General features: G+C 49.4%; 55 protein-coding genes and 1 other annotated feature (2 of these 56 only partly in view). Of the genes, 15 read left to right on the top strand and 40 right to left on the bottom strand.

Going from position 1 to position 57,671, the window contains the following annotated elements; all coding sequences use genetic code 11:
• From E6C74_RS04085 to E6C74_RS04070, 4 genes are all read left to right on the top strand, one after another.
• Positions 1-458 carry the 3' portion of a glycosyltransferase family 2 protein gene (locus E6C74_RS04085; RefSeq protein WP_136483422.1) on the top strand. The gene continues 475 nt to the left of window position 1, outside the view, so the window shows 458 of its 933 coding nt (coding positions 476-933); the start codon falls outside the window, past its left edge; it ends in the stop codon at positions 456-458.
• Positions 448-1,149: a class I SAM-dependent methyltransferase gene (locus E6C74_RS04080; RefSeq protein ID WP_136483421.1), complete on the top strand. Its 702-nt coding sequence runs from the start codon at positions 448-450 to the stop codon at positions 1,147-1,149. Before E6C74_RS04085 ends, E6C74_RS04080 begins: the two co-directional genes overlap by 11 nt.
• A 472-nt stretch (positions 1,150-1,621) precedes the next feature.
• Complete coding sequence (gene chrA, locus E6C74_RS04075; RefSeq protein ID WP_136483420.1) at positions 1,622-2,782, top strand: chromate efflux transporter; 1,161 nt, start codon at positions 1,622-1,624, stop codon at positions 2,780-2,782.
• A 146-nt stretch (positions 2,783-2,928) separates the two neighbouring features.
• Entirely contained in the window at positions 2,929-4,074 is a 1,146-nt protein-coding gene (locus tag E6C74_RS04070) for an HD domain-containing phosphohydrolase (protein WP_136483419.1), read from the top strand.
• 87 nt (positions 4,075-4,161) lie between these two features.
• On the opposite strand, the gene E6C74_RS04065 is transcribed toward E6C74_RS04070, so the two are convergent.
• From E6C74_RS04065 to E6C74_RS04000, 14 genes are read right to left on the bottom strand one after another with little or no spacing between them, the layout of a single operon-like run.
• Positions 4,162-5,181 (bottom strand): tetratricopeptide repeat protein, encoded by a 1,020-nt coding sequence (locus E6C74_RS04065; RefSeq protein ID WP_136483418.1) that lies wholly within the window; start codon positions 5,179-5,181, stop codon positions 4,162-4,164.
• Between the two features lie 6 nt (positions 5,182-5,187).
• On the bottom strand, positions 5,188-6,138 hold the full coding sequence (locus E6C74_RS04060) for a type II secretion system F family protein (RefSeq protein WP_136483417.1): 951 nt from the start codon (positions 6,136-6,138) through the stop codon (positions 5,188-5,190).
• Between the two features lie 4 nt (positions 6,139-6,142).
• The gene (locus tag E6C74_RS04055; RefSeq protein ID WP_136483416.1) at positions 6,143-7,111 is read right to left on the bottom strand and encodes a type II secretion system F family protein; all 969 of its coding nucleotides are present in this window, start codon (positions 7,109-7,111) and stop codon (positions 6,143-6,145) included.
• A gap of 9 nt (positions 7,112-7,120) precedes the next feature.
• Entirely contained in the window at positions 7,121-8,587 is a 1,467-nt protein-coding gene (locus E6C74_RS04050; RefSeq protein WP_136483415.1) for a CpaF family protein, read from the bottom strand.
• Between the two features lie 15 nt (positions 8,588-8,602).
• Entirely contained in the window at positions 8,603-9,820 is a 1,218-nt protein-coding gene (locus E6C74_RS04045; RefSeq protein ID WP_168796951.1) for an AAA family ATPase, read from the bottom strand.
• An 11-nt stretch (positions 9,821-9,831) separates the two neighbouring features.
• Positions 9,832-10,371, bottom strand: a complete 540-nt coding sequence (locus E6C74_RS04040; protein WP_136483413.1) for a TadE family protein — start codon at positions 10,369-10,371, stop codon at positions 9,832-9,834.
• Positions 10,368-10,802: a TadE/TadG family type IV pilus assembly protein gene (locus E6C74_RS04035; RefSeq protein ID WP_136483412.1), complete on the bottom strand. Its 435-nt coding sequence runs from the start codon at positions 10,800-10,802 to the stop codon at positions 10,368-10,370. The genes E6C74_RS04040 and E6C74_RS04035 overlap by 4 nt, the downstream gene beginning before the upstream one ends.
• A 2-nt stretch (positions 10,803-10,804) precedes the next feature.
• The gene (locus tag E6C74_RS04030; RefSeq protein ID WP_136483411.1) at positions 10,805-12,058 is read right to left on the bottom strand and encodes a TadE/TadG family type IV pilus assembly protein; all 1,254 of its coding nucleotides are present in this window, start codon (positions 12,056-12,058) and stop codon (positions 10,805-10,807) included.
• A gap of 12 nt (positions 12,059-12,070) precedes the next feature.
• Positions 12,071-12,343, bottom strand: a complete 273-nt coding sequence (locus E6C74_RS04025) for a hypothetical protein (protein WP_322972682.1) — start codon at positions 12,341-12,343, stop codon at positions 12,071-12,073.
• Between the two features lie 8 nt (positions 12,344-12,351).
• Entirely contained in the window at positions 12,352-13,818 is a 1,467-nt protein-coding gene (locus tag E6C74_RS04020) for a type II and III secretion system protein family protein (RefSeq protein ID WP_136483410.1), read from the bottom strand.
• An 8-nt stretch (positions 13,819-13,826) separates the two neighbouring features.
• Positions 13,827-14,573: a Flp pilus assembly protein CpaB gene (gene cpaB / locus E6C74_RS04015; protein ID WP_136483409.1), complete on the bottom strand. Its 747-nt coding sequence runs from the start codon at positions 14,571-14,573 to the stop codon at positions 13,827-13,829.
• The gene (locus E6C74_RS04010) at positions 14,570-15,922 is read right to left on the bottom strand and encodes an AAA family ATPase (RefSeq protein WP_136483408.1); all 1,353 of its coding nucleotides are present in this window, start codon (positions 15,920-15,922) and stop codon (positions 14,570-14,572) included. The genes cpaB and E6C74_RS04010 overlap by 4 nt, the downstream gene beginning before the upstream one ends.
• Before the next feature lie 56 nt (positions 15,923-15,978).
• Positions 15,979-16,470 (bottom strand): A24 family peptidase, encoded by a 492-nt coding sequence (locus E6C74_RS04005; protein WP_136483407.1) that lies wholly within the window; start codon positions 16,468-16,470, stop codon positions 15,979-15,981.
• A gap of 51 nt (positions 16,471-16,521) precedes the next feature.
• On the bottom strand, positions 16,522-16,704 hold the full coding sequence (locus tag E6C74_RS04000) for a Flp family type IVb pilin (protein WP_136483406.1): 183 nt from the start codon (positions 16,702-16,704) through the stop codon (positions 16,522-16,524).
• A gap of 542 nt (positions 16,705-17,246) precedes the next feature.
• Between E6C74_RS04000 and E6C74_RS03995 the strand changes: the two genes are divergently transcribed.
• Positions 17,247-17,987 carry an AraC family transcriptional regulator gene (locus tag E6C74_RS03995; protein ID WP_136483405.1) on the top strand — a complete coding sequence of 247 codons (741 nt, stop codon included), beginning with the start codon at positions 17,247-17,249 and terminating at the stop codon, positions 17,985-17,987.
• A 328-nt stretch (positions 17,988-18,315) separates the two neighbouring features.
• Entirely contained in the window at positions 18,316-20,001 is a 1,686-nt protein-coding gene (locus tag E6C74_RS03990; RefSeq protein WP_136483404.1) for an AMP-binding protein, read from the top strand.
• 79 nt (positions 20,002-20,080) lie between these two features.
• Here the strand turns inward: E6C74_RS03990 and E6C74_RS03985 are convergent, their stop codons facing one another.
• The gene (locus E6C74_RS03985; protein ID WP_136483403.1) at positions 20,081-20,269 is read right to left on the bottom strand and encodes a hypothetical protein; all 189 of its coding nucleotides are present in this window, start codon (positions 20,267-20,269) and stop codon (positions 20,081-20,083) included.
• Between the two features lie 98 nt (positions 20,270-20,367).
• Between E6C74_RS03985 and E6C74_RS03980 the strand changes: the two genes are divergently transcribed.
• Positions 20,368-21,273: a LysR substrate-binding domain-containing protein gene (locus E6C74_RS03980; protein WP_136483402.1), complete on the top strand. Its 906-nt coding sequence runs from the start codon at positions 20,368-20,370 to the stop codon at positions 21,271-21,273.
• Here E6C74_RS03980 and E6C74_RS03975 read toward each other — a convergent pair.
• Positions 21,270-21,476, bottom strand: coding sequence for a DUF1127 domain-containing protein (locus E6C74_RS03975; protein ID WP_136483401.1), 207 nt, complete (start codon positions 21,474-21,476; stop codon positions 21,270-21,272). The genes E6C74_RS03980 and E6C74_RS03975 overlap by 4 nt on opposite strands.
• A 98-nt stretch (positions 21,477-21,574) precedes the next feature.
• Between E6C74_RS03975 and E6C74_RS03970 the strand changes: the two genes are divergently transcribed.
• A complete protein-coding gene (locus E6C74_RS03970) occupies positions 21,575-22,507 on the top strand; it encodes a LysR substrate-binding domain-containing protein (protein WP_136483400.1) in 933 nt (310 codons plus the stop codon).
• 137 nt (positions 22,508-22,644) lie between these two features.
• On the opposite strand, the gene fusA is transcribed toward E6C74_RS03970, so the two are convergent.
• Together fusA and radA are read right to left on the bottom strand one after the other, a co-directional pair.
• A complete protein-coding gene (fusA, locus tag E6C74_RS03965) occupies positions 22,645-24,732 on the bottom strand; it encodes an elongation factor G (RefSeq protein ID WP_136483399.1) in 2,088 nt (695 codons plus the stop codon).
• Positions 24,733-25,097: 365 nt separating this feature from the next.
• Positions 25,098-26,477, bottom strand: a complete 1,380-nt coding sequence (gene radA, locus E6C74_RS03960) for a DNA repair protein RadA (RefSeq protein WP_136483398.1) — start codon at positions 26,475-26,477, stop codon at positions 25,098-25,100.
• A 147-nt stretch (positions 26,478-26,624) separates the two neighbouring features.
• Here radA and E6C74_RS03955 point away from each other — a divergent pair, with 147 nt between their 5' ends.
• Entirely contained in the window at positions 26,625-28,973 is a 2,349-nt protein-coding gene (locus E6C74_RS03955; protein WP_136483397.1) for a PilZ domain-containing protein, read from the top strand.
• 178 nt (positions 28,974-29,151) lie between these two features.
• On the opposite strand, the gene serB is transcribed toward E6C74_RS03955, so the two are convergent.
• Positions 29,152-30,132 carry a phosphoserine phosphatase gene (gene serB, locus E6C74_RS03950; RefSeq protein WP_168796950.1) on the bottom strand — a complete coding sequence of 327 codons (981 nt, stop codon included), beginning with the start codon at positions 30,130-30,132 and terminating at the stop codon, positions 29,152-29,154.
• A gap of 101 nt (positions 30,133-30,233) precedes the next feature.
• On the opposite strand from serB, the gene E6C74_RS03945 reads away from it, so the two are divergent.
• Positions 30,234-30,845, top strand: coding sequence for a YtjB family periplasmic protein (locus E6C74_RS03945; RefSeq protein ID WP_136483395.1), 612 nt, complete (start codon positions 30,234-30,236; stop codon positions 30,843-30,845).
• A 76-nt stretch (positions 30,846-30,921) separates the two neighbouring features.
• Here the strand turns inward: E6C74_RS03945 and deoD are convergent, their stop codons facing one another.
• The 9 genes from deoD to E6C74_RS03905 form a co-directional block, all read right to left on the bottom strand.
• On the bottom strand, positions 30,922-31,656 hold the full coding sequence (gene deoD / locus E6C74_RS03940; protein ID WP_136483394.1) for a purine-nucleoside phosphorylase: 735 nt from the start codon (positions 31,654-31,656) through the stop codon (positions 30,922-30,924).
• Positions 31,657-31,797: 141 nt separating this feature from the next.
• The gene (locus tag E6C74_RS03935; protein WP_136483393.1) at positions 31,798-33,018 is read right to left on the bottom strand and encodes a phosphopentomutase; all 1,221 of its coding nucleotides are present in this window, start codon (positions 33,016-33,018) and stop codon (positions 31,798-31,800) included.
• A 14-nt stretch (positions 33,019-33,032) separates the two neighbouring features.
• Positions 33,033-34,430, bottom strand: a complete 1,398-nt coding sequence (gene deoA, locus E6C74_RS03930) for a thymidine phosphorylase (protein WP_136483392.1) — start codon at positions 34,428-34,430, stop codon at positions 33,033-33,035.
• A 162-nt stretch (positions 34,431-34,592) separates the two neighbouring features.
• Positions 34,593-35,372: a deoxyribose-phosphate aldolase gene (gene deoC / locus E6C74_RS03925; RefSeq protein ID WP_136483391.1), complete on the bottom strand. Its 780-nt coding sequence runs from the start codon at positions 35,370-35,372 to the stop codon at positions 34,593-34,595.
• Between the two features lie 499 nt (positions 35,373-35,871).
• The gene (locus E6C74_RS03920) at positions 35,872-37,137 is read right to left on the bottom strand and encodes a NupC/NupG family nucleoside CNT transporter (RefSeq protein ID WP_136483390.1); all 1,266 of its coding nucleotides are present in this window, start codon (positions 37,135-37,137) and stop codon (positions 35,872-35,874) included.
• Positions 37,138-37,323: 186 nt separating this feature from the next.
• Positions 37,324-38,145 carry a TatD family hydrolase gene (locus E6C74_RS03915; RefSeq protein WP_136483389.1) on the bottom strand — a complete coding sequence of 274 codons (822 nt, stop codon included), beginning with the start codon at positions 38,143-38,145 and terminating at the stop codon, positions 37,324-37,326.
• Entirely contained in the window at positions 38,120-38,257 is a 138-nt protein-coding gene (locus tag E6C74_RS20965; protein WP_168796949.1) for a DUF5363 family protein, read from the bottom strand. Before E6C74_RS20965 ends, E6C74_RS03915 begins: the two co-directional genes overlap by 26 nt.
• A gap of 23 nt (positions 38,258-38,280) precedes the next feature.
• The gene (gene yaaA / locus E6C74_RS03910; protein WP_136483388.1) at positions 38,281-39,057 is read right to left on the bottom strand and encodes a peroxide stress protein YaaA; all 777 of its coding nucleotides are present in this window, start codon (positions 39,055-39,057) and stop codon (positions 38,281-38,283) included.
• Between the two features lie 125 nt (positions 39,058-39,182).
• Positions 39,183-40,607, bottom strand: coding sequence for a sodium:alanine symporter family protein (locus E6C74_RS03905; protein ID WP_136483387.1), 1,425 nt, complete (start codon positions 40,605-40,607; stop codon positions 39,183-39,185).
• Positions 40,608-41,302: 695 nt separating this feature from the next.
• Between E6C74_RS03905 and E6C74_RS03900 the strand changes: the two genes are divergently transcribed.
• Positions 41,303-41,482 (top strand): DUF3545 family protein, encoded by a 180-nt coding sequence (locus E6C74_RS03900; RefSeq protein WP_136483386.1) that lies wholly within the window; start codon positions 41,303-41,305, stop codon positions 41,480-41,482.
• Between the two features lie 92 nt (positions 41,483-41,574).
• Here the strand turns inward: E6C74_RS03900 and E6C74_RS03895 are convergent, their stop codons facing one another.
• From E6C74_RS03895 to nfo, 4 genes are all read right to left on the bottom strand, one after another.
• Entirely contained in the window at positions 41,575-42,126 is a 552-nt protein-coding gene (locus tag E6C74_RS03895; protein ID WP_136483385.1) for a hemerythrin domain-containing protein, read from the bottom strand.
• Positions 42,127-42,238: 112 nt separating this feature from the next.
• Positions 42,239-42,916, bottom strand: a complete 678-nt coding sequence (gene ung / locus E6C74_RS03890) for a uracil-DNA glycosylase (RefSeq protein ID WP_136483384.1) — start codon at positions 42,914-42,916, stop codon at positions 42,239-42,241.
• A 100-nt stretch (positions 42,917-43,016) separates the two neighbouring features.
• On the bottom strand, positions 43,017-43,166 hold the full coding sequence (locus E6C74_RS20960) for a hypothetical protein (RefSeq protein ID WP_168796948.1): 150 nt from the start codon (positions 43,164-43,166) through the stop codon (positions 43,017-43,019).
• 169 nt (positions 43,167-43,335) lie between these two features.
• Positions 43,336-44,211 (bottom strand): deoxyribonuclease IV, encoded by an 876-nt coding sequence (gene nfo / locus E6C74_RS03885; protein ID WP_136483383.1) that lies wholly within the window; start codon positions 44,209-44,211, stop codon positions 43,336-43,338.
• Positions 44,212-44,537: 326 nt separating this feature from the next.
• Between nfo and grcA the strand changes: the two genes are divergently transcribed.
• Positions 44,538-44,915, top strand: a complete 378-nt coding sequence (gene grcA / locus E6C74_RS03880; RefSeq protein ID WP_136483382.1) for an autonomous glycyl radical cofactor GrcA — start codon at positions 44,538-44,540, stop codon at positions 44,913-44,915.
• A 135-nt stretch (positions 44,916-45,050) separates the two neighbouring features.
• On the opposite strand, the gene thrC is transcribed toward grcA, so the two are convergent.
• The 3 genes from thrC to thrA are packed head-to-tail and all read right to left on the bottom strand — an operon-like array spanning position 45,051 to position 49,765.
• Positions 45,051-46,334: a threonine synthase gene (gene thrC / locus E6C74_RS03875; protein ID WP_136483381.1), complete on the bottom strand. Its 1,284-nt coding sequence runs from the start codon at positions 46,332-46,334 to the stop codon at positions 45,051-45,053.
• Complete coding sequence (gene thrB / locus E6C74_RS03870) at positions 46,331-47,287, bottom strand: homoserine kinase (RefSeq protein ID WP_136483594.1); 957 nt, start codon at positions 47,285-47,287, stop codon at positions 46,331-46,333. Before thrB ends, thrC begins: the two co-directional genes overlap by 4 nt.
• Before the next feature lie 18 nt (positions 47,288-47,305).
• Positions 47,306-49,765 (bottom strand): bifunctional aspartate kinase/homoserine dehydrogenase I, encoded by a 2,460-nt coding sequence (gene thrA / locus E6C74_RS03865; protein ID WP_136483380.1) that lies wholly within the window; start codon positions 49,763-49,765, stop codon positions 47,306-47,308.
• A 31-nt stretch (positions 49,766-49,796) separates the two neighbouring features.
• Positions 49,797-49,915: a sequence feature (Thr leader region), on the bottom strand.
• 295 nt (positions 49,916-50,210) lie between these two features.
• Between thrA and E6C74_RS03860 the strand changes: the two genes are divergently transcribed.
• Entirely contained in the window at positions 50,211-50,675 is a 465-nt protein-coding gene (locus E6C74_RS03860) for a hypothetical protein (protein WP_136483379.1), read from the top strand.
• Between the two features lie 26 nt (positions 50,676-50,701).
• On the opposite strand, the gene E6C74_RS03855 is transcribed toward E6C74_RS03860, so the two are convergent.
• Together E6C74_RS03855 and E6C74_RS03850 are read right to left on the bottom strand one after the other, a co-directional pair.
• Entirely contained in the window at positions 50,702-51,193 is a 492-nt protein-coding gene (locus E6C74_RS03855) for a putative 4-hydroxy-4-methyl-2-oxoglutarate aldolase (RefSeq protein ID WP_168796957.1), read from the bottom strand.
• A 28-nt stretch (positions 51,194-51,221) separates the two neighbouring features.
• The gene (locus tag E6C74_RS03850) at positions 51,222-51,611 is read right to left on the bottom strand and encodes a DUF3293 domain-containing protein (RefSeq protein WP_136483377.1); all 390 of its coding nucleotides are present in this window, start codon (positions 51,609-51,611) and stop codon (positions 51,222-51,224) included.
• A 319-nt stretch (positions 51,612-51,930) separates the two neighbouring features.
• Here E6C74_RS03850 and arcA point away from each other — a divergent pair, with 319 nt between their 5' ends.
• Positions 51,931-52,647 (top strand): two-component system response regulator ArcA, encoded by a 717-nt coding sequence (gene arcA, locus E6C74_RS03845; protein ID WP_136483376.1) that lies wholly within the window; start codon positions 51,931-51,933, stop codon positions 52,645-52,647.
• Between the two features lie 138 nt (positions 52,648-52,785).
• Here the strand turns inward: arcA and E6C74_RS03840 are convergent, their stop codons facing one another.
• From E6C74_RS03840 to E6C74_RS03830, 3 genes are all read right to left on the bottom strand, one after another.
• Entirely contained in the window at positions 52,786-53,232 is a 447-nt protein-coding gene (locus E6C74_RS03840; protein ID WP_136483375.1) for a hypothetical protein, read from the bottom strand.
• 1 nt (position 53,233) lies between these two features.
• A complete protein-coding gene (gene arcB, locus E6C74_RS03835) occupies positions 53,234-55,579 on the bottom strand; it encodes an aerobic respiration two-component sensor histidine kinase ArcB (RefSeq protein ID WP_136483374.1) in 2,346 nt (781 codons plus the stop codon).
• A gap of 273 nt (positions 55,580-55,852) precedes the next feature.
• On the bottom strand, positions 55,853-56,776 hold the full coding sequence (locus tag E6C74_RS03830) for a TIGR01212 family radical SAM protein (protein ID WP_136483373.1): 924 nt from the start codon (positions 56,774-56,776) through the stop codon (positions 55,853-55,855).
• 538 nt (positions 56,777-57,314) lie between these two features.
• Between E6C74_RS03830 and gltB the strand changes: the two genes are divergently transcribed.
• Positions 57,315-57,671: the start of a glutamate synthase large subunit gene (gene gltB / locus E6C74_RS03825; RefSeq protein WP_136483372.1), read on the top strand. Its footprint extends 4,182 nt past the window's final position; the window shows 357 of its 4,539 coding nt (coding positions 1-357); its start codon is at positions 57,315-57,317; the stop codon falls past the right edge of the window.

The following is a 57,671-nucleotide window of genomic DNA, read 5'->3' as shown; positions in this document are numbered from 1 at the left end:
TAAAAACTATCCCTGTATTGAGTGATGGATTTCAAATTGAAACTGAACTCACCGTACATGCTTTGCACCACAAATTCCCTATACAGGAAGTTCCCACGACCTACCAAGAAAGACCAAATGGTACAAGAAGTAAATTACGAACATTCAAAGACGGATTTAAAATTCTTAACTTTGTTTTATTTTTAATCAGAGATATAAGACCACTATTTTTCTTTTCTATGCTATCTGTTCTTTTGTCCGTATTATCTCTTTTTCTAGGTATCCCAGTAGTTATTGAATTTTTGGAGTCAGGATTAGTGAATAAGGTACCAACAGCAATATTATCAAGTAGCATTGGTATCATTGCTATAATTTGTTTATTTACCGGCCTAATTTTAGACAACGTTAGACGAGGTAGAGTTGAAAGCATATTACTTTACTATAAATCCGTATTAGATAGGAGTTATTATGAGAATTGAAAACAATGAAGATAAAGACTGGATAGAATATATAAATGGTTTTAGTGATAACTATAACGACCGAGTATATTCCAATTCAACTGGACTTGTGATGAACAAAGGGCACCAATCCTGTGAAGAAAAATTCGCTCCGTCAGATCACTTTGACAATGTGTTAGAAATAGGTTCAGGTACAGGAGAGCACTTTAAATTCGTTCGACATTCTTTTAGAGAGTATACTTTTACCGATTGTGATCATAATAACTTAGAGAAAATAAATAATAATTTAAGTAATGACATAAGATTTAATAAATTAAAATTCGAAGTAATGGATGCCAGAAAGCTTGATTTTAAAGATGAGTCTTTTGATAGAATCATCGCAACTCATTTATTAGAGCATTTAACCCATCCTCATTTAGTAATCAAAGAATGGAAACGTGTTTTACGTAAAGGAGGAACTTTATCCATACTAATACCTACGGATCCCGGTGTATTATGGAAAATGGGACGATATTTTACCACCAGAAGAAATGCAATTAAAAAAGGAATAAACTATGATTATATAATGGCAAGAGAACATATTAATTCCTGTAATAACCTTATATCACTTTTAAACTATTACTTTCCAAATAGTGAATCACATTTTTGGCCATTAAAAGTGCTTCCATCTATTGACCTCAATCTATTCTACATATTCCATTCAATAAAGTGAAGATACGGTGATTTATGTTTGAATCAAGATTGAACAATAACTTTAATGAACGTAACATAGAACATAGGTTTATCCTTTGTATTTTAGTTGGATTATTTGTCAGTATTTATTTTTTATAAAAATAGTATAAACTTTATTTATGGAGAGTTATCGAAAGGGAAGATATTAGGCATAGACTTTCTCCATTTCTGGACAGCAGCGAGTTTATCAGTAGATGGACTAGTCTATGATATTTTGAGAAAACATAAAAATAGCATACATAAAATCAAAAATATAATTAACCAAATAATATTACCCCTCTTTATTATCATTCGATGACAGAAACATATTTTTATTACATAAAAATTACACTGAAACAATTTATTTTTAATTTAACTTCTATATTTATTTACAATTTATCTATTGAATAGGGTAGATTTTAAAAATATATTTATTAAATATTCCCACTTTAACTTTAGTTATAAAATCAGCCATGTTAGAAATTTTTAAAATTTTCTTTGCCTTAGGATGGGTGAGTTTCGGTGGCCCGGCAGCACATATCGGCTACTTTCGTCACACCTTTGTCGAACAACGCGCATGGCTGAGTGATGAAGAATACGCTCAGTTGGTTGCGCTCAGTCAGTTTTTACCAGGCCCGGGGTCCAGCCAGGTGGGTTTCGCGCTCGGTTACCAGCGTGGTGGCTTGGGCGGCGCATGTGCTGCGTTTATCGGCTTTACTCTGCCTTCCGTGCTTTTGATGCTGGCCGTTGCCCTGCTGAGCAGCCAGTTTCTTCAGCAGCCACTATTTCAGCATGTCGTGCATGGATTGAAACTGCTGGCGGTCATGGTGGTAGCAGATGCGACCTGGGGCATGTTCAAAAATTTTTGCCAGCAGAAGCTCACCTTGTCCCTCTGCTTACTCACCGCGATTGTTCTGCTCCTCATCCCCTCATTGAGCAGCCAAATGTTGGTGCTGATCATCGGTGCCTTAATTGGGGCCTTTTATCTGAAACATCCGACAAGCCCAGGTAAAACCAGCAGATTCTCGCTTTCGTGGCCGCCTTTAGTCGCTTTTCTTGCTCTGTTTTTTGCTTTACCTCTGCTCGCGCCACTATCATCCTATTGGCAAACAATGGATCAGTTTTATCAGGCCGGCAGTCTGGTGTTTGGCGGCGGCCATGTCGTGCTGCCTCTGCTGCAAAACGCTCTGGCAGATAACCTCTCTACCGACACCTTTCTGACCGGCTACGCTGCCGCGCAGGCCGTTCCGGGCCCCATGTTTACCTTAGCAACCTTCCTGGGTTTTGTTCTCCATCCTGAAACCCCTGTGGTCGGTGCTCTGCTGGCCACTGTGGCGATTTTCCTGCCGGGTTTCCTGCTGCTGTTGGCAGTGATTAAGAACTGGCAAGCATTGTCGAACGTTCCTGCCATCGCCGGGGCGTTGCAAGGGGTTAATGCCTGTGTGGTGGGTCTGCTGCTGGCGGCGCTTTATCAGCCGGTATTTACCAGCGCTGTCGCAGATGCTTATGATCTTGCCTTTCTGCTGTTCGGTTTTATCCTGTTAAAAGTCGCTCGCGCCCCTATCCTGGTACTCGTGCTGTACTTTGCCGTTGCAGGCATTCTGCTGGGATTCATTTATCCCCTTCCTACTTGAAGCTGCAGCGGTGTTGGCTCAACTCTAAGTTGTTTGGGTATCGGTCAATAATGAGTGCAAAATATCGGCGCACTATTGGTCGTTTCCTTACTCGATCACCTAAACTTAACTGTTAGGAGAAAGGGGATCTATGAGGAGGCGTACCGATGGAAACACACAGCAAAACCAGCGAACACAGTTACTTTCCGACTGCTGGTACTTTGAATAATCAGTTGGCCGATATCCACCAAAGGTTACGGGTGGCTGAGCCGGAAATCGACCGGATTTCGTTTGCGCTGTATGACGCCGATAGCGATCATTTAAAAACGTATGCTGACAGTACTTTTCACGGCTTCGAGCTGATGCACTATGAGTTTCCGCTGGATGCACTGCCCTCACTTAAACAGTGTTCGCTGTCCGGTGAAAGCCGCTACATCAACGACATTCCACAAACGCTCACACCTCGTTATCCACACACGAAATGGCTGATTGAACAGGGCTTCCAGTCTTCAATGGCGGTTCCCGCTTATCACGGCGAACATTTCATCGGTTTTATCTTTCTTAACTCTTGCCAGAAAGACTATTTTAATGAAGTACGTAAAGCCTCGCTCAAACCCTATATCGAGATTATTCGCTTTATTGTTTCGTCCGAATACGATTTAGTCCACGCACTGCTGCAATCAGCAAACGATATGAACGCCAGTTCACCGGAACACTTTCAGGAATCGCACGAACACAAAGAACGCATCAGCCGCTTTGCGAAAGTGATTGCCCTGGAGGTCGCCCCTATTTATGACCTCGATGACGAGATGATCGAAACCATCAGCCAGTTCTCTAAATGCCACGATATCGGCAAATTATCGGTTCCGGCCAGCGTATTGAATAAATCCAACTCACTGGTGGATGAAGAGCGTGAACAGCTCAACGATCATGTCGAAAAAGGAGTCGAGATCATCAACCATATCATTGAGGATATGGGAGCGCCCAACCATCCTTGTGTATCAGTATTAAAAGAGATTGTGGCCTATCATCACGAATTTTTAGATGGCAGTGGCTATCCCTACGGGCTGACCCAGGATGACATCCCGATATCGGCTCGCATTATTTCAGTGGCCAATATTTTCGATGCGCTGACCAGTCACCACCCCTATAAACAGGCCTGGTCCGTTCCTTTTGCCTTGCTGGAGCTGGAAAAAATGGTGGTGGTTGGCAAGCTGGACAAGCATTGTGTGAATGCACTCCGCAGCCATCAGGACTACCTGAAAAAGGTGATCGAAGCCTATCCGGAACCTGATCCAATCGATAAGCTTTAGCAACGGCTATAAACAATAAGCGCAATCCCAAGGTTGCGCTTATTGTTTATAGGTAAAAATGCTGTTGATAGGTAAAAATCGGTTAAGTTACTGTACCTTGACTCGTGTGCTGTCGCTCGAGTTCGCCCGCACCTCAAGTAACGCACGCTCCAGATTTTCATTCGCCACCTTGTAGTAGGACGGCTTTTTATCAATCGCCTGTTGCAGGAACGGAATCGCATCTTCCGGCTTGCCCTGCAACATCAGGAAATAACCCACGTTGTTAAGCGCTTCCGGCGCATCCATAAAACGCATAAAGACATTCAGCGCCCGTTGGGCATCCCCTTCCGCCAGATAAATCAGCGCCAGATTGTTCTGCGCTCTTTGGTTATTGCTGTCCTGTTCAAGTGCAGCCTGGGTATAACGTTTAGCCGGAGCATACTCTCCGCTCATGTAATAGGAGTAGCCCATGTTCATCAGCGCCTTACTCGATTTAGGCTCGATTTGTAGCGCGTGACGATAGAAGCCTTTCGCCACATCATGATTGGCTTTAACATCATATAAAATGCCCAATCCCATATAGGCCAACGCCGGTGATTGATCATCGCTGCTCAGCTTATCAAGCTGTTCCACGGAAACGTTGGAAGTATCCAGTTTATTGCGACTTGCCAAACGTAGCTGGTCAGCATTGATGGCACGTAAAAAATAGCTTTCACCCTGCTTGGTATCGCCTTGTTTGGTGTAATTGGATCCCAACTGTTCCAGTACCTGAATGTTGTTTGGGTTGGCTTCCAGAGCTAACAAGTAAGCTTGCTCGGCCAAATCCAGATTACCACGCGATTGGTGTATGCGCCCCACCGTGTAGAGTGTTTTGTCGCGGTATTGCGTATCAGGGAAATCCAGCGAACGCAGGTACTCATACAAGGCCAAATCGGTATTGTTGTTTTTCAGCGCATAATCGCCACGTTTGATCGCTTCAGTTTCAGTCATCGGCGCCGCGTCAGAGCTTAACGTTTCTACCGGACGACCATCATAAAGAGCGTTCTCGAAAGGCTTGGGAGTGTTGTTATTACTCGCACATCCACTCAAAAGAGCCACGCTTAAGGCAGTTAATACTAGTTTATTCATATTTCCTCACCGACCATTAATCTGACTAAATCCATCAATTGCAGCAAGTACTGCTGGACCTAGCACCACAATAAAAAATGCAGGCCAAATACACAGAATCATAGGAAACACCATTTTAGTCGGTATCTTGGCGGCGATCTCTTCCACTTCCTGATTACGCTTGTCGCGATAATCTTCCGTATAATCACGCAGCGTCTGCGCCAGGCTGCCACCAATCCGCGATGCATGGGACAGCATGCCAACCAATCCACTGAGCTCAGTTACACCGGTGCGTTCCACCATGTCGCGAAACGCATGCGGCATTTCATAGCCTGCTTTAATTTTCAGACATACCGTATCCAATTCTTCTGCTAAATCGGGATGTGACAAAGCCAACTCGCGAGCTATCCTAACCAGAGCCATGTTAAGACCCAGCCCGGATTCGGTACATACCACGAGTAAATCCAATGCATCAGGAACACCACGCTTAATTCGCGTTTGGCGCTTTTTCATCAGGTGATTTAACACCATATTGGGGATAAACATCCCGATCCCGGCACCAAAAGCAACAAAGACAATCAACCCGGCGTCAGTCCCGGAAAATAGATAATAGAAACCGGCTAATGTCAGTCCTATGAAGGTGGAAACAATTTTAATCACATAAAAATAAGAAATCGCACTTTCATCATGAAACCCAGCCCGAATCAATTTACTGCGGATATCATCGCGCTCTTTGGAGCTTTGCGGAGTTAAAATCGGAGAGAGAGAGTCAAGTTTATTTTTTAGTTTAGACTTTTTCTCTTCCCCTTCACTAGGAATCGCGATCGAATCCAGCCTTTTTTTCATCGGCGTCCGACCGCCAACCGCGACAAAAAACGCTGCACTGACAACAAAAACAGTCGATAATAAGATCATCAACAGAATGACGTTCTCACGGCTAAAACTGAACTCTTGAATAAAAGCAACCATACTATTCATTAGACTACACCTCGAAGTTAATGATTTTTTTTATCCACAGAGCGCCCAGAATCATCCCTACTAGTCCCAGTAGAGCCATCTTTATACCTCGCGGATCATTAAACAATGGCTCAACAAAATCAGGACTAATTAAACTTAGAACCCCAAACATCACAAAGGGAACCAGCATCAAAATCCAAGCCGACATTTTACTCTCTGCTGATAATGTCTTGATTTTCCTTGATAATTTAAATCTAGCACGTAAAACCTGCGACACTTTATCCAGGTTCTCAGTAAGGTTACCACCTGTCTCTTTCTGGAGCAGAACTGCGCTGGAAAAAGCAAACATGGATACCGTCGGATTACGCTCTACCATTTGCATGATCGCTAACCGAATATCATAGCCATAATTCAACAGGTTAAAGGTGTTTTTAAATTCACTGCCAATTGGGGCTTCCAACTCATTACCGACTTCATTAAACGCCTGAGTAATTGGGTTACCTGCCAATAACATTCGTTTCATGATGTCCAGCGCTTCAGGAAACTGCTCCTCGAATTTAGCCAGGCGCGCAGCAATCTTTTTCTGGATAAACACATATAAAAACAGCCAGACTAATAAACTGACAGCAAAAGCAATAACAAAGCTGACGCCAAAGAACATCAGTAACAACAGAACACAGACCTCAACTAACAATGTGGTCATGACCGTCTGACTTAGCGACCAGTTTAACCCCGCCAATTCAAGGTTTTTTTTCATCACCGAGAAGGACGAAATACTGACCAACTTTCTGTCCAGCGGAGATAAGCTTTTCAGATACTGTTCGTTGAGCAGTGAGCGGTTTTGTGGATCCAGGCTATCCTGACTCTCCTTGAGGCGTTTGGATATCACACTGTGTTTGGCTTTTTTACCGGCAGTAGGCAGCAAAAAAGCCTGAGAAATAAACACGACCGCGATAAATAAAAAGCCGAGGAAATAAAGATATTGCTCTTGCATAGAGACCTCCTAATGGTGCGTCTCATTAAATATTTCGTGCGGAAGCGTCAAACCTCGTTTGCTCAATGCGTCGTAACATTGCGGGATGACCCCGGTGGCGGTATAAAAGCCGACCACGTTGCCATCTTCATCAATGCCCTGACGCTGAAACTTAAAGATTTCCGACATCGTAATCACGTCACCTTCCATGCCGTTAATTTCAGTCACGCTTACCATACGGCGTTTACCATCTTCCTGACGCTCCATCTGTACCACCAGATGAATCGCAGAAGCGATCTGGGCTCGTAAGTTTTTGGTCGGAATATTCCAGCCCGCCATAGAAAACATGTTTTCTACCCGACTCAGGGCATCGCGCGGAGTATTAGCGTGAATCGTGGCCAGAGAGCCATCGTGGCCAGTATTCATCGCCGCCAGCATATCGACCGCTTCACTGCCACGCACCTCACCAAGTACGATGCGGTCCGGCCGCATCCGCAAAGAGTTTTTGACTAAATCGCGCTGGGTAATTTCGCCTTTACCTTCCAGGTTTGCAGGTCGGGTTTCCAGACGCACCACATGAGGTTGTTGCAATTGCAATTCTGCTGAGTCTTCGATAGTGACAATGCGATCTTCTTTGGGGATAAAACCAGAGAAAATATTCAGTGTGGTGGTTTTACCTGAGCCGGTACCACCTGAGATCAGAATATTCAGTTCCCCTTGCACTGCCGCTTCAACAAAGCGGGCCATGGGTTCTGAAATTGAATTGAAGTTAAGCAAATTGTCCATGGTCAGTTTATCAACCGCAAAACGACGGATGGAGAGCGAAGGGCCATCTAATGCCAGCGGAGGAATAATGGCGTTAACCCGTGAGCCATCTTCAAGACGGGCATCCACCATAGGGGATGATTCATCAATGCGTCGCCCGACACGACTCACGATGCGATCAATAATATTACGCAGATGACGATCATCTAAAAAAGTGTATGGCGTCCGCTCCAGTTTACCGCGCCGTTCCACGTAAACACTTTTAGGGCCATTGACCAGAATATCCGACACGCTGGTATCACACAGTAAAGGCTCCAGTGGCCCTAAGCCAAACACTTCATCTTCAATCTGTTTGATTATCCGTTTGCGGCCCTCTGCGCTCAGCGCATGGGTCTGATCTTCCGACATTAACTGGACTACTGCGTCATGCAGGTCTTTCTTCGCCCGGCCTTTTTCAAGGCTGGACAACAATGCCAAATCCATGGTTTCCAGCAAACGCTGATGGTAATAGTGCTTGGTCGCCAACTCCTGCTCAAGCTGGCGGCGCGCTTCGTCTATTTCCCGGTTTTTAGCTTCGGCTTCGCGCAGTTTTCTTTCAATCGGATTCAAACCTTGCACGGATTCACTGCTATTGGCCGTTTTCTGAGTATCACTTTCAACCTGAACTATGCTTTCAGAGCTAAGGACCTTGTCCTGATACTCTGAATTAATATTTTTCCGTTTGAAGAACATAATTCCTCCTAATCCCTAGGAAAATAGACGTTTAAGCCAGCCTTTTTTCTGCTTATCCGGCGGAGCAAGCTCGTGGGATAATTCACTGATCGATTTGGTGATCGAGCTGCTTTTTTTTGATTCAACAAAAGGCTTACCCAAATTGGCACTCTCTATCGCCACCTTAAAATCGTTCGGGACAACATGCACAGTCATGCCAGAAACGGTTTTTTCAATATCTTTTAGTTTTATTTGCTGACGTTTTTCAAAGCGATTCACGATCAGTTCAACCTGATCGCGTGCCACGCCATATTCAATGGTTAACGCCTTATATATGCGTGCGGTATTTTTTATCCCGACCAGGTTCTGTTGGGTAATTAAAAATACTTTGCTTGCCTGAGATAAGACCGGTGCAAACATCCGGTTGACACCGGTGGACATATCCACGAAAACATAAGCATAATAATCAAGCAGGGTCGGCAGTAACTTGCCTAACTGCATCGCCTTATCAAAATTTTCGCTATAGTTTTCCTGCTTGAACGTCAGTACATGCAGGCCGGAAGAGTGCTTGGTCACCAGACCAAACAGTGACATCTCATCCAGGTCGCTGACATTTGCAATCGCATCATTGATGCTGTACACCGGATTAACATTGAGATAATCAGCCACCACCCCAAAATGGATATCCAAATCAAGTAATAACACTTTATCTTTACATTGCACCGCCGTTTCCACCGCCGTATTGAGCGCTAAAGTGGTTGCACCGGAGCCACCTTTCGTATTCACGAAAGCAAACAACTGCCCGCTTTTCCGGGCGGCGATTTTTTCCTCCGCGCTGTTTTTCAGCAAAGGCATCAAATCGGCTAATCCGGCCTGGTCTGAGATAAAATCCGCGGCACCAATCCGGAGTGCGATTTTCAGGGCGCCATTATCGTTCTCATCACCAAACACCACTAACGACGTGTGTACGTCATCCGAGCTGGGATTTTCATAACCCTGGAGTTCAACAATTTTCTGCGCCCAATTAGGCCCGGTTTCAACAAAAATCAGGTCCGGTGCCGAGAAATTTTTGAAGCTGTCCGAAATAACACCATGCAGAGAGAATGTCTCAAAACTCACGTTATTACAGAGCGACAACTCTTGCTGCATATGAAGCTTAAATCTGTCACTCGAATAAAGAATCCAGATGGAAAGATTGGTTTTCAATCGAATATTAAGATTGTCACTTCTAGATAACTTCACTGTTTCACCCATCTTAATATCCCCTATATACAGGTTGTCTTCTCATTAGAGCCATCAACTCTTACATTACCTAATGACTCGGCCGGTAATATGGTCTCAAATTCTGGTACCGACAAAGTTCCGTTATCGCCCAGAAAATTGAGTAACCCTGAGAAGCCATAATTAAAATCAACAATCCTAACCCGGACAAAGTGAATATCTCTTTGATTATCAAACGGAGTTTCCACTTTAATTCCTGAATTATCCAAATAGTCGATTTCAATATTATCGTCATCAAACTGATCGGTCGCAAACATACCTGTCGGAATCTGCTCGGTAAAAGCTAACGATTTTATATTCACGTCGGTTCCGACCGGACAAACAACAGCTATTCTGGCGGTTCTGCGGCTGATATCATTCATCGCCTGTAACTGAAAGGCAAAAATACCGATTTCAATCACCGCAAACATAATCAACAAAAATACCGAGGCCAGAATAGAGAACTCAACCAGAGTGATACCCTGTTGCCTGCTGCGGCCAGTAAAATTACGCCGTATCGTGTGCTGCCTCGAACAAAGTTTCATGGTCTAACCCTCATCAATGACGATGACCTTAGAGTCACATCTGACATCACATTACCCAACAAAGCATCGAGCAAAGGTGTATAAGGATAATTTGCCGTAACAACAACGTACTTATCTGTGTCATCGTCCGGGTTATAAGTGACGTCAACGGTCATATCTTCGAATAGTGGGTCGCCAACCCCGAGATTATTGCCGTAGATAACCACATTACGAATTTGTTGAGGATCGGCAATTTGATACGAATTTGCCGTGCCATAGACTTCAGTGACGGCGAATCGCGCACCATTTTGCACCGCTTTACTGAGCGTATTATAGCGAATAAAAGCGTTACCAAATTCGCCAACTGCCGCGAGAAATAACAGCAGTAGCGGTAACACAATCACAAATTCGACCGATGCTACACCAGATAAATTTTTTCTCGCCATAGCCATGATTACGAATCCTCATTAAATGGATCGTCATACAACACAATACGGTAAGTACCGATAGTAGAATTTTCACCGTTATTGCGGCTGTTCTGCACTTTGCAGTCACGCATATATTCTGCATATACCGCGTTTTCTAATGCACCTTGTCCCTGGCCGCTATTTCTGGGTGGCTTGCGCAGTAAGAAATAACAACCAATCGTCACTACCCGGTAGTCACTGGCGCCGGTTTCCCCACCTGTACACTCTATGATCGGCACTTCTAACACACGTCTGCCGGTACCGGTATAATCGGCGTAGTTATAACTCAACCCTTCACCATCCAGACTGTCAGCATCTCCGGCATTAAAGGTGCCTTCTTTGATTGCATCCAGGTTGTCCGCCAATTCATCAGCAGGGGTCTCCGTTGTGTCCGTCTCAGGACCATAACTACCGCGCACGGAATTACTGCCGGAGCCATTTGCAATATCATCTTCGGTCAAAAAGCGCGTATCGAGCCCCTGCCAAACCGGGCCGACGGTATTACCCGGTTTTGATGTCACATCCTCACCAGGAAATGCACACCCTTCGTACGACCCGGCCATCTGCTCGCGCAGCGTACCTTCATCCAGATTCAGGAGCTGAAAGTTCCCCGGCCCCATTTCTGACGTGTTCGAATACAGTTTAAGCTGATAGACATTATTGTCATTGTAACCACCGGTTTCACTCAAAGGGTCTGGCGCGCACATCGCCATCGGCACCACATTACATGATCCACCACCGGCACTGGGACCGGATACCGCACTGGCTGCAACCGCTTTGACATCAGTAAACAGGCGCATAAAATAGCTTTCCAGCGCCAAGTTACTCACCGCTACGCGAACGTAACAGTCGCCATCAACAACGCAGTCAGCACCGGTAAAGTCAGAGCTGCTGTTAAAGGTCACAGCAATATCAGCGCCTATCGAATCCACCTCCGCATTACCGGCTGAGGAAGTCAGTCTGACCAGGGTCTCATTGGCCACCGTCGTTGCATTGGCTTTCGCCTCTTCAATTGAAGTCCCTTTGTATTCGTCCATGCTGAAAGCAGCAGAGAGGGCCGCCGCATCAACCCCGTTTTGCAGTTTAGTCCGGTTCATATAAGCGTGATTGATATCAATCGCCAGCGCAGCAACGCCCAGCATGGTTATCATGGCAATGGTTACAATGACGATCACAATACCCTGCTGCTTTTTCATGCCATAACGCGAGTGGATACGATAACGAGAGTGTGAGATTTTCATAATCACCTCGGCCTATTGGAAGCCTTTAATTACCTGGCTGTTAGAGCCCTGTAACACTTCCACTTTTTTACCTGTGTAAATACTGTACACATCCTCCATACGCTCACCATTGCCATCGGGCACAACGCCAAGATTTTCCTGGGTGGCGTTAGGATTAAAGGTTTGCTCACTACGAATCTGAGCAACGTGGCTGCCCAGTCGATGTACACCAGCATGATTTTGGTTGGCGCAGCCAGTCAAACCCAGCATCGCGACAATGCTGACTAACATAAATGCTTTCATCATCCTATCTCCTATAACCCGTGACCAAATGAGCCTTCCGAACCACCGCGGCCTGAATTGACGGCAGCATCATTGCCAGAGACACGCATTGGTTTCACTCCAGTCGGACTGGCCAGATAAGCCCCTTGACCAAGCAGGTAGTAGTTGAGGTCGTTTGGCTCAACAAACGCGTCGGTTGGCAAGGTCACCTTGGATCGGTCAATCGGTTTAGCCAGCCTTGGAGTGACCAGAATGACCAGCTCGGTTTCACCGGAAATATATTCCTGGCTGTTAAAGATCTGTCCCAGCAGAGGAATATCCCCCAGCCCTGGCATTTTCGAGATCGAATCACGCACGTTTTCACTCAACAGCCCGGCAATCCCAATCGTCTGACCATCAGCGAGTTCCAGAGTTGAAGAAGCACTACGCCGGGTAATAGGCGGTATAAAGTACGCCGCATTGGTTCCGCTGGGTGAAATCGTTAAAGTGGAAGAGCTGGCAATTTCACTCACATCAATCGCCATGTTGAGATTGATTTTTTTATCGCTCAGCACAGTGGGGATAAATTTCAGTCCGACACCAAACGGCTTGTAGTCAATAGTAATGCCATCATCATCTGCGACCGGAATCGGGAACTCACCACCAGCTAAAAACTCCGCCTTGGTTCCGCTTAATGCGGTTAGATTAGGTTCGGCCAACACTTTGGCCACACCATTTTCCTTGGCGATATCCAGCGCTAAAGTAAACAAGGTGTCACCATCAATAAAAGTGGACAATAATCCGGTCCCTTCGATTGTTGGGGAATTAAACACCGGACTGATTACACCGGGAACAACATCATCAATGTAGGCACCGGCTGATGTACCGCCCCAGGAAAATTTGCCGTTGTTTTGAAAAAAGTGGAAGTTAGAATCAAAACGACGAACCAGGCTGCGCTGCACTTCAGCGACAGTGACTTCCAGCATCACCTGTTGTGCGCCACCGATACTCATCAGGTTAACGACGCCGGTTTTTTCCGCCTCTTTATTGCGCGAGTCGGTCTCTTTGTCTGCTGACTCGCCTGCGGCATAGGTTTCTGCCAAACGTAACGCCACATTCATTTTATCCTGCGAGCTGACCTGACCACTGATAATCAAACGGTTCTGCGAACTGTGCACAGCGATATCTTCATCCGGCAGGAACTGGTACAGTTTTGCTTTGAGGCTATTCACATCGTGAGTCACTTCAATATTGAATGACTCAATCAGGCGTCCACTTCGGTCCCAGGCCATCAGGTTAGTTGCGCCCAGTTTTTTACCTATCAAAAACAGCTCATTGGATTTGAGCATCACTATATCCAGCACTTCCGGATCGCCGAGAGATACCCGGCTCGCGTTACCCTGCAGCAAAACCTGGGTCGATTTGTGATGTGGTACCGTAACCACTTTGCCGCTTTGAGTCGCCGCACTCCACGCACTGCATGTAAAGAATACAGCCAGCACTACCAGTATTTGTTTCATAACCCACCTCAATTCCTTACACGCACATTGGATGTATCTGTCCCTTTAATAATGGTGACGCTTGGTGGCGGAACGTATTTGACCACTTTAGGTTCGACAGCATGCGGGTTGCGCAGAGCAAGCTGTATATCTCCTTTACTTTTGGCACTTAAGAGTTTTTCAGCATCTCTGGGATCGACTTCCAGGGTGACCGCTCGTACGATTACCGGCTTGTTGTCGTTGGTACGCGCCGTCTGGTCTACAGCAAGTACCTTGATATCTTTGAGTACCGTCGTCGTATTAGCGGAATTTTTTCCATAGGACACGGTATTAAGCACATCCACTTTATTACCAGGTAACAGAAAGCCCGCCACGCCAATTACATCGTTGACCCGAATGGTGATAGCACGTTTGTCTTCGGGAATCAGGGCAGCTAAAGTCGCGCCCTCTCCGGGAATACTCAGTCGCTGCATCACCAATATTTCATCAGGGAAAAGATCAACCGAAGCAATTTTTCCCAGCACATCCGTGGTCTTAGAAAACTGACTCTCTGCCGTCCAGGATTTTTCCAGTAACTTGGTCGTTAAGTGTTGCTCTTCGATAATGGTTCCGGATGGTATCTGCATCGCGGCAACGACAACTGGTTGCCGCTCTACCACCTCAACTTCGGTGGTCGGTTTGGTTTGCGTATCCATCCACTGCTTGGCAAAAAACACCGCTGCCAACCCAAATACAACAGAGAGCAGTATCAACAAAATAATCTGACCGCGACTCATCGTGCACCTCCTCCTTTACCATCGGCGGTGAAGTAGAGCTGCCAGGCTCGCTCCAGAATTTCCGGAGTAATGATTTGGGCCGCTTCTTCAAACACGATGATATCTCGACTGATTCCTGTTAAATCTTTCGGCAAACAGGGGTAAAAACCCACTTTGTGCAACCCGTGCAGCTGGTACAACATGTCATAACACGAAGGATGAATGGTTAACCCTCGACTGGCAGCCATTTCTTCCCACAATGCGTGGTACTCGTTCTGCTCCAGTGGGTGAAACTCAATTTTGTAACCCAGACGACGCAAAAAAGCAGGGTCGCTGATTTTTTCCGGATCCAGGTTGGTGGAAAACGCTAAGGTCAATATAAAAGGAATAGTTATCTGCTGACCATTCGGCAAGGCCAGGTAATCAAAAAAGTATTCCATCGGCACAATCCAGCGGTTCAATATCGTATCGACCGGTACAGGCTGTCGCCCCAGGTCATCAATCACCAGAATGCCGTTATTGGCCATCATCTGCAGCGGTGCCATCCATACCCGGTTGTGCTCAGAGTGATTGACCTCCAGCATATCCATAGTCAGCTCACCACCGACCTGAATACTGGGCCGCTCAGACAATACCCAGCGTCTGTCATACTGGGCTTTATAAGACAAACTTTGCTCCTGACCTTGTGGAGCGACCGCTTTGTGATGCTGTTTGGAAAAGACTTTAATGATGTTGCCGGCCGCATAAACCGCATAAGGAATATAAACCGAGGTATTAAGCGAATTGAGCAGGCGGGTGGCAACATAGGTTTTACCTGTCCCCGCATCGCCGTACAGTAGCAGTGCGCGTCCGGAATTGATCGCAGGGCCTAATGTGGCGATCATCCGCTCAGCGCCATAAACATCACGCATGGCATAGGTCACATCAGCACGAGTGATGTAGTTAGCGCGTACATCCTGCGCTTCAACCATGGCCTGATAGTCATCGAGAGAGACCGGTGCCGGGCCAAGATAAGCATCTTTCTTAAATGCCAGATCGGCCTGGTACATCCCCGCTTCAGATAAACCATATCTCACGTGTCCGCTTTGCTGCTGAGTGTAATAATTGGACGATTCGGCCTGGAATACTTCGACCAAAGACTTTTTACGCAGTCCGGCCAGAAGGTCCTCGACCATATGACTACCGATCGCCATCAGTTGGGTCAGTTGCAATACATCTGATTTTGGGTAGGCGGATAACTGCTTAAGCATCAGATTTTCTAAAATCACATAAGGGATTTTTAATTCATCGACTGATGTAGGAACTGCGGGAGGCAATGCTTGAGGAGTTAACTCGATCCTATGCTTTGTTGTTGGAGAAGGTACGCTCATGCCAAAATCCTTAGCCTAATTTAGACTTTAGGTCATCAATTGTTTCATGGGTAAAATTAAGCCAAACTAAAATACTGAAACATTGCTAGGCTAATAATAAAAACAGGTGCAAGAGGCATATAACTAATTTTATTATCAGAAATTAGCCCATATTGTTCTCGTTTTTTAGTGTGTAAGGAAACCGTGTCAATCCTATTTAAAGTTAAATACATAAATCCAACCAAAATACACGACAATATTACAAATTGAGCATACTCGGCCAAGGAGCCCATCCCTACACTCAAGCCTATCGCAGCCAGCAGTTTTACGTCTCCAGCAGCCATAACCCTACTAACGTAAATCAAAACTCCAATCCCAAAGCACATTAGAAATCCAAATAAACTATCAAGAAAAACTGCAGTCCAGTTATCATTAAATTGAAAAATAAAGGTTTCGAGTAATATAATCAGTAGCAGAGTAACGACTAGAGAATTGGGAATCCGATGCTCTTTAGCATCGGAAACTCCAATAACAATCAAAAGACTCCAACCAACAATCGATAAAACCATATTTTAATGCTCTTATTTTTGATAAAAAGGTTGCTAATATCTTCAGTTTGCTTAACCACCATTGTTTATAGTTGTTGCCAAACCATTGATCACGTTTTCAACCGCATCTCCTAAATTAAGAAATGCAGCTACCAAGGCAGCAGCAATCAAAGCACCAGCCACTGCATACTCCACAATGGTCAACCCTTCTTCATCTTGCCAAAAGTTTTTAATCGCTTGAGTGAACTTATTCATGATTTGGTCTCCTTCCTGACACATTGAATGTTCATATTCAATTTAGATAGTTCTATCAGTAGCGGTTAGGACTTTTTGGTCAGAGTTTGGTACTTTCTTTAACATTAAGTAACAAAATACTCACTAATTATTGATTTAAAAATCATTTAAAGATGCGAAATATTTGGCACAAATAGCGTTCAATACCCTTTAGTAGTAACAAGACGCACTGTTATATTGATATTTTTCGCTTTATTACTCGGTAAACAGGCCATAAACAGTCACCAGCAACATTCTCATTAGTGAAACAAACACAATAAAGTTACAGTGCATATTCAACCATTGATCACTTGGAAATGTGCGCTAAACCAATTATTTGACCTAAGACCTTGGGAGGTTTATTTGCACTTTTTTGGCTTAATTCTAGGCTTACAATTAAGCCTCTTGCTTTCTCGGGTGGCAACTAGTGTGGTTTTAGAATCTGTGGCTTTCGAAGCTATAACTTTAGAAGAAGCTATGACTTTAGAACCTTAGTGTGAAAATCTGTGGTGTGAGAATTCGGTATGGCAGGAAAATATCAGGGTCACTGGTTAGGTAGTCCGCTGACGACGCTCCCACGGCGTGTTCAGGACGTGTGTAAGCACTATTTCGATGTGGTTGAGCACGGCAGTGATGTCTCGGTCCTTAGTGAACCTGATGTCTCCTATGCGCTGTTTTTTTATCAGAAGGATCGCTGCCAGGGGTTACTGCTGACTTCACTCAAGATCTGTATGAATTTAAACAAGTACTTGATCATTATTCACGATGGCTCATACAAAAACAGTATCGGCCACCAAGAACCCGTTCTGGCCCTGCTTGATATCAGTGAGGATGAACCCTCGATGGCTATCTCTGGTATTTGCGAGAAGCTTAACAATAACGTTGACCAGCAGACCATTGAGCAACAAGTTCTGCATTCACCCATATCTCCACATAGTCTAAGTAAAGAGATGTTAGATATTCTGCGTTATATTGATTTGAATATTACTAAAGAAATCCGTGAAGAAGATATTGCCGAATACTGCCACTATTCTATCTCGTACTTTTCAAAACGCTTTCACAAAGTGATTGGCGTCAGCTTTCGCGACTACATCTGCGATAAACGTATCGCCATGGCCAAGAGATTATTGGTGGATGAGAAAAATGCCAAAATCGCTTTTATCGCTTATCAATGCGGCTACCGGGATGTGTCTTACTTCTCGCGTATCTTTAAAAAGAAAACCGGCATCAGCCCCGGCGCTTTTCGCCAGCTTCATTCGCGCTGAACGCCCTGTCAGGCACTTACCACTGGTAACACTTTGGGTATAAGTTCGTGTAATTAAGGCTTTATTTGCACAGTGCTTACTGCTACAGTTAACAAAAATTTAACATAACAATAACCATACCCAATTACTTGGAGTTGCAGGTAGGCGGCAAATGAGTGAATCCCCATGAGCATAGAAACACTATGTGATTGGGGTGAACGAATGCAGTCAACACCGCTGTAGCTTCAAGTAGGAAGGGTGTATAAGTTTTGCCAAACCAATGCTGACTTTACTGACGATCTGAGCTCTCTGCAGACAGGCGGACAGGCGAGCAGCCAGGAGTTAGAGAATGATCCAACCTAACACATTGAGCAAATCAAACTGTGCTCTCCACACACCCGACGAGATGATTTTAAAATGGGCGCAACAGCGTCCGGACGAAATCTATCTCAAACAGATGATTAACCGTCAGTTTGTCACCTTTACTTTTGCGCAAGTGGCCGATCAGGCGCTGAGACTGGTCTCGGCTTTACAATCACTCGGTGCCGAGCCCGGCGATAAAATCGCCCTGGTCTCGAAAAACTGTGCTGAGTGGTTTATCTGCGATCTGGCCATGATGCTGGGTGACTTTGTCAGTGTCCCCATCTTCCCGACCGCAGGTGCCGAAACGATCGAATACTGCATCACCCACAGTGAAAGTAAGATTCTGATCGCCGGGAAACTGGATGATGGCAAAGCAACCGAACAGGTGCTGACTCATCTGCCTGACTTAATCACCATTTCACTGCCCTATGACTCAGCGCCAAAATGTCAGCATCGCTATACCAAGCTGATTGCCGAGCATACGCCCAGTGAATTTCGTCCTCAGCACAGCGAGGACAAACTGATGTCTCTGGTTTACACCTCCGGTACATCCGGGGTTCCCAAAGGCGCCATGCTGACCTACGGCGGGTTCTGCTGGTCGGTACAACAACTGATTAACCATATCGGCATTGAACCCAATGACCGCCTGTTCTCATATCTGCCGCTGGCTCATATTACCGAACGGGTTTATATCTTTGGTTCCTCCGTGATGGGCGGCGTACCTACGGCGTTTCCGGAATCGCTCGATACTTTCATTGATGATGTCAAAATGCAGCGCCCGACACTGTTTATCTCCGTGCCGCGTCTGTGGACCTTGTTCCAGCAGCGGATTCAGGACAAGCTGCCACAGGCAAAATTAAACCTGCTGCTTAAGATCCCGCTGGTCAATTCGCTGATCAAGAAGAAGATAGCCAAAGGACTGGGCTTAGACCAGGCGCGCGTGCTGGGCTGCGGTTCTGCGCCGGTGTCGCCAGCGTTACTGGCCTGGTATCACCAGTTGGGTCTCAACATTACTGAAGCCTGGGGCATGACGGAATCCTTTGCCTACAGCACACTCAACTATCCGTTCCGGGCTGATAAAATCGGTACCGTTGGTAACGCCGGGCCGGGGGTAAAAATAAAAATTGCCGATGACGGCGAAATCATGGTGCAGAGCCAGGGGCTGTTCGCCGGCTATTATAAGAACGACATTGCCAGTAAAGAGTCGTTCAACAATCAGGGCTGGCTGCATACCGGAGATATCGGCACACTCGACAGTGAGGGTTTTCTCTCGATTCAGGGACGTAAAAAAGATACCTTCAAGACCGCCAAAGGTAAGTTTGTCTCACCGGTGCCGATCGAGAAGAAGCTGTTTGAATATAGTCGGGTAGAAATGATGTGCCTGATCGGACTCGGACTGCCGGCGCCGATCCTGCTCGTCGTGCCGCATGACTTTCCGAACTTTAACCGCCAGCGTTATGAGCGCAGCACTGAGAAAGTCATCGCCAAGATGAATGCACAGCTCGAATCCCATGAACAGATCAAGGGCGTGCTGATGATTAAAGAGCCGTGGAGCATTGAGAACGGCATTCTCACCCCAACCCTGAAAATAAAGCGCCACGTGCTGGAGCAAAAGTATCACCAAGTGGGCCAGAACTGGCCAAAAGGGCAACTTGTCGTTTGGGAAGACTAGCCCTGTGACACAACAGCAAAAGGGAGCAATCAAAGCTCCCTTATTTTTCAATCTGAATAAGCCAGCTTTATAGTCCGCATTACAGATAGTCTCTGTAATCGTGGCGGTGAGGCGGCTTTTCCTGCCAGCCAATATCCTTACGCAGGTGTTCATTTAACGGTAATGATTGTTGCGGCTGTTGCTTGTCCCCGCTTAGCTTGCGCCATAATCCTGAAATTACACGCTTTAAGCTGAATGTTTGCCGCAAGTTTTTTGTGCTGGTTGTCATGCTTACTTCCTGTACCCACTGCTTTGTTAGTCGTATTATGGAAATATTCCCGTCCGGAAACGAACGATCATTCACCACTCGTCATATAAGCAGGAGTTATGGACAACCGGTTACGTCATCTTTCCGGGCTGCGCTTTTTTGAAGCGGCGGCCCGCCACCAAAGTTACAGTGAAGCTGCGCGAGAGCTGTTTGTCTCTCAGGCTGCCGTCAGTCAGAAACTGCGTCAGTTAGAGCAGCAACTGGGCTGTAAGCTGTTTATGCGCCAGGGGCGGGAAATGTTGCTGACCGAAAAAGGCCAGCAGTTGTATCTGCAAGTCAGTCAGGGCTTTGAACGCATTATTACCGGACTGAACCAGATTCAGAATGAACCACTGGAAGGCATACTGTGCGTACGTACCCCGCCCTCTTTCGCCTCACGCTGGCTGATGCCACGCTTGTGGCGCTTTACCATGGAACATCCCTATATTCCGATTCGCCTTATCACCGATTGTGACAGCCCGAACATCCGCCACAGCGCAATTGATGTGGCTATCTGGCAGGGGAATGAAGATGTCACCGAGTCCGGCTTGAAGCAGGAATTTCTCCATGAAGAGCCAGTCTATCCGTTCTGTTCAATGCAGCTGGCAGAATCTCTGCAACTGGTCCATCCGGATCAACTGTTGCAATGCTGGCTGATCCACTTCGATTCACAAAGCTTTCCCTGGTCCGAGTGGTTTGCAACGGCCGGAGTCACGGTCAGCAAAGAGACCATGCAATGGATGGAAGTCAGTACCTTTGATATGGCGCTTAATGCGGTGATCGCCGGACACGGTGCGTGCCTGGCTACCGATAACCTGGCCGCTGACTATGTGCAACGTGGCGTACTGGTTAAACCGTTCGAGATCGGCCTGACTCCCGGCGTGCGTTACAGCTTGATCAGCGATCCCTCCTCTTCCCGCGCAGCGCGAATTGAAGCATTCAGCGACTGGCTACGACGGGAATTAGCTCAGACATCATTGGCTTAACGCCAGAACGGCTTGTTCACTTCCGCCATCACCTGTTCATACTCCAGCCCCAAATCTTTCCACAGGTGGGGCGGAAGTTCTGCCAGATGGCGGCGAGTGCGGTAGTTGCGATGCCAACGTCGTAACTGACTTAAGAATGCGTTAAGCCAACCGGATAATTCACTCTGTTCTGTCACTCTGGTTTCTAGATTCACAGCCTTCATAAGTCCTCCTTGAACCCTGCTCGGTTGTGACTAATAATCGTCATTAACCGCTATTTCCACAAACGATAGATTTTGCCATTCAGTTAAGGAAAACTAATGTGAGTGAACGTATACCGCCATTACAGGGGCTGTTCTATTTTTATACCGCGGCAGAAAGCGGCAGTTTCAAACTGGCGGCAGAGAAGCTGTTTGTCACTCCCGCGGCAGTCAGCCAGCAGATTCGTCTGCTTGAAGAGTGGCTCGGTGCAGAACTGTTTATCCGCCAGCATCGTAAAATTCAGCTCACTCACGAAGGCAACGTGCTCTATCAGCAGGCGCAAAAAGGCTTTGCCCATCTGCAGGAAGGCATTCGCCTTATCAATCAGGATCCCTCCCCTCAACAGTTATCTATTTCGACTCTGCCTTCTTTCGCCCAGCACTGGCTGGTACCGAGGATCGGTGATTTTCGTACTCATAACCCTGATATTTCGCTGCTGATAGAACCCACCAGCCAACTGGTCAATTTTCAGGACTCCAGTGTCGATGTCTGTATCCGCTACGGCAGCGGCGACTATAAAAACGTGCGATCGGAGTGGTTGATGGATGAAGTGCTGTACCCGGTTTGTCACCCGATTTATCAGCAGCAACATCAGATTTATCAACTGGAAGATCTGGTACGCGCCGATTTGATCGAGGACATCTGGCCAGATATGGACTGGGGGCTGTGGCTGAAAAATGTCGGTCTGCCAAGCAACCAGCCGACGCTGCAGTACAACGGTTCCCAGTTTGTGCTGGAAGGCGCGTTAGCGGTGCAGGGTGTGGCGCTGGTCAAACATGCGACCGTGTGTCGCTATATCGAAGAAGGCAAACTGGTACAGATTGGTAATGTGGCGCTCAAACCCAGATTCCAGTTCTATCTGTGCGCGCCCAATGGTTACTTTAAACGTCCGAAGATCCAGGCTTTTCACCGCTGGTTACAAGCACAAATCAACCAGTTTCAGCAGCGTTACCCTTATCTGGGGGAAGTGCGTGACACCCGGTTTGATCTGTAACTTCACCGCAGAACAAAGCCGAAAGTCCGTAAGTCCGCTAATAAAAAAGAAAAAAGAAAAAGAAAAAGAAAAAGCCCCGTTAGCTTGCACTAACGGGGCTTTGTTATTACTTAGCTTAAAGCGCTTAACTTAAAGAATTACTTCTTCGCGTTACGCTCTTTAACTTCAGCGATAACTTTTTCAGCAACGTTTGCTGGACATGCTGCGTAGCGTTCGAATTCCATAGAGAATTGACCACGACCAGAAGTCATAGTACGCAGAGTACCGATGTAGCCGAACATCTCTGAAAGAGGAACGTCTGCTTTGATACGTACGCCAGTTGCGCCAGCTTGTTGGTCTTTGATCATACCACGACGACGGTTAAGGTCACCGATTACATCACCAACGTGGTCATCTGGAGTGAACACGTCAACTTTCATGATTGGCTCAAGAAGTTGCGCGCCCGCTTTAGGCATAGACTGACGGAATGCGCCTTTCGCTGCGATTTCAAATGCGATTGCAGATGAGTCAACTGCGTGGAAACCACCGTCGAACAGTTCTACTTCAACGTCCAGAGTAGGGAAGCCAGCCAGCACACCGTGCTGCATCATGCCTTCAAAACCTTTCTCAACTGCTGGCCAGAATTCCTTAGGAACGTTACCACCAACGACAGTTGATTTGAAAGTGAAGCCAGAGTTTGGCTCACCTGGTTTGATACGGTAATCGATCTTACCGAACTGACCAGAACCACCAGACTGTTTCTTGTGCGTGTAGCTATCTTCAATTGCTTTAGTGATAGTTTCACGGTAAGCAACCTGAGGAGCACCCACTTCCAGCTCAACGCCGTAAGTACGTTTCAGGATGTCTACTTTGATGTCCAGGTGCAGTTCGCCCATACCTTTCAGGATGGTTTCGCCTGAATCTTCATCAGTCTCAACCTGGAATGATGGATCTTCTGCAACCATCTTACCGATCGCGATACCCATTTTCTCAGTAGAACCTTTATCTTTCGGAGAAACCGCGATAGAGATTACTGGAGTTGGGAAGATCATTGGCTCAAGAGTACATTCGTGTTTTGGATCACACAGTGTGTGACCAGTTTGAACGTTCTTCATACCAACAACTGCGATGATGTCACCCGCTTGTGCTTGAGTGATTTCAGTACGGTCGTTCGCTTGCATCTCAACCATACGGCCGATACGCTCAGTTTTGCCTGTTGCTGAGTTAAGAACGGTGTCGCCTTTCTTCATCACGCCTGAGTAAACGCGGATGAAAGTCAGAGCACCGAAGCGGTCATCCATGATCTTGAATGCCAGCGCTTTCAGCGGTTCTGCAGCGTCTACGATCGCTTTTTCACCAGTTGGTTCACCAGTTTCTGGATCAGTCAGATCTTGTGGATCAACTTCAGTTGGGTTTGGCAGGTAATCAACAACCGCATCCAGAACCAGCTGCATACCTTTGTTCTTAAACGCAGAACCACAGAAAGTTGGGAAGAATGCCAGGTCACGAGTACCTTTACGGATACAACGTTTGATGTCTTCGATAGAAGGCTCTTCGCCGTCCATGTAAGCCATCATCAGATCGTCATCTTGCTCAACAGCAGATTCGATCATCATTTCACGGTATTCTTCTACCTGATCAACCATGTCTGCTGGAACTTCTTTGATTTCGTAGTTTTCTGGCAGACCTGTTTCGTCCCATACGTATGCTTGACGGTTCAGTACGTCTACCACACCCACGAAGTCATCTTCACGGCCGATAGGCAGAGTCATAACCAGCGGAGTTGCCGCCAGTACGTTCTTCACTTGGTCTACAACGCGGAAGAAGTCTGCACCCATACGGTCCAGTTTGTTAACGAAGATCAGACGAGATACTTCTGATTCGTTCGCGTAACGCCAGTTGGTTTCTGACTGAGGTTCAACACCGCCAGAACCACAGAATACACCGATACCGCCATCAAGAACTTTCAGAGAACGGTATACTTCTACTGTAAAGTCAACGTGTCCAGGAGTATCGATAACGTTTAGACGGTGGTTTTTCCACTCACAAGTTACCGCAGCTGATTGGATAGTAATACCGCGCTCTGCTTCCTGCTCCATGAAGTCTGTAGTAGATTCACCATCGTGAACCTCACCAGTTCTATGGATTTTACCAGTAAGCTTAAGAATACGCTCAGTGGTAGTGGTTTTACCCGCGTCAACGTGCGCGAAAATACCAATGTTTCTGTATTTCGATAAATCTGCCATTGTCTTACTCTGTTAATAAGGTATAAAGTGCGCGCAGAGTATATCACAATCCATCAAGACTGATACCCCTGCGTCCATTTGCTGAAAAAAAATATTTATACCCTTACTACTTGAAGCTGCAGCGGTGTTGGCTGCCTTCATTCCTCCCAATCACATCGTGTCTCTATGCTCATGGGGATTCACTCCTTTGCCGCCTACCGGCCACTCCAAGTTGTTTGGGTATAGACCCGGTTATTGCTGCTGAAATGTTCGGTCTATGCTGATGAAATATAGGTGATAGCACGCCATCACGCGAGGGGACCTGATAAATATTCTGACCTCCCCCGTCCGGACCAAACCCGGCCCCTCTTTAACTCATGTTCTGATTACAGTTCATCAAACGCACTGATCGCTTCCGACAATTTGCGTACCCCGTGAATCTGCATGCCCTCGATACCGCCTTTGGGCATATTGGCTATCGGTACGATGGCTTTCTTAAAGCCGTGCTTAAAGGCTTCATTGAGGCGTTCCTGCCCGCTCGGTACCGGACGAATTTCCCCCGCCAGACCGACTTCACCAAACACCACCACATCTTTCGGCAGCGGCTTGTCACGGAAACTCGACAGCAGCGCCATCAGCAAAGCAAGGTCGGCACTGGTTTCTGTCACCTTAACGCCGCCGACCACATTGACGAACACGTCCTGATCCGCCATCTGCAAACCACCGTGTTTATGCAGCACGGCTAATAATAGAGAGAGACGGTTCTGCTCCAGACCGACCGCAACCCGGCGCGGGTTGGCCAACTGGGAGTAATCCACCAGCGCCTGAATCTCCACCAGCAGCGGGCGCGTGCCTTCCCACACCACCATCACCGAACTGCCTGAGGTTGCTTCTTCACCACGTGACAGGAAGATTGCCGACGGGTTACTCACCTCTCGCAGTCCCTGGCCAGTCATGGCAAACACCCCGAGCTCATTCACCGCACCGAAACGGTTTTTATGGCTGCGCAGGGTGCGGAAGCGGCTGTCAGTGCCACCATCGAGCAGGACTGAACAGTCAATGATGTGCTCCAGAACTTTAGGCCCGGCCAACGTACCGTCTTTGGTCACATGGCCGACAATAAATACCGCCACGTTATTTTGCTTCGCATAGCGGGTCAGCGCCGTCGCCGCTTCTCGCACCTGAGCCACACTGCCCGGTGAGGACTGTACGTCAGCCACGTGCATCACCTGAATCGAGTCAATCACCATAATGCGCGGCTGCTCGCGCTCAGCAATCTGGCAAATCCGATCGACATTCGTTTCCGACAGCATCTTAAGATGCTCTTTGGGTAAACCGAGTCGTGAAGCGCGCAAAGCAACCTGCTGCAACGACTCTTCGCCGGTGACATATAAGGTCGTCATCTGGGCAGAAAGCAGACACATGGTTTGCAGCAGCAGGGTCGATTTACCCGCGCCCGGGCTACCACCAATCAAGATTGCCGCGCCCGGGACGATGCCGCCGCCAAGTACGCGGTCGAGCTCTTTAAAACCACTGGTAAAACGCGGCACTTCCTGCAGATTGATTTCCGCCAGCGTCTGCACCGCGGCTTCCGTCGCGCTGCCGGCATAACCACTCAGGCGTTCATTGCGTGCTGCCTGCGGTGAAGCCGCCAGACGAACTTCTGAAATGGTATTCCAGGCGCCACAGGCGTTACATTGCCCTTGCCAGCGCGGAAAATCAGCCCCACAGTCATTACAGACGTAGGCACGTTTAGCTTTAGCCATGAAAACTTAAACCTCAAATCTGAAAAATGTTTAAAAGCTGTGAAGCGACAGCTTTTATAAATTCATGAATCACTGCAACATACTGCTAAAGAACCGGCCCACCGGGCCGATGTATCAAGTATGAGAATGACACTCTAACAGAAAACTATGCAGCCACCTGAAATACTCTCGTTCACGGAACAATTGATTCCGGCCTATCACTCACCTGATTTTGAGTCGTTGCTCAATCAACTAACCGAAGGTCATCCGCCTTCGGTCAAACTGTTGGTTAAGATGGAACTCAAACGCCTGATGACACCGTGCACTAAAAGCATTGATCTGCGTGGCCGGGTTCAGGGCGAGTGCCGTGAGTATCAGTTGGACGGACTCAAACACTGGCTGGATGATGTTGCCTTTAACACTTATCACAAAGGGGTGAAAAGATTCGGCAGCTACACCGAAGGTGTCTGGGACCTTTTATATAACACCCGCAACAACTTCCGGGTGATGAAACAGCGTGGCACGCTCAATCAGGGCAAGATCACCGAACCGAACAGCCCGTTTGAAGTTGAACCGGTCAAACTCGGCTACGATCTCAAACGCCAGGAAAACCGGCTGAAAATATCGTCGCAGGTAAAAATCATTCTGCGTAACAGCAAGCACACCGTGCACGGCCTGAGTATTGATCTCTCCTCTTCCGGCGCCAAGTTTAAAGTCCCGTCCGCTTTTGATTACAAACTGGGCGACACTATTTCAGTCACGTTTACCGAACTGAGCGAGACCTCCGAGGTACCCGGCCTGGATCAGGCCATCGAATACCGTATTCTGGCAATTGACGACTCGTATGACAATGATGCCATCAAGTTTTTGCGTACTCTTAAGCTCACCGAGACCAATGTCATCGAACGCATCATCATTGAATCACTGCGTGACAACAGCCAGAAAGCCAAGCATGACAACCAGGACAAAATCATCCGCGCCCGCACACGCGGCTATGAGCACAGCTATCTGAAACATACGTCCAACCTGCCGGTGTTTTTCAGCGGCAGTGAACTCCAGATGGTGCTGATGACCGAAAACAACCAGTCGATCTGGCAGTACTGGCAGGATGAGCGTAATCAGCAGGCACTGAGTAATCTGTTCAATAGCGCACGTATGGAGCAGCTGACCAAAGACGGCCTGCGCGGCAGCAGCAATGTGCTGTATGCCTTCAAACATGATCATCAGGGTAAGACGCTGTTCTTTTCGATGATGATGCCGGAAGCCACACGCGCTCAGCGCCATCTGTTCTGGCACATCGGTGCGCGGCGCAGCAGCTGGAAAGCGTTTCGTCTTTCAGTGTTTGAACTGTCAGATCAGGAACGCCAGGAACTTGCCAGCCACTCACGTGAACTGACCGATCGCTCCAGTGCCCTGACCCACTGCGCTATACTGCAGGAAATCACAGACAACACCAGCGCCAAAGATTATCTGCTGGTCGAGAAGCCGGCCCTGGCGAGCAGTGAGCTGGCCCCGTTCCGCCATCCGCGCAAGGTTTCCCACACCCCGATTAACATTTATTACGATGCGCGATCACGGCGCCGGGAGCCGCGCTATCGTTTCAAGACTCCGCTGCAACTGCACATCGAAGGTAACGTATTGGCTGAAGGCTTCACCATCGATATGTCCAAGCGTGGTCTGAGCATAGTGCTGGATAAAGCGGTTGACCTCAAAGCCGGCGATAGCGCACAGATCAACTTCCGCGAACTGCGTTTGTATGACAAAAGCCTGCCGCTTGATGCCCTGCCGTACACGGTGATCCGGGTCGGCCCGGAAGGACGTAAACTGCAGTTGATGGTTGAGGAAACCACACAGACGTTAAAGAGCATTGCGTTTTTCAACAGCATCATCGAGAACAATCAGGATAAAATGCTGCGTAAAGATGAAGTGCTGCCGAGTGCCCATCTGCTCGAAGGGCTGCATAACATTCTGCTGGATAAAATTGTCAGCGCGCCGGTATTCGTGGAAAAAGTCGGCGCTAACCTGCGGCCGAAAGTCATCGGGGTTAACTATCCCTTGCCGCCGCATCTGGCGCTGCTGGCCAAACTGGGCCACGATAACCAAATCACGCTTGAACCTATCTACAAAGGCCACACCAATACACTGCTCGCTACGCCAATGCGGCGCATTGACGGTGCGGAGCCGCAGTATCACGAAGTCTATATTGCCGCGGCCAAATTCGGTGCCCGTATTCAGTCGGTCGAATCACGCCTCATCACCGATTTCGTCAACATTAAAGATCGTATCCAGTTTATTCAACATGCTCTGGAACTGGGCGAGCTGTTTGTGCTGCGCATCAGTGCAGCGCCGGTATTCGATCCGTTTACCACCCTGATGCGCAGCGATCTGGCCGAACTGGCGCAGATCAGCATGCCACATGCCAAAGCGCTGGAGAAAGAACTCGGCGCCATGGCCGGATTTGGCGAAATCATCGATATCACAGAAGAAGTACTGATTCGGCTTGAACTGACCCAGTAACAGTGCCCAGGCCGAGAGCGTAAACTGAAACAGACCAATAGAAACTAATATAATCTAATACAAACTAATATAATCTAATAGAAACTAATAGAAAACGAGGCTCCATAGCCTCGTTTTTTTGTGCGCAGCTGTATCTGTGCTGCTTATGGTCAACGACTCAGCGTCGCAAAACCTTCACTTACGGCTTAGCCTGCCAGCTCAGTTTCTGCTGCCTGACCAGACCGGCCGACAGAATACACAGCACGCCGCCCAGCGCCGAGAAACGTACGGAAGTCTGCGCCTGTGCTTCCACCTTAGGTTTCGCGTGATACGCTACGCCCAAACCCGCCACGCCCATCATGACCAGATCGTTGGCGCCGTCCCCGACCGCTACGGTATTGTGCATTTCAATGTCGAACTGCTGGGCCAGATCCGCCAGAATTTCCGCTTTGGTCTGCGCTGAAACCACATCGCCCAGCACTTTACCGGTCAGCTTACCATCGACAATCTCCAGTGTATTCGACTGCGTGTGATCGAGTGACAGCATCTGCTGGAGGTGATCGGAGAAATAGGTAAAGCCGCCGGAAGCGATCGCGGTCTTCCAGCCGAACGCATGCAGAGTGCCAATCAGAGCCGGCAGTTCCGGCATCAGCGGCAGCTCTTTGCGCACCGCTTCAAGGATAGAGGCATCGGCGCCTTTCAGCTTGCCAACGCGCTGGCGCAGACTCTGTTCAAAGTCCAGTTCGCCCTGCATGGCACGTTCAGTCACTTCTGCCACTTCTTCGCCGACTCCGGCCAGTTTGGCAATCTCATCGATACATTCAATCTGAATCGCGGTCGAGTCCATATCCAGTACAATCAATCCTGGCTTGGATAAATCCGGCACTTCGCTGATCCGTGCATAATCGAGCTCTAATCCCTTGAGAATCGTCTCATGCTCAGCGGTCAGTTCACCTGACATCAGCGCCACTTCGTAATGCCCGACTTTCCAGCATTCGACAATGGCATTGAAATGGCCGGTAAAGAAATCCATGTCTTCAAATTGCTGCGCAGTCAGCGTCGGTGCGTAGACAATCCAGTTCGCTTTTGCTTTCTCCAGTCGGTTAGCTAAACGCGTTTCAGGCAGACGGTTAAGTAAAGTTGTATGTTTTTTGATAGATAAAGTTGTTAAAGCGTCCATGTCCACTTTCCATTGTTGGTATTCCCTGACGTTACCCTATTGCAATTTCAAAAGGCAAGTCTCAATATGAGCCGGAGTTTATTTTTCTTTAGGTTAACGGTATGGATGGTTCATTATTTTCCTTTCGTATGGTGATGCGGGTGCTGGCTGTCATCCTGTTAGCCGTGATGTTTTTCATCACCATTCAGAACAGCGTGGTGATCAGCAAGGGTAATGAACGCATTCAGGCCAACCAGTTAGAAACCCTGACAAAAGTGCTGATTACCCAGGCGTCGCAATCGGCCAGCAGCATGATTGCCGATCAGGATCAGGAACGCTTGCTGGCGCTGACTAACCAGTTAGCCTCAGAACGTCTGGTCTTTGATGCCACCATTTATGATGCAGAAGGGGTCAAACTGGCCGCGAGTGATTCGGCCCTGAGTGTGCGTGAAGTGCTGGGGCTCGATACGCCGCTGCAAACCGCGAGCATCGGCCGTCAGCAACTGGTTGAACCTGTGATGCACGATGGCAGCCTGATCGGCTTTGTGCGCATCACCTTTGAAACCGGTAAAGTGACTGCCATTTCTGACCACCACTACCGTAAAAGTGACCGCTACATGTACCTGATGCTGCTGATGAGCTTTATCAGTGGCGTATTGCTGACCTTGCTGCTGCGGCGTCAGCCGAAAGATAAAGGCGAGAACCTGTTGCTGAAAAATGCCGGGGAAATATAAACCCCGGCACTGTTAGTGAATGACCAAACCATCCGCTTAATGACCAAACCACCGCCCAGCCTGAGCTCTCGAATGCCTAAGGTGTGGCGGCTTTTTCCGCATCCGCGACCAGCACTGAATCGAGCGCTATCTCTATCATCTCATTGAAGGTGGTCTGACGCTCTTCTGAAGTGGTCTGTTCGCCGGTTTTAATGTGGTCCGAGACGGTACAAATCGCCATCGCTTTGGCGCCATACTCGGCCGCAACGCCGTACAGACCGGCGGCTTCCATCTCCACACCGACGATACCGTACTTTTCCATCACCTCAAACATCGATGGATCCGGGGTATAAAACAGCTCAGCCGAAAACAGGTTGCCGATTTTAACTTCAATGCCACGTGCCAGAGCCGCCTTCTCGGCCGCTTTGACCATACTGTAATCAGCGATGGCGGCAAAGTCGTGATCTTTAAAACGTATCCGGTTCACTTTTGAGTCGGTACAGGCACCAAGGCCAATCACCACATCGCGCACCTTGATGTCATCGCTGACCGCACCACAGCTGCCAACCCGGATGATTTTCTTTACCCCGAAATCTTTAATCAGCTCAGTGACGTAAATCGAGCAGGACGGAATGCCCATACCATGCCCCATCACTGAGACTCGGCGGCCTTTATAGGTGCCGGTGAAGCCGAGCATATTACGGACATCACACACTGCCCGGACATCCTGTAAAAAGTACTGAGCAATGTATTTGGCCCGCAACGGATCGCCCGGCATCAAGACGACATCAGCAAAATCGCCCAGTTCAGCATTGATATGTGGAGTTGCCATATGTGTTTTCCTTTCGCGCTTATACCCAACGTCACTGTTATCCAGTAACACTGACCTTATCCAAGTCTAAGCGCTGAATCGGGTTTACGCCGCAGCGCAACCCGATCTTTACCTGGCAATGACACAGCGCCAGGTCAGGAATTAAAGGAAATTACTGCCGTAGTCCATCGCCGACACGCCAAAGTAGTCAGCCAGGCTCTGGCCGATATCGGCAAAGGTTTCACGCTGGCCCAGAGAGCCCGGCGCCACTTTTTTGCCGTACACCAGCACAGGAATATGCTCACGGGTATGATCGCTGCCCGGCCAGGTCGGGTCACAGCCGTGATCCGCGGTCAGGATCAGGACATCATCGTCCTGCATCAGATCCAGTACCTGTGGCAGACGCTGATCGAAATATTCCAGCGCAGCGGCATAACCGGCCACATCACGGCGGTGGCCATAGGCCGAATCAAAGTCAACGAAGTTAGTGAACACAATCGTGTTGTCACCGGCCGCCGCAATTTGCTCCAGTGTGGCATCAAACAGCGCCGGAATACCGGTCGCTTTGACTTTATCGGTAATACCGCAGTTGGCATAAATGTCAGCAATCTTACCAATCGACACCACCTTGCCCTGCTTCTCTTCGACCAGCTTTTGCAGCACAGTCGCCGATGGTGGCTCGACCGACAAATCACGCCGGTTACCGGTGCGCTCAAACTGGCCCTTGCCCGGCCCGATAAACGGACGCGCAATCACCCGGCCTATGTTGTAATCCGCCAGCTCTTCACGGGCGATCTGACACAGTTCCAGTAAGCGCTGCAGACCAAAGGTCTCTTCGTGACAGGCAATCTGGAATACCGAATCGGCCGAGGTATAGAAAATCGGCAGACCGCTCTGCATGTGCTCTTCACCCAGATCATCGAGCACCTGAGTCCCGGAAGCGTGACAGTTGCCAAGGAAACCGTCCAGACCCGCGCGGGCCAGAATACGATCCGTCAGTTCCTGCGGAAAACTGTTCTGTTTGTCGGTGAAATAGCCCCACTCAAACAGCACCGGCACCCCCGCGATTTCCCAGTGGCCTGACGGCGTGTCCTTACCGGAGGAAAGTTCAGCCGCATGGCCGTAAGCGCCGATAATATCAGCCCGCTGATCCAGCCCGGGCGCAAAGCGACCGGTCGCTTCCTGGTGTGCCATCGCCAGGCCCAGTTTAGACAGATTAGGCAAAGTCAGTTCGCCACGACGCTGGGCGTTATCCGCCGCGCCTGCGGCACACTGATCGGCAATGTGGCCCAGGGTATCCGAACCGACATCACCAAATTTGTCGGCATCCGGCGCCGCGCCGATACCAAATGAGTCCAGGACTAAAATGAATGCTCTTTTCATTGCTTGCTCCAGCATTAAATATCTTGTTCACGGATCTGACGGTACACATCCGGTGTCGCCACATAGTCGCCACCGATGGTAATCGCCTGTTGCAGCGCCTGTGCCGCCTGCTGCCACTGCGCTTCACTGCGCGCATGGATAACGGCCAGCGGTTTGCTGCTATCTGCGCTTTCACCCAGACGGATAAACTGATCAAAACCGACCGCATAATCGATGTTGTCGCTCGCCACGCGGCGACCGCCGCCCATGCCGACCACAGCCATGCCAATCGCCCGGGTATCCATCGCAGACACTACGCCGCTCTGCGTGGCATACACCGGCTTCACGATCTCCGCTTTATCCAGATAACGATCATAGTGCTCGACAAAATCGTCCGGGCCGCCCAAACCTGCCACCATCTGACCAAAACAGCGCGCCGCCGCACCGCTGTCCAGTGCCTGCTGCAGTTTCTGCTCGGCCTCAGCACTGTCTTTAGCCAGATTACCCAGCACCAGCATTTCGGCACACAGCGCCATGGTCACGTTGTACAGACGCGGATTACGGTATTCACCACTCAGGAAGCGCACGGCCTCGCGCACTTCCAGCGCGTTGCCGGCCGAAGAGGCCAGCACCTGATTCATATCGGTCAGAATCGCGGTGGTTTTCGTACCGGCACCATTGGCAACCGCCACTATCGATTTGGCCAGCTCTTCTGAGGCTTGATAGGTCGGCATAAAGGCGCCGGATCCGACTTTGACATCCATGACCAGCGACTGCAGACCAGCGGCGAGTTTTTTCGACAGAATCGACGCGGTAATCAGAGAAATGTTATCCACCGTGGCGGTGATATCCCGCGTGGCATAGACGCGTTTGTCCGCCGGCGCCAGATCACCGGTCTGGCCGATAATCGCCACGCCCGCCTGTTTAGTCACCGCACCGAAGACCTCATTGCTCGGCGTGATGTTGTAGCCAGGAATGGATTCGAGCTTATCCAGCGTACCGCCGGTGTGTCCCAGGCCACGCCCGGAGATCATCGGCACATAACCGCCACACGCCGCGACCATCGGCCCCAGCATAAGGGAAGTAACGTCACCCACGCCCCCGGTGGAATGTTTATCGACAATCGGGCCAGCGAAGTTCATCGCGCTCCAGTCAATCACCATGCCGGAATCACGCATGGCACAAGTCAGCGCAATGCGCTCATCCATGCTCATTTCACGAAAGAAAATGGCCATTGCAAAGGCGGCAATCTGACCTTCCGACACCGTGTCGTCAGCCACCCCCTGGATAAAAAACTCAATCTCTTCGGCGCTGAGCGGTTCGCCGTCGCGCTTTTTACGAATGATTTCCTGCGGCAAAAATGGCACGGCACGCCCGCTACTGGCCGCGGATTTATCACTGAATGAAGACGACTTATCACTAAATGAAGACATAGCTATCCCCCCAAGCTCTGTTACAGAGCCATGGTTAAGAGAAAAAATACGTGGTGAATCGAAAATACTGATTAGTAGAAAACACTGATTATTCGAAAACACGGCGAGTAAAAGGTGATGCGTGACGCACCACCTGTTTACTCAGAGATGAAGCTGAGTCGATCAGTACGCCGCCGGATCAGCTTTGTCATTGCTCACTTCCAGCGTGTTAAGCAGATTGGTCAGCAGGCTTGAGGCGCCAAAGCGGTAGTGACGGCTGTCGACCCAGTTATCACCCAGGATCTCATCGGCCATCGCCAGGTAGAGCGCAGCATCTTCTGCCGTGCGCACGCCACCGGCCGGCTTAAAGCCAACACTTTGTGCCACGCCCATGTCACGGATCACTTCCAGCATCATGCGCGCATATTCCGGGGTCGCGTTTTGCGCCACTTTACCGGTCGAGGTTTTAATGAAGTCCGCGCCCGCTTCAATACAGATTTGCGAAGCCTGTTTAATCAGCGCTTCCTGTTTCAGCTCACCGGTCTCGATGATCACTTTCAGCAGCACCTTATCACCACACGCCGCTTTACACTGTTTAACCAGTTCAAAACCAACCTGATCATTACCGGCCATCAGTGCGCGGTACGGGAACACCACATCCACTTCATCTGCGCCATAAGCGACAGCCGCTTTGGTTTCCGCTACAGCAATCTCGATATCGTCATTGCCGTGCGGGAAGTTAGTCACCGTCGCAATACGCACGTCAGATGTACCTTGTTCACGCAGGGTCTTCTTAGCAATAGGAATAAAGCGAGGGTAGATACAGATGGCGGCGGTATTACCGACCGGGCTTTTCGCATCGTGACAAAGCTGGATCACTTTGGCATCCGTATCGTCATCATTCAGCGTGGTTAAATCCATCAGTTTCAGTGCACGTAGTGCTGCTGCTTTTAAATCGCTCATTTCTATCTCCGATCAATAGTGTCAATTAGCTCACCACCCGAATGGTCATCTGACATCATTCCGGGCAGCAATAAAATGAACGGACTTGGTTCCCTGAAGACTCGGCAGCCGGACATCAGCCAGCCTGCCAATTGCTATCCTTGTCACCGCACAGTACCCGTTTACGCTCGGTTTCGGGCTCAGCAGGTGTATATAGGTACTGTTGAGACGGGCATGACAACTCCTGTCACCATGCTTACCGACCTACACAGTATAGATATTCACAGCAAAACTGTAGCGCCCTGCCCGGAGCAAACGGTTTGTATCTCAAAATAACAGACTGAGGAAATCAGCCTCTGTCGGGCCGGCGCGCCATAAAGCCAATCACGCAGGTCGGGTGGGTCCGTTCTGTCCACCCGACTTTTCTCCCGCCCTGAGAGAAAAAATAAAAAAACCCCGCAGCAATCTCTTGCTACGGGGTGATGTTTAAACGGCGTCTATATATAGATTCTCGACTGACTTAGAAAGACAGGAAGAAGCCAGCAATGGTTGCTGCCATCAGGTTAGATAGCGTACCAGCAGCCACAGCTTTCATACCGAAACGAGCGATGTCGTGACGACGGTTAGGTGCAATACCACCCAGGCCGCCCAGCAGAATCGCAATCGATGACAGGTTCGCAAAACCACACAGAGCGAACGAGATGATTGCTGCGGTCTTCTCAGACATCACGGCGCCAGTTGTTGCCAGTACCTGCGCATTTTCGCCCACGTAAGGCACGAAGTTCAGGTAAGCAACGAATTCGTTCACCACGATCTTCTGACCAATGAAAGAGCCCGCCAGAGTCGCTTCAGACCAAGGCACACCGATAACGAATGCCAGTGGAGAGAAAACCCAGCCCAACAGCAGTTCCAGAGTCAGTTGTGGCATACCGAACCAGCCACCAACGCCACCCAGAATGCCGTTGATCAGCGCGATCAGACCGATAAACGCCAACAGCATCGCACCGATATTCAGAGCCAGTTGCAGACCCATTGATGCACCACCAGCAGCGGCATCAATGACGTTAGCGGGTTTGTCGTCGCCGCCGTCGATGTCTACGTTACCCAGTTCTTCTTCCGGAGCGTCAGTTTCAGGTTTGATGATTTTTGCAAACAGCAGACCACCCGGTGCCGCCATGAAAGAGGCCGCAACCAGATACTCCAGTGGCACACCCATCGCTGCGTAACCGGCCATGACACCGCCCGCTACCGAAGCCAGACCACCACACATCACTGCGAACAGCTCAGACTGTGTCATTTTTGGTACAAACGGACGGACTACCAGTGGTGCTTCAGTTTGACCAACGAAAATGTTGGCTGCAGCAGACATAGATTCCGCACGAGAAGTGCCCAGCGCTTTTTGCAGGCCACCACCCAGAATCTTAATAACCCACTGCATGATACCCAGGTAGTACAGAACTGAGATCAGGGCTGAGAAGAAAATGACGGTAGGAAGTACCTGGAAAGCAAAGATAAAACCGATACCGTCAACAGAGAAGTTAACCAGGCTGCCAAACAGGAAGCCGATACCGTCTTTACCATAATCGATTACGCTCTGAACACCAGCAGTGAAGCTTGCCAGCAGATCACGACCCCAAGGGACGTAAAGAACGAAACCACCCAGTGCGAATTGGATAGCGAATGCGCCACCCACGGTTCTAAAGTTAATAGCTTTACGGTCTTCAGACAGCAGCAGGGCGATGCCGAGCAGTACTGCCATACCGATGAGGCTCATAAACAGGCTCATAGTTTATGATTTCCTTATAAGTTTATTGTTGGCGTGTAACAAAATGGAGCTCAAAAGCGTGGCAATTATACTCACCCCTAGATCGATAAAGTAATGCACCCTTCACACTTTCTAATAAGATTCACTGTTCATTCATTTCAATATGTGACTTTAATCACCATTTTGTCACTAGATGTGACAATCGTACTACATTTCCGTTGGGATTCGTTCACAAATAGAAAAGAGCAAATTGCTGTTTTTCCAAACTGCACTAGCAACCGTTTGCTTATCCTCTTTTCGCAGCAGAACCAGTTCGTTCAATACCAGAGGCAAACGGCAGGGATGGTTGTTGTGGCCCTGGTATCCGCACAATGGCATATCAGGGGCATCGGTTTCGAGCACTAAATGCTCAAGTGGCAGAGCAGAAATTGTACGCCGGGTTTTATTGGCGCGCGGATAGGTAATCCCGCCGCCAACGCCGATTTTAAAGCCCAGATCGATAAACTGACGCGCTTGCTGCTCACTGCCAGAGAACGCGTGTAATACGCCACCGCCCTGAAAGCGTGTCTGCTTGAGCAGTTGCAATAAACGGTTATGGGTTTTGCGGCTGTGCAGCACCACAGGCAAGCCTGCCGCTTGTGCTAACGCCAGTTGGCCGAGTAACAGCGTTTCCTGCACCTTGGCGTCAATATCCACCATGGCGTCCAGCCCCACTTCTCCCACAGCGACACAAGCAGAACTGCGGGCGTCGAGCGCCTGTTCAAGGTCATCTAATGGATTTAAACCAGCCGATGCTAAGAAATAAGGGTGATAGCCCAGTGCATAATAGATGTGGTCCGGATAATCAGCAGCGAGTGTTGCCACCCGCTGCCAGTTTTGCCGGCCGATAGAAGGGATCAGAATGCGTTGCACACCCTGCTGGCATGCCAAAGCCAATTCGTCGGCAAACTGCGCCGCGAAGGCATCGAAATCAAAATGACAGTGAGTATCAAACAGAGGATACTCAGGCGTCGTCACGGCTGCGCTCATGGACCGGGTCTTTACGATACGGCACACAACAGCGTTTCTGCTCCGGCGTCAGTCCCATGCTGACACACCAGGCATCATAACGCGCCAGCCACTTTTTAAACCATGCCATCATACTCTGTCCTCTTGCGGCGTTAATTAAGCCTGCTCTTCGCGTTTGAATACCAACTCGGTCGGCGTCGATTCATCCGCGGCAAAATAGTAACCTGCCGTATCAAAAGCTTCGAGCTGCTTCACCGATTCAATGCGGTTTTCAATAATATAGCGTGCCATCATGCCGCGCGCTTTTTTGGCGTAGAAGCTGATGACCTTGTACTGACCGTTTTTGCAGTCTTTGAACACCGGCGTAATGATCTGCGCATCCAGTGCTTTCGGCTTCACCGCCTTAAAGTACTCGTTAGACGCGAGATTGATCAGCACATTATCGCCCTGCGCGCTGAGCGCTTCATTCAGCTTGTCGGTAATGATGTTGCCCCAGAACTGATACAGGTTACTGCCGCGCTCATTAGCCAGCTTCGTGCCCATCTCCAGACGGTATGGCTGCATCAGATCAAGCGGCTTGAGCAGACCGTACAGGCCTGAGAGCATACGCAGATGGCTCTGGGCATAGCTCAGGTCATCATCGCTCAGGGTTTGCGCATCCAGACCGGTGTAGACATCACCTTTAAACGCAAAGATAGCCTGACGGGCGTTATCCGTGGTAAACGTCTCGCTCCACTCGGCAAAGCGTGCCACGTTGAGACCGGCAATTTTATCGCTCACTTTCATCAGCTCAGAAATGTCAGCCGGGGTCAGTTGGCGGCAAACCTCAATCAGCTGTTTGGATTGCTCGGTCAGCTCCGGCTGGGTGTAACGTTCACTCGGCAGCGGTGACTCGTAGTCAAGCGTTTTGGCTGGTGATACCACAATCAGCATAATCATATCCTAGTTGTTTTCTTTGCCTATAGCCTACAAAAAAAGCCATGCATTGTCTGCATGGCTTTTCCAATAACAGCTATCGGTACAATCTTACAACCAACAGCCCTATAACGTATCCGTGGTTACTTATTGTTATCCCAGATACCGTCTTCCAGCTGAGATTTCAGCTCAGGGTACTCATTGGCATCAAAGGTCGGCACTTTACCCGCTTTCAGCTGACGGTTGTAGTCTTTGGCCAGCTTAATCACGATACCGGACAGCAGCAGAATCGCCACCAGGTTAACAATCGCCATCATACCCATCGATACGTCTGCCATCGACCATACGGTTGGCAGGGTCGCCAGTGAACCAAACATCACCATACCCAGGAACACGATACGGAAGATAGCCAGACCTTTCTTGTTGTTGTGTTCAAGGAAGATAAGGTTCGTCTCAGCGTATGAGTAGTTAGCGATGATTGAGGTAAAGGCGAAGAAGAAGATCGCCATGGCGATAAAGATGCTACCCCAGTTGCCCACTTGCGAGCTTAGCGCGCGCTGAGTCAGCTCGATACCGGTCACATCGCCGTGCGGCACGTATTCACCCGACATCAGAATAATAGCCACAGTCGCTGAACAGATAACGATGGTGTCAACGAACACACCCAGCATCTGTACATAACCTTGTGAAGCCGGGTGTGGCGGGTACGGTGTTGCCGTGGCAGCCGCGTTCGGCGCAGAGCCCATACCGGCTTCGTTCGAGAACAGGCCGCGTTTAATACCGTTGATCATCGCCTGGGCAATCGCATAACCCAGACCACCAGCCGCCGCTTGCTCAAAGCCGAACGCACTCTTGATAATCAGAGTCAGCACTGCTGGCAGCTTCTCAATGTTCATCACCATCACAAACAGCGCAATACCAACATATGCCAGCGCCATAAATGGAACGATGATTTCTGCCGTGCGGGCAATCTTACGGATACCACCGAAGATCACAAACGCAGACAGTACAACAATCACAATACCGATGTGCAGCGGCTCAAAACCAAATGCGGTAGTCATCGCGTTCGTGATCGAGTTGGCTTGTACTGCGTTGAATACCAGACCAAACGCGATCATCAGGAAGATAGAGAACAGGACACCCATCCAGCGCATGCCCAGGCCTTTTTCCATGTAGTAAGCCGGCCCACCGCGGTAATTGCCGTCTTTATCACGGGTTTTGTACAGCTGCGCCAGCGTACTTTCTGCAAATGAGGTCGCCATACCGAGCATAGCGGTCATCCACATCCAGAAAATCGCACCCGGACCACCCATGGTCAAAGCCACAGCGACACCCGCCATGTTACCGGTACCGACACGAGCAGCCAGACTGGTACAAAGGGCTTGGAAAGAAGAAATACCAGCTTTGTCCTCTTTGCGGCTGTTCTTCAAAACTGAGAACATGTGGCCGAAATGACGGAACTGAATGAAACCTAAACGCAGTGTGAAGTAAATGCCCACACCCACCAGCAGATAAACCAGAATTGATCCCCAAAGCAGATCGTTCATCAAATTAATTAAGTCTGTCACAAGAACCTCTCGTAGAGTGATTGCGCTAATCTGAGCCGATCGTCAGCACCACAAACGTATCTTCGCAAACAGCGAAATTATCAGAGTTATGGCATACGTTTGTTGTGATTTCCGCGGTCGGGATGACCAGTAGAATAAATCAGCGAATTTTTGACGGGCGGATAATGCAGGCTGCAATAGCAAAAATCAATATGCAATAAGATTCATTTTATTGTTATTTTTTACTATACAATCACCATTCATTAACACGTTACCAATCAAAAATAACACAAAGTCGGAACAATAGACCAGCAATTACGCAACATATCAGGATAAAAACACAGCATAAAAGCCTAGTTGCATAAAATCAATCTCATCCATTGAGAATAAAGGGATAAGGCGCAGAGCGACGTTATTTTGTCAGTAAAAAGTCATAATTTTAAATCAAGCGCACAAAAAACCATCAACCACAGATTGTCGCACGAACTCTTCAACACCTTTTTAACAACCTTCCCAGACCACTTTATCGTTTGCGTGACTCCAAGTGCTGCTTTTTTGCTCACCTCAATCGATGGAAATCGTGAATTTCAGACAAAAAACACATTTAATATTCATCTAAACGAAACAAATGAGAAATAAATCAAAGTTAGCCTGAGGCTAAACGTGCTATTTAGACAGCACTCATGGCGAGATGACAACAACAATGAGGCTTGATTATGGATGACTTGCACTTTGATGAAATGTTGGATAGGGAAATCACCAAGATTCGCACTACCCGTGCGAAACCAGCCAAACGAATGTGGCGGGAGATCGAAGCCATTCGCGATAAAAAGCGTCTGGAAAAAGAGCTGCTCGACATGGACGTCTGTCTGGAACTTGATGAGCTCAAACTATGATGTAGTTTAACCAGTGAGACGTCAAAGGCACCCTTGGGTGCCTTTGTAGTGTCTGGACTTTAGCCTGGCTATCGCCCAACGGCATTACCTAATCAGGTGCATTCGGATTCGCTTTTACGTACCCGGCGCGCAAGCTGAGTAAAGCGATCAGCAATGGTTTCACCAAACACCGGATCGTCTTCATTCTGGCTCCATTGCTCTTCCACTTTCTGCCAGTCTTCCACGCTAAAGGTGCGGCTGATAAGCGGTAAAATCGACTGCTCTTCCAGTTCCATATGGCGACGCTGCGCGCTAATAAAGCTTTCCATTTTTTCGATAAACACATCCTGCGGCACCACCGCGTCCTGCAGAATCATTTCAACCACATCGACAAAAGCATGGGTTTGCTCAGCCAGACGTACGTGCTCTTTCTCCAGGTCCTCTACCGATTGGTTATCACCGTAATGGTCCATATAATAGCGGTAGAGAATGTCTTCTTTCGGATGATGCACCGTTTCAGAATGTGTCGCCAGGTAATCGACGATCTCTTTGACCAGGCTGTAGTTGATTGGCTGCTCATCCTTAAGCAATTGCAGCTTGTTACGCAAAATCGCCAGTAGCCGTGTCATGTAGCCGTGTTCGCGTCTGATTCTCTCAATCATCATAGTGTGTCTCCCGTACACTTACTTAAAGTAAGTGTATATAAGGAAGCCGGGACACGCTTTGATTCTGGTCGAAAAAACGCAATTATCGCCCAAAGACGATATCTTACCCAACTCAGTCAGAGTGTGGCTGCCAGTCGATGGGTGCAAAACCTTGCTGCTCAAGTATCTGATTGGTTTTGGAAAAATGTCCGGAACCGAAAAAACCACGGTGGGCGGATAACGGGGACGGGTGCGGCGCGGTCAGCACATGGTGACGCTGACGGTCAATCATGCTGCCTTTTTTCTGCGCGTGAGAGCCCCACAACAGAAATACAATGCCGTCACCATGCTGATTAAGCGCATCAATCACTCGGTCGGTAAAGGTTTCCCAGCCGGTTTTGGCGTGTGAGTGGGCCTTGCCCTGCTCAACGGTTAACACCGTGTTGAGCAGTAATACACCTTGTTCAGCCCAGCTCTTCAGATAGCCGTGTGCCGGGATGGTAAAACCGGGAATGTCCTGTGCTAACTCTTTATAGATGTTCACCAGGGATGGCGGTGTTTTGATACCAGGTTGCACAGAAAAGCATAACCCGTGAGCCTGATTTGGCCCGTGATAAGGATCCTGGCCGAGAATCACCACTTTTACCTGGTCAAACTCAGTGAAACGAAACGCGTTAAAAACATCGTGCGCGGGAGGAAAGATGACTTTGCCGGCCTGTCGCTCGGCTTCAATAAACGCCAGTGTGTGCTGAAAATACTCTTGTTGTTTTTCGTTGCCGATGACATCGTGCCACGTCAGGGACTGAGCCATAAACCTTCCTTACTGTCTGAATGAGCAGGTGATTGTAACCTGATTTTGCTTCAGACGTCAGTGCAGTCGGACATGGCCCAGTGTGACAGCAGAACATCAGCTAATGATGGGGTCTGCTCGGTTGCGGTGAACGATGATGACCCTGACCGGTGACGTGGCGGTTTGGTACCGGCATACGTGGCACGGCGCGTGAAATCGTGGTGAGCGTAGCGCATGAAATGGTAAGTGAGGTACGAGTCACTGCTTGCATAATGGCATCCTTCTTTATCTGTTATTTAAATATCAGCTATAACATCAACGATTCAAACATGCGCCACGCAACGGCGAGTGCGCATGGGTAAAATCATAGTGATGAAACATCATCTACATATAAATGTAATGAAAGAAAAATGCCAAGAAAGAGAAATTAGCCGAATATTTTACGCCTGCTGATGAAAATGGCGTAGCGCCTGAATCTCATCCGCCCAGAGATCCGGGTCGATCGTTTCTAAAATCAATGGGATACCATTAAAACGAGTATCTTTAGCTATGTATTCAAAACAGCTCCATCCGATCTCTCCCGCCCCCAGCGAGTGGTGACGGTCGACCCGGCTACCGTAGGCCGACTTTGAATCATTAATATGCATTGCCCTTAAATAGTGCATACCGACAATGCGATCGAATTCAGCAAAGGTCGCTTCGCACGCTTGGGCACTGCGCAGATCATAGCCGGCAGCAAAGGTATGACAGGTATCTAAGCACACACCGACCCGCGATTTATCTTCCACCTGCGCGATGATTTCCGCCAGATGTTCAAACTTCCAGCCGAGGTTAGTGCCTTGCCCTGCGGTGTTCTCAATCACCGCAATCACATCTGGTACGGCCTGATGAGCCAGGTTAATCGATTCGGCGATCGTGGCCAGACATTCACTTTCGCTAACCTGTTTCAGATGACTGCCGGGATGGAAGTTGAGCAGCGTCAGACCCAGTTGCTGGCAGCGTTCCATCTCGTCAATAAACGCCGCGCGTGACTTATTGAGTTTTTCTTCTTCCGGCGCGCCCAGGTTAATCAGATACGAGTCATGCGGCAAAATGTGCTCAGCGGAAAAACCCAGCCGGGCACAGTTGGCTTTGAATGCCCGGATAGTGGACGCTTCCAGCGGCTTGGCCACCCACTGACGCTGGTTCTTGGTAAACAGAGCAAAGGCGTTGGCGCCGATCTCTTTCGCTCGCAACGGAGCCTGATCGACCCCGCCGGATGCCGAAACATGCGCGCCGATAAATTTCGTGGTCAGGTTGGTATTACTGTTTGTCATTCAATCACTACACACTTTCAGTTCTACTTGCTAACTGCCTGATGTCGGGCCAGGCAGAACACGCCAAGAACCAAATATGTAGTAAAATTACTACACATTTGGTTCTCACATAAATTTGAGTACTTACGACCAGAAAAGCATTGCTATGTTTTAAAACGCTTTGTTGATCATAATCAACATTTTAACCGTTATTAAATTGTGTCTTAATGTTGTTTATTGACCTAAATCAATACAATAAATAGGGATATTGGATATATAATATCAAGCTCAGCCCGCATTGAAAATTAACAACCATTCATGCCCTATCAGTGAACGAGGAGATTGTAATGATCCAAGGTATCCAAATTACTCAAGCCGCTAATGATGACCTACTTAACTCCATTTGGCTAATCGATAATGAAGCCAACGAAGCGCGCTGCGTTGCCGCTGTCGCCGGTTATCAAGCCGATCAGGTGGTGGCTTTAAACGAACTGGGTCAGTTCGAAAGCCGTGAAATTGCGATTGAGCGCACACCACGCATCGAAGGCGGTCAGCACCTGAACGTCAACGTCCTGAAACGCGAAACCCTGCTGGATGCAGTCGAAAACCCGGATAAATACCCACAGCTGACGATTCGTGTTTCCGGCTACGCGGTGCGTTTTAACTCACTGACTCAAGAGCAGCAGCGCGACGTTATCGCGCGTACTTTTACTGAGACTCTGTAAGTCTCAGACCGACACTTAAGTCACAGGACAAAGTCCAGATGCAAAAAAGCGGTGCTCCAGGCACCGCTTTTTATTTACTGTGGCACAACGACTCATTTGCTCACCCAGAACTAACCGTCGCTCTGTATCGGCCGATTAAGACTGCACATTAACCAGCAGCGATTTCAGCGCGTCGAAGTCATTATCCAGATCCACCGACAGCAGCTCCATCGCCGCATGCTTGGCCAGAGGAGCCGGCAGTTCGATATCTGACTGCAGAATATCATCCACCACTTCTTTGAATTTCGCCGGATGCGCGGTACACAGGAACAGGCCAGTTTCACCCGGCTGAAGCTGTTCATTCAGGACGCGGTAAGCGATTGCACCGTGAGGCTCACACAGGTAACCCAGCGCGTGCAGCTCTTTCACCGATTCAGCACTTTCGTTATCCAGCACTGCGCCTTTACCCAGAGTTTCCAGACCCCAGTCTTTCAGGCGGCACAACTCTTCGATGCGCGGCCAGTTGTTTGGCTGGCTGACATCCATGGCGTTTGAGGTGGTGGCAACCGTTGGCTTGGGATCCCATTGACCGGTTTCCAGGTAACGAGGCACCGTATCGTTGGCATTCGTTGCCGCGATAAAGCGCTTGATTGGCAAACCGAGTGCTTTCGCCAGCAGGCCGGCAGTCAGGTTACCAAAGTTACCGCTTGGTACCGAGATCACCAGGTTTTCGCGTTCAGCTTTGCTCAGCTGCGCGGCAGCTTCGAAGTAGTAGCAGATCTGCGCCATCAGACGACTAATGTTGATCGAGTTTGCTGAGTTCAGACCGATCTGCTTACGCAGCTCAGCATCATCAAAGGCTTTTTTCACCAATGCCTGACAGGCATCGAAATCACCGTTGATCGCCACAGTGTGGATATTGTTACCCAGCGTACAGAACAGTTTTTCCTGCAGCGGACTGATCTTGCCTTTCGGATACAGGATCACGACATTGATGTCTTCCATGCCGTAAAACGCGTGCGCTACTGCTGCACCGGTATCACCGGACGTTGCGGTCAGGATGGTGATTTTACCGCCGTCAGAGACGGCAGCCAGTGATTGCGCCATAAAGCGACCACCGAAGTCTTTGAACGCCAGAGTCGGGCCATGGAACAGCTCCAGTGCGTACACGCCGTCTTTGACTGACTTAATCGGAGCCGGGAACTGAAATGCCGCATCGACCATAGCGTTGACCTGCTCTTCTGCCAGTTCGTCACCAATCAGTGCCGACAAAATCTTGGTGCTACGCGCGACAAAGTCTTGCGCCAGCAGCGCATCGATGTCATCAAACTTAGGCAGTTCCGACGGGAAAAACAGGCCCTGGTTACGGCCTAACCCTTGGCGCACGGCTTGGCCAAAGGAAACTTGTTCATCATTTTCTTTTATGTTGTAAAGCTTCATAGCTCACTTCCTGTCACTTTCGAACCCTGCTTGTCGAGACGACAAACATGCACGAATCCTTCTTCATTTTGGACGTAATTTTGTTCCAGCCAACGCGCAACACGCTCAGCCACTTCTTTGTCTTTACAGACACTGAACAGGGTCGGGCCGCTGCCCGAGATACCGGTGGCCAGAGCGCCTGCAGAGGTCGCGTACTGACGCGCCTGCGCAAAGCCAGGCAGCAGTTTCTCACGATACGGCTCTGCGATCACGTCTTTGATCATTTTTGCCGCCAGTTCAGGCTGATCGGTATGGCAAGCGTGAATAAAGCCGGCCAGATAGCGGCCATGGGCAATAATATCCTGACGACGATACTGCGCCGGCAGAATCGCGCGCGCTTCGGCGGTGGAGACCTTGATGCCCGGATACGCCATCACCCAGTACCAGTCATCAAAACACGGGACTTCCTGGCTGATGATACCCAGCTCTTCCAGCATCAGTTGCACGCCGCCCAGATAACACGGCGCCACATTGTCATAGTGGATGCCACCGGAAATCTTGCCTTCCATTTCGCCCATCAGCGCCAGCAGCTCGGTTTCATTCAGCGGCTGACCGTGAAAACGGTTCAGCGCATCGAGTGCGGCCACGATAGAACAGGCACTGGAGCCAAGGCCGGAACCAATCGGCATATTCTTTTCCAGTGTCATGTCGAGCGGTTTGAGTGCGATGTGCTTTTTGTCCAGTTCGCGGGCAAACACAGTCCAGCAGTCGTAAACGATATTCTCTTTCGGATCGGTCGGTAGTTTAGCAACAAAGTTACCAGCCGTGTGCAGAGTAAACGCTTCGCTGCCCGCTTTGACCATCACGCGGTCGCCGAGCAGAGTGCCGTCCACCGGGGACACCGCGGCCCCCAGTACATCAAAACCGACACTGACATTACCAATCGATGCCGGAGCATAAACGACGACACTCATATCACTTGAACTCATTGATTAAACCCCTAATTTCCAGCCTAAAGTACGCATCACATCGGCAAATACACCGGCCGCAGTCACTTCGGTACCCGCGCCGTAGCCGCGCAGTACCAGAGGAATTGGTTGATAGTAACGGCTGTAGAATGCCAGCGCGTTCTCGCCATCCTTGATCTTAAACATTGGATCGTTTTCATCGGCCACCGCAATACGCACGTGACACTGGCCGTCGCTGATCTCACCCACGTAACGCAGCACTTTGCCTTCTTTAGCCGCTTCATCACACAGCGACTTGAAGTACGCATCCGCCTGCGGCAGACGAGCCATGAAATCTTCCACACTGCCTGACGCATCAAAGCCCGGAGGCAGAGCCTGCTCGACATTCACATCCGCCAGCTCCAGCACCATACCCGCTTCACGTGCCAGGATCAGCAGCTTACGCGCCACATCCATACCGGACAGGTCATCACGCGGATCCGGCTCAGTGAAACCCTTCTCTTTGGCGACTGTGGTGGCTTCACTGAAAGAAAGCCCTTCATCGAGTTTACCGAAGATAAACGACAGCGAACCGGACAGAATACCGTTGAATTTCTCCAGCTCATCACCGGCGGCAATCAGGTTTTGCAGGTTTTCAATGACCGGCAGACCGGCGCCAACTGTGGTCTCGTACATCAGTTTACGACGTGAGTGGCGCGCCACTTCACGCAACTGATGGTAGTACGCCATGCTGGCCGTATTGGCTTTCTTGTTCGGTGTCACCACGTGGAAACCGGCCGACAGGAAGTCTGCATACTGGCTGGCAATCTCATCGCTTGACGTACAGTCGACCAGCACCGGGTTAATGATGTGGTTGCGTTGCACCAGGGCAATCAGACGCGCCAGTGAGAACTCTTCTGAAGCATCGTTCATGCGGTCACGCCAGTGCTCCAGCGGCAGACCGTCACTGTCCAGCAGCAGGCCTTTGCTGTTCGCCAGACCGCACACGCGGATCACGATACCTTTGTCTGCCAGTTTCGCTTGCTGACGATGGATCTGATCAACCAGTTCGCCGCCGACACCGCCGACACCGACCACGAACACATCGAGGAAGTGTTTCGAGTTGAACAGATTTTCGTGGCACGATTTGATCGCCAGCGACACTTTATCTTCCGGGATCACCGCTGAGATCGCACGCTCAGACGAGCCCTGGGCAATCGCCACGATATTGACGTGCGCTTCGGTCAGTGAAGCGAAGAATTGTGACGCCACGCCGCGTGTGGTGCGCATGCCATCACCAACCAGAGTGATGATCGACAGGTCATCGATAAACTCAACCGGCTCGAGCAGTCCATCTTTCAGTTCCAGCTCGAACGACTCGGCCAGCGCCTGTTGGGCCAGCGCTTTGTGCTGCGCTTCAATACAGAAGCTGATGCTGTACTCAGAAGAAGACTGAGTGATAAGTACAATCGACACACCCGCAGCAGACATAGCGCCGAACACTCGGCTCGCCATACCAACCATGCCCTTCATCCCCGGGCCGGAGACGTTGACCATGGTCAGATCGTTCAGGGTAGTGATGCCTTTGATCGCCAATTTATCTTCACCGGTATCCTGACCAATCAGCGTGCCCGGACCTTGCGGGTTGAAGCTGTTTTTGATCAAACAAGGGATATGGAACTGGGCAATCGGCGCGATGGTTTTCGGGTGCAGAACGGACGCACCGAAGTAAGACAGTTCCATCGCTTCCTGGTAACTGAGTGATTTGAGCAGACGCGCATCGTCGACCAGACGCGGATCACAGTTGTAGACACCGTCGACATCGGTCCAGATTTCACAGCAATCAGCCCGCAGACAAGCTGCCAGTACCGCCGCCGAATAGTCAGAACCATTACGGCCCAGGCACACCAGCTCGCCTTTTTTATTGCCGGCAGTAAAGCCAGGCATGATGTTGACGTGATTGGCTGGGAGCGGGTTCTGTTTAAAGCGCTGCGTGGAAGCATCCACATCCACCATGGCTTCCAGATAGTCGCCTTTGGCCAGCAGGTACTGCACCGGGTCAATCAGGTTAGCGGCCAGCCCCTTCGCTTCCATCACCGCTTTCATCAGCTGGATAGAAATGCGCTCACCTTTACTGATGATGCGGGCATTAACATAATCCGGGCAAGTGCCCAGCAGGCTCATGCCGTGCACATACTGACGCAGTTGCGCCATGGCTGTGCTGACCTGCTGCTCGAAGTCTTTACCATCGATATTCGGTAATACCGCTTTAATCGCTGCAAACAGCTCATGAAATGACGTTTCCAGTTCTGCGACCTGGAGTTCAGCTTCGCCGTTGCGCAGTGCATTTTCAATCACGGCCACCAGCTTGTTGGTGGTTTTACCCGGCGCTGAAAGTACCACTGCCACTTCTTCTTGTTGTGCATTGTTGGCAATGATATCGGCCGCTCTTAAAAAACGGTCAGCATCAGCTAACGATGAACCTCCAAACTTTAATACTCGCATCCCTTCCTCCGAATATTGTAAAAAACTGGTATAAAAAAAGGCCTGTACCGGTTGGGGTACAGGCCTTTTTTCGAAAATTTTACGCTCAGCAGCCTGCCCCAACATGCGTAATGTCGGTAATAATAATGGTGGTGGTCATTACTACTAGGCTGTTTGTAAACATATGAATTCTTGCGTAAGTCGTGTGTTTGCGTTCCCTTACGTTTAACCTATTTTTGCTTAAAGAGTCAACGAAAAATTTGATTTTTTGGCCTCTTTTTCAAAATTATCGCCTAAAGCTTCAAATCATCATGATTCATATAACTGCTTTATGGCCGAAGCGGGTATACGCTAGGTTGATGATTCAGAATCAGATTATTTCTTCGGCAGCCCCGCCGATTTTGTGCTTTACTTAAACGCAGTGCAGTGGACAGCAGACAACGATAAAAATGATAAGGAGGGGTGAATGAAAGTCATTCTCGGCATATCTTGCCTCGCCTTCGCCTTGTCGGCGCAAGCCATCACCCTTCCCTCGCTGCCATCGCAGCAGGTCACCTCACCACACAACATGTTTTTCACCACCGAACAGGACAATCAGGGCTTTGACAGTTGGGTGATTGATGGTGGCTACATGTACAACATTTTTCGCGATGTCGACCTGTATGTTGGTGCGCGGGTCAATTCATCGATTAACGGCGGAGAAAATGGTTTTCTCAGCGGCGTGCGCTATCAACTGACCGAGCGGGTATCGTTGAAAAGTACCGTGTACTCCCTCAACCGCAGTGATGATGACAGTAAAAATGGCAATGACTCCCTCTCAGCCGAACTCTCCAGCAGCCTGCGTCTGTCAGACAATCTCGACCTGCGTGCCACACTGGATTATCAGCAGTGGCAGCAAGGCATTGAGGTCGGTATCGGCTTTCGTTTCTGACGTCAATCGGACTCAGTCAGTCTGACTCAAAGAGAGCTTAAATCCAGTTGGTGCTGGGAGAGCAGCACGCCATTCCAATCGGCATAAATGTAATCGCCCGGATGAATCATCTGATTGTGGATATTGAGGCTGACGTTGATATCTCCGGCACCGCGTTTCTCGGTTTTGAACGGACAGGCGGCCAGCGCTTTAATGCCTAAATCGATTTGCGACATGGTCACCACATCACGCACTGCGCCATTGATGATCACCCCTTCCCACTCATTTTCAATCGCACTGATGGCAATCTGATCGCCCATCAGCGCTTTGCGGCAAGAACCGTGGCCGTCGACCACCAGCACCTTACCCTTACCATTACGGCTCAGAACTTCTTTGACTTTAGAATTATCATGGTAGCAACGTACGGTGACAATCTCGCCCCAGAACGCACTGCGCATGCCAAAGTTTTGCAGTGGCAACTCAAGCAGCGTTACCTTGGATTGGTATTTATCACAAATATCCGGTGTTATATCTCTCATCATTCCTCCGTGATTCTTGCTGGGCTTATTATGGTAATTTATCGCGCAGCGGGCCCAGGCAATACGCCTGATGAGGCACACAAGCGTGCAGCCACAACTCGCCGTCGCTGATATAGTAAATCGCATTCTGGCCAAACTCAGTGGCCAACTGCAGCGCTGCAGCTAAAGGCATGGCTACGGCAAAACTGTCTTCAAACCAGTCAAACCTTGGGTCGCCGACCCGGACTCTACTCCAATCATAGTTGGCTATGGTTTGCTGTAAACGTTGATTATTTACGCAATTCTCACTGTCTGACAACCGAATACTTTTCGGGTTCCATGCGGTAATTACCGCAAAAGAGGCAAATAACGTCTCGTTTTCAAAGCAAAAACAGACATTTTGGTAAGCCTGCCATAATCTTGGGTCGATAGTGCTCATTCTCGTCTTTTTACAACTCGTTATTACTATTCATATCTGTTACATTTCAACCCTTGATATAAATCAACAAAGTTGTTGGAATTAACATCAGGCCGTTGTTAGCAAGCTGTTAACATTATAGAATTCGTTTTAAAGACTAGTAGAACCAGTGGGATATTGGATCTCAATGGCTAGTGTTATCCATGGAAGGCGGGCAACCAAAGTCAGCATAATCACGAAAATCTTTGGTTTATTATCAACATAAAATTACTTGTATGTTATGTTTTTGCCTAGAATAAGTTCTATTAGCACATTTTTTTCACAAGTTTAGGTACCGCCAATGCAAACCCCGCAGATTCTTATCGTTGAAGACGAGCAGGTGACTCGTAACACTCTGAAGAGTATTTTTGAAGCAGAGGGCTACGCTGTTTTTGAGGCCAGTAACGGTGAAGAGATGCACCATGTGCTGACCGATAACGCCATTAATTTGGTGATTATGGATATCAACCTGCCAGGTAAAAATGGCCTGCTGCTGGCTCGCGAACTGCGTGAGCAAGCGGACGTAGCCCTGATGTTCCTGACAGGTCGCGACAATGAAGTTGACAAAATTCTTGGCCTGGAAATCGGTGCAGATGACTACATCACTAAACCGTTTAACCCACGCGAGCTGACCATTCGTGCCCGTAATCTGCTAAGCCGTTCGATGAACGCCAGCAGCAGCCACGAAGAAAAACGCTCGGTTGAGAAATACGAATTCAACGGTTGGGTTCTCGACATCAACAGCCGTTCACTGATCAATCCTAACGGCGACAGCTACAAGCTGCCACGTTCAGAGTTCCGTGCCCTGCTGCACTTTTGTGAAAACCCGGGCAAGATCCAGACTCGTGCGGATCTGCTGAAGAAAATGACCGGTCGTGAGCTGAAACCACATGACCGTACTGTAGACGTTACCATCCGCCGCATTCGTAAACACTTTGAATCGGTAACCGGTACGCCGGAAATCATCGCCACTATCCATGGTGAAGGTTACCGCTTCTGCGGCGACCTGGAAGAGTAATCCAGGCTCTGCCAGCAGGTGTCAGCGCCGCTGCCATAACGACCTTATGCAGCACCGGATCTCGCCTCACCTGCTCACAAAGATGAAAAAGCCTCTGCATTAGCAGAGGCTTTTTTGTTAGCCGCAGATCGGTCAGTATCAGTAAACTTTATCAATGCTCACTTTGTGCTGCACCAGCCAGATCTCGCCCTGACTGTCGCTCAGACCCAGCGCGACACTGACGCTGCGGTCGATATTCACTTCACTGCCGCTCTGGAACACCACTTCCCAGCGGTTATCACTCTCAGTGCGCAGCTCGACCATGCCACCATCAATGATCCACATCGAGTCGCCCTGTTTAATCACGATCTCACTGACCGTCAGATCGGCCGGCAGTTGATCGGACGTTTCCAGGCGCAAAGTTCCGTTCAGATTCTGGCTTTGCGCACCGGCGCCGGCTTTAGGCATCTGATCGGTCCAGAGATTACTCTCGAGCTGAATCGCCGTTTGTTCAATCATGGCCAGGTTGCCCTGTTGCCAGTTCACATTCGGGGTCGAACAGGCGACTAAACCTAAGGTCGCCAACAATAAAAGCCATTTCTTCATGTTATCTCCTTTGCGCTAACCACTGTTTTAATACCTCAATGTCGTTCAGGTACTCGTTTTTAATTTCATCGACCCAGTCTTCAATATTCTCCCACCAGGCCGGCGCATCCGGCGACTGCGCTTTCTGCGCCACACTCTGAATGTGTTTCAGACCAATTGACCCTGCCGCCCCTTTGATCTTGTGCGCTTCCGAAACGATACCATCCTGATCTTTCGCTACCATATTGGAGTCGAGGATCTCGATGTAGTCCGGCATCATCTGCTCAAACATCTCAATGCTGTCGAGCACCGGCTGCGGGCCCACAATCTCAACATATGACTCCAGCATACTCAGATCGAGCAGGCGGTTATACAGCTCATCATGACCATCCTGCGGCGCTTCTGTCGGCATATTAGTCTCCTGGGGGACTTCGGTATGCTGATAAACCAGTTTATTGATCACTGCCTGCACCGCCTTCACAGACAATGGCTTACTAATCGCTTCATCCATACCTTTGCGCTGATACTCAGCTTTGTCTTTCAGCACGTTGGCGGTCAGGGCCACCAGCGGCGGCAGCTGAGGGTAAGTCGCGCGATAATACTGGGCGACGTCAAAGCCAGTCATGTCCGGCAACTGGATATCAAGGAAGGCGAGATCAAAGGCTGCAGGATCGAATTTCTGTTTGGCCTCTTCACCGGTCATGGCCACTGACACGGTATGACCCAGGCTTTCCAGCAGCGAACGTGCTACGGTAATGTTGAGCTCAATGTCTTCGACCATAAAGATATTCAGGCTCTTATGCTCAAGCGGGCCCTGCTGCGGCTCGCTCTCTTGGGCCAGCGGTACACAGATGCTGACGGTAAAGGTGCTGCCAAAGCCCTCTTCGCTGCTGACCGTGATATCACCGCCCATCAGGTTAATCAGCTGACGTGAGACAGCCAGGCCGATACCGGTGCCGACGGCATGCAGGTTGTCTTTGCCGGACTTAACCTGATAATACATGGCAAAAATCTTATCCAGTTCTGCTTCCGGAATGCCGATGCCGGTATCTTCAATGTCCATCACGATGTAAGCCTGACCATCTTCAATATCGGCGCTGACGGTCATCACTACCCCGCCCTCTTTGGTAAATTTCATCGCATTGCTGATCAGGTTCCACAGCACCTGACGCAGGCGGGTCGCATCCACTTCAACCAGCGCCGGCAGATCGGTGAGACGTTCCAGATCGAAACGCAGCCCTTTCTGCTCCGCCATCAGAGCCGACAGGCTTTCCAGCTCAACCACGAACTCCTCAAAGCTGAGCGGTGCCGGGAACAGCTCCAGTTTACGCCGGTCGAACTTATCCATATCGATGATATCGTTAAAGATATTGCCCAGAGTCACCGCGCTGACGTTAATGGTCTGCATATGCTTACGCTGGTCCGGATCGAGCGGTGTATCGAGCAGCATGCGGCTCAGGCCGACAATACCGTTCAGCGGGGTGCGCAGCTCATGACTGATGGTGGAAATAAAGGTGGTTTTGTCACGGCTGGCTTTTTCCAGCGACTCTTCATGGCGTTTGCGTTCGGTGATGTCGCGTCCGAAACCAACCAGCCCGAGGTGGCGGCCCTCTTTGCTGTAAAACGGCACTTTACGCAGCTCGAAGTAATTTTTGCGGCCGTCCGGATATTCCAGCCACTGCTCATAGGTGAGCGAGCGGTTATTCTGGAACACTTCCTGGTCGGTTTCGACAATCGACTGGGCGATCTCTTTGCGGTACACATCCCACGGCGTCAGACCGACCAGATCGCTTTCGCGTTTGCCGGTCAGCTCTTCCATCGCCCGGTTACAGCCCGAGAATTCGCCTTTGGCGTTACGGTAGTAAATCAAATCCGGTGACGCATCGATAAACGAGCGCAGCAGCGCAGTACGCTCAGCCAGTTCCATCTGAGTTTTCTCACGCTGAAATACCTCATTTTCCAGGTCAGCCATCGCCATCTCGCGCGCTTCTTCCGCTTTGATGCGCTCTTCGATCTCCTGATTGAGCTTGACGATGTTCATCTGCAGCTTCTGATTGAGCTCCTGGTCACGGGAGCGCATGTCTTTCAGCTTCGACACCAGTTTAGATAAGCGCTGGCGCGACTCTTCCAGTTGATCGACCACCACGGAAAGGAAATAGACCGCCCACGGTGTGATCAGCAGGCCGAAAAACACCGAGCGTACAATATCGATATCGTCGACATAGCCATTCAGAGCCAGGGTGATCCCGACCTGAACCACCACCGCCAGCGCAACCAGGGCCAGCGCCAGCAAAATAGAAAAACGTAAAATGCCCAGTTTCACCAACAGGTCAACGTAATACTGAGCGAGATTCTTCATCGGTTTCATTCAATGCTCCGCAGCAAAAATTCGACGGCTTGAGGCCGCACGGGGCCATTGCCCGCAGCGACTAGTCTAACGTGTTTCAAGGTCAGGCGTCAGCCATTGGCTTCACAACCCGTTGAAAAATCGGAGCAATGAGCAGCGATTTCAGCCATAAGGAGACAATCGCCGCCGGAGCCCGGCCGCTCGCAACGCCGGGACAGGAAGACGAGTGCTATATCAGGGTAAGACGAGCGCTGCGGCAGATGAAAATAGTGCTACAGCAGATGAAAACGAGTGCTACGGCAGATGAAACGGCCGGCCGAGCAGCGACCCCTGCGCGCCATCCCGGTCCAGAGTACGGCCGATGGCCGTCATCGCCAGCCAGCGGTTTTCACACCACAGCGGCGCCAGCAGGGTCGGCTGCCGCGCTGCCGAGGTGACGCGATGAAACACCACCTCCGGCGGAGTGCGGCGAATCATCTCACAGACCGTAGCGACATAATCATCCAGCTGCGGCGCCCGCAGACGACCGGCACGCCAGGCTTTCGCCATGGTGCTGCCCTCAACAATGTGCAGGCCGTGCAGCTTAATGCCGTCGGTCCCGACCGCCAGCACCTTATCCAGCGTGGTGAGGTTATCGGCCCGGCTCTCGCCCGGCAGGCCGACGATCAGATGGGTGCAGACTTTAATCCCCAGCGCGCGGGCACGGCCGGTCATCTCTGCATAACAGGCAAAATCATGGCCGCGGTTAATGCGTTTCAATGTTTGCTCCCGGGCGGTTTGCAGGCCAAGTTCGAGCCAGATTTCATAGCCCTGCGCTACATAACCGGCCAGCAATTCCAGCACCGCATCCGGCACGCAATCGGGCCGGGTACCGACACACAGGCCGACAATATCCGCCGTCTGCAGCGCCTGTTCGTACATGCTTTTCAGGGTCTGTACTTCGGCATAAGTGCTGGTATAGGCCTGAAAATAGGCCAGATACTTTTTCGCGCGCCGCACTTCACCGGCCCGGTCGTGTAACTGCTCAGCGATGCTTTTGACCTGGCTCTGTTCATCGGCAAACGAGGCCACGTTACAAAAAGTACAGCCGCCGCGGCCGATGGTGCCGTCACGGTTCGGACAGCTGAATCCGCCGTGCAAAGTCAGCTTATGCACTTTTTCGCCGTAGCGGCGCTGCAGATCCTGGCCGATGGTATTGACTAACTGGTGCAGTTGCATGCTAACCCTTACTTTTCCGTTGCTCACAAATGAAAATAAATCTCACTTCGATTTATGTAATTAAATTACAAATTTTGGCTGAAATATTAAGAACATGAGGGCAAATTTTCTCTGGCAGAAATCAATAAACATTCATTAAAAACCGCCTTTATTCACTATTGTTGCATTCGTGTTATACAGGTTATGCATTTGAAAACAAAAAAAACGCCCCAAAAAGGACACTTTTCGTTGCATTTTCGTGCAACAAAATTGTAGGATACTTACAGTTTTGCGTGGTTTTTTGATTAGTTTACAACACAAAACTTCGCAAATTATCGGTGATATTCCGCGCCTACCTATATAAACCACTAGGAAAGTGGTTCGATAAAAGGGATATCACTAAGGATTGTTTTTCTCACAAAACTTTTCCTGTGAGAGACGGAAAGGAAGCGAACCGGCCACACTGGCTGGTTTAGATTCATAACAATTAAAGGACAGGATACACAGCTGGGGCTTGCCTTGGCTTAATTGTGTCCGCTTGAACTGGAAGGATGTATCTATGGTAGATCAAGAGCAAAGTTCGCACGGTCTTTATACTCCGGAATTGGAGCATGACGCATGCGGTATCGGTTTTGTTGCTCATCTGAAGAACCGTAAATCTCACCAAGTCGTGACTCAGGCACTGGATATGCTGGCACGTATGGAACACCGTGGTGGCCAGGGTTGTGACCCGTGCAGCGGTGATGGTGCAGGTATCTTGCTGCAAAAACCACACGAGTTTCTGCTGGAAGAAGCGGTTAAACTGGGTATCAAACTACCGGCGTTCGATAAATACGGCGTGGGTGTAGTACTGTTCCCGAAAGATGCAGATAAACGTGCACAATGTCGTGAAATCCTCGAGCGCAATGCCAAGCGC

It is taken from the genome of Vibrio sp. H11, from assembly GCF_004804295.1.
Lineage (GTDB): Bacteria > Pseudomonadota > Gammaproteobacteria > Enterobacterales > Vibrionaceae > Vibrio > Vibrio ostreae.
This window is presented reverse-complemented; position numbering and strand designations above follow the sequence as displayed.

What these genes read in the sequence shown, in the direction of transcription:
- deoA (WP_136483392.1), bottom strand. Translation starts at nt 34,430, where the DNA reads ATGTCTTCATTTAGTGATAAGTCGTCTTCATTCAGTGATAAATCCGCG.
- E6C74_RS04025 (WP_322972682.1), bottom strand. Translation starts at nt 12,343, where the DNA reads ATGATGAAAGCATTTATGTTAGTCAGCATTGTCGCGATGCTGGGTTTG.
- E6C74_RS04050 (WP_136483415.1), bottom strand. Translation starts at nt 8,587, where the DNA reads ATGTTCTTCAAACGGAAAAATATTAATTCAGAGTATCAGGACAAGGTC.
- E6C74_RS04055 (WP_136483416.1), bottom strand. Translation starts at nt 7,111, where the DNA reads ATGCAAGAGCAATATCTTTATTTCCTCGGCTTTTTATTTATCGCGGTC.
- E6C74_RS03975 (WP_136483401.1), bottom strand. Translation starts at nt 21,476, where the DNA reads ATGAAGGCTGTGAATCTAGAAACCAGAGTGACAGAACAGAGTGAATTA.
- E6C74_RS03935 (WP_136483393.1), bottom strand. Translation starts at nt 33,018, where the DNA reads ATGAAAAGAGCATTCATTTTAGTCCTGGACTCATTTGGTATCGGCGCG.
- E6C74_RS03990 (WP_136483404.1), top strand. Translation starts at nt 18,316, where the DNA reads ATGATCCAACCTAACACATTGAGCAAATCAAACTGTGCTCTCCACACA.
- grcA (WP_136483382.1), top strand. Translation starts at nt 44,538, where the DNA reads ATGATCCAAGGTATCCAAATTACTCAAGCCGCTAATGATGACCTACTT.
- thrA (WP_136483380.1), bottom strand. Translation starts at nt 49,765, where the DNA reads ATGCGAGTATTAAAGTTTGGAGGTTCATCGTTAGCTGATGCTGACCGT.
- thrB (WP_136483594.1), bottom strand. Translation starts at nt 47,287, where the DNA reads ATGAGTGTCGTCGTTTATGCTCCGGCATCGATTGGTAATGTCAGTGTC.
- E6C74_RS03995 (WP_136483405.1), top strand. Translation starts at nt 17,247, where the DNA reads ATGGCAGGAAAATATCAGGGTCACTGGTTAGGTAGTCCGCTGACGACG.
- E6C74_RS03900 (WP_136483386.1), top strand. Translation starts at nt 41,303, where the DNA reads ATGGATGACTTGCACTTTGATGAAATGTTGGATAGGGAAATCACCAAG.
- E6C74_RS04000 (WP_136483406.1), bottom strand. Translation starts at nt 16,704, where the DNA reads ATGAATAAGTTCACTCAAGCGATTAAAAACTTTTGGCAAGATGAAGAA.
- ung (WP_136483384.1), bottom strand. Translation starts at nt 42,916, where the DNA reads ATGGCTCAGTCCCTGACGTGGCACGATGTCATCGGCAACGAAAAACAA.
- E6C74_RS03830 (WP_136483373.1), bottom strand. Translation starts at nt 56,776, where the DNA reads ATGCAACTGCACCAGTTAGTCAATACCATCGGCCAGGATCTGCAGCGC.
- E6C74_RS03840 (WP_136483375.1), bottom strand. Translation starts at nt 53,232, where the DNA reads ATGAAGAAATGGCTTTTATTGTTGGCGACCTTAGGTTTAGTCGCCTGT.
- E6C74_RS04080 (WP_136483421.1), top strand. Translation starts at nt 448, where the DNA reads ATGAGAATTGAAAACAATGAAGATAAAGACTGGATAGAATATATAAAT.
- E6C74_RS04040 (WP_136483413.1), bottom strand. Translation starts at nt 10,371, where the DNA reads ATGAAACTTTGTTCGAGGCAGCACACGATACGGCGTAATTTTACTGGC.
- E6C74_RS04035 (WP_136483412.1), bottom strand. Translation starts at nt 10,802, where the DNA reads ATGGCTATGGCGAGAAAAAATTTATCTGGTGTAGCATCGGTCGAATTT.
- fusA (WP_136483399.1), bottom strand. Translation starts at nt 24,732, where the DNA reads ATGGCAGATTTATCGAAATACAGAAACATTGGTATTTTCGCGCACGTT.
- arcA (WP_136483376.1), top strand. Translation starts at nt 51,931, where the DNA reads ATGCAAACCCCGCAGATTCTTATCGTTGAAGACGAGCAGGTGACTCGT.
- E6C74_RS04020 (WP_136483410.1), bottom strand. Translation starts at nt 13,818, where the DNA reads ATGAAACAAATACTGGTAGTGCTGGCTGTATTCTTTACATGCAGTGCG.
- radA (WP_136483398.1), bottom strand. Translation starts at nt 26,477, where the DNA reads ATGGCTAAAGCTAAACGTGCCTACGTCTGTAATGACTGTGGGGCTGAT.
- E6C74_RS03920 (WP_136483390.1), bottom strand. Translation starts at nt 37,137, where the DNA reads ATGAGCCTGTTTATGAGCCTCATCGGTATGGCAGTACTGCTCGGCATC.
- serB (WP_168796950.1), bottom strand. Translation starts at nt 30,132, where the DNA reads ATGGACGCTTTAACAACTTTATCTATCAAAAAACATACAACTTTACTT.
- E6C74_RS04070 (WP_136483419.1), top strand. Translation starts at nt 2,929, where the DNA reads ATGGAAACACACAGCAAAACCAGCGAACACAGTTACTTTCCGACTGCT.
- E6C74_RS04010 (WP_136483408.1), bottom strand. Translation starts at nt 15,922, where the DNA reads ATGAGCGTACCTTCTCCAACAACAAAGCATAGGATCGAGTTAACTCCT.
- deoD (WP_136483394.1), bottom strand. Translation starts at nt 31,656, where the DNA reads ATGGCAACTCCACATATCAATGCTGAACTGGGCGATTTTGCTGATGTC.
- E6C74_RS20960 (WP_168796948.1), bottom strand. Translation starts at nt 43,166, where the DNA reads ATGCAAGCAGTGACTCGTACCTCACTTACCATTTCATGCGCTACGCTC.
- thrC (WP_136483381.1), bottom strand. Translation starts at nt 46,334, where the DNA reads ATGAAGCTTTACAACATAAAAGAAAATGATGAACAAGTTTCCTTTGGC.
- E6C74_RS03955 (WP_136483397.1), top strand. Translation starts at nt 26,625, where the DNA reads ATGCAGCCACCTGAAATACTCTCGTTCACGGAACAATTGATTCCGGCC.
- E6C74_RS03915 (WP_136483389.1), bottom strand. Translation starts at nt 38,145, where the DNA reads ATGAGCGCAGCCGTGACGACGCCTGAGTATCCTCTGTTTGATACTCAC.
- E6C74_RS04030 (WP_136483411.1), bottom strand. Translation starts at nt 12,058, where the DNA reads ATGAAAATCTCACACTCTCGTTATCGTATCCACTCGCGTTATGGCATG.
- deoC (WP_136483391.1), bottom strand. Translation starts at nt 35,372, where the DNA reads ATGAGCGATTTAAAAGCAGCAGCACTACGTGCACTGAAACTGATGGAT.
- E6C74_RS03980 (WP_136483402.1), top strand. Translation starts at nt 20,368, where the DNA reads ATGGACAACCGGTTACGTCATCTTTCCGGGCTGCGCTTTTTTGAAGCG.
- arcB (WP_136483374.1), bottom strand. Translation starts at nt 55,579, where the DNA reads ATGAAACCGATGAAGAATCTCGCTCAGTATTACGTTGACCTGTTGGTG.
- E6C74_RS03985 (WP_136483403.1), bottom strand. Translation starts at nt 20,269, where the DNA reads ATGACAACCAGCACAAAAAACTTGCGGCAAACATTCAGCTTAAAGCGT.
- yaaA (WP_136483388.1), bottom strand. Translation starts at nt 39,057, where the DNA reads ATGCTGATTGTGGTATCACCAGCCAAAACGCTTGACTACGAGTCACCG.
- E6C74_RS03860 (WP_136483379.1), top strand. Translation starts at nt 50,211, where the DNA reads ATGAAAGTCATTCTCGGCATATCTTGCCTCGCCTTCGCCTTGTCGGCG.
- E6C74_RS03895 (WP_136483385.1), bottom strand. Translation starts at nt 42,126, where the DNA reads ATGATGATTGAGAGAATCAGACGCGAACACGGCTACATGACACGGCTA.
- E6C74_RS03945 (WP_136483395.1), top strand. Translation starts at nt 30,234, where the DNA reads ATGGATGGTTCATTATTTTCCTTTCGTATGGTGATGCGGGTGCTGGCT.
- E6C74_RS03855 (WP_168796957.1), bottom strand. Translation starts at nt 51,193, where the DNA reads ATGAGAGATATAACACCGGATATTTGTGATAAATACCAATCCAAGGTA.
- chrA (WP_136483420.1), top strand. Translation starts at nt 1,622, where the DNA reads ATGTTAGAAATTTTTAAAATTTTCTTTGCCTTAGGATGGGTGAGTTTC.
- cpaB (WP_136483409.1), bottom strand. Translation starts at nt 14,573, where the DNA reads ATGAGTCGCGGTCAGATTATTTTGTTGATACTGCTCTCTGTTGTATTT.
- E6C74_RS03850 (WP_136483377.1), bottom strand. Translation starts at nt 51,611, where the DNA reads ATGAGCACTATCGACCCAAGATTATGGCAGGCTTACCAAAATGTCTGT.
- E6C74_RS04005 (WP_136483407.1), bottom strand. Translation starts at nt 16,470, where the DNA reads ATGGTTTTATCGATTGTTGGTTGGAGTCTTTTGATTGTTATTGGAGTT.
- E6C74_RS04065 (WP_136483418.1), bottom strand. Translation starts at nt 5,181, where the DNA reads ATGAATAAACTAGTATTAACTGCCTTAAGCGTGGCTCTTTTGAGTGGA.
- E6C74_RS04045 (WP_168796951.1), bottom strand. Translation starts at nt 9,820, where the DNA reads ATGGGTGAAACAGTGAAGTTATCTAGAAGTGACAATCTTAATATTCGA.
- E6C74_RS20965 (WP_168796949.1), bottom strand. Translation starts at nt 38,257, where the DNA reads ATGATGGCATGGTTTAAAAAGTGGCTGGCGCGTTATGATGCCTGGTGT.
- E6C74_RS04060 (WP_136483417.1), bottom strand. Translation starts at nt 6,138, where the DNA reads ATGAATAGTATGGTTGCTTTTATTCAAGAGTTCAGTTTTAGCCGTGAG.
- nfo (WP_136483383.1), bottom strand. Translation starts at nt 44,211, where the DNA reads ATGACAAACAGTAATACCAACCTGACCACGAAATTTATCGGCGCGCAT.